At 61.9% G+C, this 57,671-nt stretch carries 48 protein-coding genes, 2 rRNA genes and 1 riboswitch (2 of these 51 only partly in view); of the genes, 21 read left to right on the top strand and 29 right to left on the bottom strand.

What is annotated here, in order from left to right:
- A protein-coding gene (locus I6L36_RS17240) for an NAD(P)H-hydrate dehydratase (protein ID WP_210600671.1) crosses the window boundary here: on the bottom strand, positions 1-1,022 show its 5' portion. It extends 481 nt beyond the left edge of the window; the window shows 1,022 of its 1,503 coding nt (coding positions 1-1,022); the start codon lies at positions 1,020-1,022; its stop codon lies beyond the left edge, outside the window.
- A gap of 99 nt (positions 1,023-1,121) precedes the next feature.
- Between I6L36_RS17240 and queG the strand changes: the two genes are divergently transcribed.
- Complete coding sequence (queG, locus tag I6L36_RS17235) at positions 1,122-2,276, top strand: tRNA epoxyqueuosine(34) reductase QueG (RefSeq protein ID WP_109112728.1); 1,155 nt, start codon at positions 1,122-1,124, stop codon at positions 2,274-2,276.
- Positions 2,277-2,359: 83 nt separating this feature from the next.
- On the top strand, positions 2,360-3,103 hold the full coding sequence (gene ppgK / locus I6L36_RS17230) for a polyphosphate--glucose phosphotransferase (RefSeq protein ID WP_010673187.1): 744 nt from the start codon (positions 2,360-2,362) through the stop codon (positions 3,101-3,103).
- Between the two features lie 52 nt (positions 3,104-3,155).
- Here ppgK and I6L36_RS17225 read toward each other — a convergent pair whose 3' ends face one another.
- Positions 3,156-3,611 (bottom strand): hypothetical protein, encoded by a 456-nt coding sequence (locus I6L36_RS17225; RefSeq protein WP_010673186.1) that lies wholly within the window; start codon positions 3,609-3,611, stop codon positions 3,156-3,158.
- 472 nt (positions 3,612-4,083) lie between these two features.
- Here I6L36_RS17225 and metN point away from each other — a divergent pair, with 472 nt between their 5' ends.
- The 4 genes from metN (at position 4,084) to rfaH (ending at position 7,264) form a co-directional block, all read left to right on the top strand.
- The gene (metN, locus tag I6L36_RS17220) at positions 4,084-5,127 is read left to right on the top strand and encodes a methionine ABC transporter ATP-binding protein MetN (protein ID WP_039040957.1); all 1,044 of its coding nucleotides are present in this window, start codon (positions 4,084-4,086) and stop codon (positions 5,125-5,127) included.
- Between the two features lie 58 nt (positions 5,128-5,185).
- Positions 5,186-5,839, top strand: coding sequence for a methionine ABC transporter permease (locus I6L36_RS17215; RefSeq protein ID WP_029313844.1), 654 nt, complete (start codon positions 5,186-5,188; stop codon positions 5,837-5,839).
- Between the two features lie 26 nt (positions 5,840-5,865).
- Positions 5,866-6,666 (top strand): methionine ABC transporter substrate-binding lipoprotein MetQ, encoded by an 801-nt coding sequence (gene metQ, locus I6L36_RS17210; RefSeq protein ID WP_010673183.1) that lies wholly within the window; start codon positions 5,866-5,868, stop codon positions 6,664-6,666.
- Positions 6,667-6,763: 97 nt separating this feature from the next.
- The gene (gene rfaH / locus I6L36_RS17205; RefSeq protein WP_010673182.1) at positions 6,764-7,264 is read left to right on the top strand and encodes a transcription/translation regulatory transformer protein RfaH; all 501 of its coding nucleotides are present in this window, start codon (positions 6,764-6,766) and stop codon (positions 7,262-7,264) included.
- Between the two features lie 167 nt (positions 7,265-7,431).
- Here the strand turns inward: rfaH and I6L36_RS17200 are convergent, their stop codons facing one another.
- The 6 genes from I6L36_RS17200 to arcB all read right to left on the bottom strand — a co-directional run bounded on the left by I6L36_RS17200 (position 7,432) and on the right by arcB (position 19,284).
- Complete coding sequence (locus I6L36_RS17200) at positions 7,432-9,408, bottom strand: methyl-accepting chemotaxis protein (protein ID WP_109112729.1); 1,977 nt, start codon at positions 9,406-9,408, stop codon at positions 7,432-7,434.
- Between the two features lie 37 nt (positions 9,409-9,445).
- Positions 9,446-10,657, bottom strand: a complete 1,212-nt coding sequence (locus I6L36_RS17195) for an EAL domain-containing protein (protein ID WP_041214588.1) — start codon at positions 10,655-10,657, stop codon at positions 9,446-9,448.
- Positions 10,650-14,924 (bottom strand): transporter substrate-binding domain-containing protein, encoded by a 4,275-nt coding sequence (locus I6L36_RS17190; protein ID WP_216986751.1) that lies wholly within the window; start codon positions 14,922-14,924, stop codon positions 10,650-10,652. The genes I6L36_RS17195 and I6L36_RS17190 overlap by 8 nt, the downstream gene beginning before the upstream one ends.
- A 144-nt stretch (positions 14,925-15,068) precedes the next feature.
- Entirely contained in the window at positions 15,069-15,272 is a 204-nt protein-coding gene (locus I6L36_RS17185) for a hypothetical protein (RefSeq protein ID WP_041211124.1), read from the bottom strand.
- A gap of 293 nt (positions 15,273-15,565) precedes the next feature.
- Positions 15,566-16,942, bottom strand: coding sequence for a dGTPase (gene dgt / locus I6L36_RS17180; RefSeq protein WP_109111927.1), 1,377 nt, complete (start codon positions 16,940-16,942; stop codon positions 15,566-15,568).
- Positions 16,943-16,971: 29 nt separating this feature from the next.
- The gene (gene arcB / locus I6L36_RS17175) at positions 16,972-19,284 is read right to left on the bottom strand and encodes an aerobic respiration two-component sensor histidine kinase ArcB (protein ID WP_216986750.1); all 2,313 of its coding nucleotides are present in this window, start codon (positions 19,282-19,284) and stop codon (positions 16,972-16,974) included.
- A gap of 202 nt (positions 19,285-19,486) precedes the next feature.
- On the opposite strand from arcB, the gene I6L36_RS17170 reads away from it, so the two are divergent.
- A complete protein-coding gene (locus I6L36_RS17170) occupies positions 19,487-20,485 on the top strand; it encodes a DUF2860 family protein (RefSeq protein ID WP_109111925.1) in 999 nt (332 codons plus the stop codon).
- 61 nt (positions 20,486-20,546) lie between these two features.
- On the opposite strand, the gene I6L36_RS17165 is transcribed toward I6L36_RS17170, so the two are convergent.
- From I6L36_RS17165 to I6L36_RS17150, 4 genes are all read right to left on the bottom strand, one after another.
- Positions 20,547-21,239 carry a DUF3334 family protein gene (locus tag I6L36_RS17165; RefSeq protein ID WP_029313837.1) on the bottom strand — a complete coding sequence of 231 codons (693 nt, stop codon included), beginning with the start codon at positions 21,237-21,239 and terminating at the stop codon, positions 20,547-20,549.
- 118 nt (positions 21,240-21,357) lie between these two features.
- Positions 21,358-21,804: an HIT domain-containing protein gene (locus tag I6L36_RS17160; RefSeq protein ID WP_039040966.1), complete on the bottom strand. Its 447-nt coding sequence runs from the start codon at positions 21,802-21,804 to the stop codon at positions 21,358-21,360.
- 73 nt (positions 21,805-21,877) lie between these two features.
- Positions 21,878-22,501, bottom strand: a complete 624-nt coding sequence (locus tag I6L36_RS17155) for a DUF2057 domain-containing protein (protein WP_109111924.1) — start codon at positions 22,499-22,501, stop codon at positions 21,878-21,880.
- Between the two features lie 74 nt (positions 22,502-22,575).
- On the bottom strand, positions 22,576-23,478 hold the full coding sequence (locus I6L36_RS17150) for a LysR family transcriptional regulator (protein ID WP_042016837.1): 903 nt from the start codon (positions 23,476-23,478) through the stop codon (positions 22,576-22,578).
- Positions 23,479-23,575: 97 nt separating this feature from the next.
- Between I6L36_RS17150 and I6L36_RS17145 the strand changes: the two genes are divergently transcribed.
- Complete coding sequence (locus I6L36_RS17145; protein ID WP_109111923.1) at positions 23,576-24,178, top strand: short chain dehydrogenase; 603 nt, start codon at positions 23,576-23,578, stop codon at positions 24,176-24,178.
- A 123-nt stretch (positions 24,179-24,301) separates the two neighbouring features.
- On the opposite strand, the gene I6L36_RS17140 is transcribed toward I6L36_RS17145, so the two are convergent.
- From I6L36_RS17140 to dapA, 3 genes are all read right to left on the bottom strand, one after another.
- Complete coding sequence (locus I6L36_RS17140; protein ID WP_162540511.1) at positions 24,302-25,405, bottom strand: phosphoribosylaminoimidazolesuccinocarboxamide synthase; 1,104 nt, start codon at positions 25,403-25,405, stop codon at positions 24,302-24,304.
- 169 nt (positions 25,406-25,574) lie between these two features.
- Positions 25,575-26,693, bottom strand: a complete 1,119-nt coding sequence (gene bamC, locus I6L36_RS17135; RefSeq protein WP_029313833.1) for an outer membrane protein assembly factor BamC — start codon at positions 26,691-26,693, stop codon at positions 25,575-25,577.
- A complete protein-coding gene (dapA, locus tag I6L36_RS17130; protein ID WP_109111921.1) occupies positions 26,686-27,573 on the bottom strand; it encodes a 4-hydroxy-tetrahydrodipicolinate synthase in 888 nt (295 codons plus the stop codon). Before dapA ends, bamC begins: the two co-directional genes overlap by 8 nt.
- 188 nt (positions 27,574-27,761) lie before the next feature.
- Here dapA and I6L36_RS17125 point away from each other — a divergent pair, with 188 nt between their 5' ends.
- The 3 genes from I6L36_RS17125 (at position 27,762) to I6L36_RS17115 (ending at position 29,479) form a co-directional block, all read left to right on the top strand.
- Positions 27,762-28,295: a glycine cleavage system protein R gene (locus I6L36_RS17125; protein ID WP_010673166.1), complete on the top strand. Its 534-nt coding sequence runs from the start codon at positions 27,762-27,764 to the stop codon at positions 28,293-28,295.
- Between the two features lie 23 nt (positions 28,296-28,318).
- Complete coding sequence (bcp, locus tag I6L36_RS17120) at positions 28,319-28,783, top strand: thioredoxin-dependent thiol peroxidase (protein WP_109111920.1); 465 nt, start codon at positions 28,319-28,321, stop codon at positions 28,781-28,783.
- A gap of 195 nt (positions 28,784-28,978) precedes the next feature.
- Positions 28,979-29,479, top strand: coding sequence for a YfbU family protein (locus I6L36_RS17115; RefSeq protein WP_039040945.1), 501 nt, complete (start codon positions 28,979-28,981; stop codon positions 29,477-29,479).
- Positions 29,480-29,531: 52 nt separating this feature from the next.
- Here I6L36_RS17115 and yfbV read toward each other — a convergent pair whose 3' ends face one another.
- On the bottom strand, positions 29,532-29,972 hold the full coding sequence (yfbV, locus tag I6L36_RS17110) for a terminus macrodomain insulation protein YfbV (RefSeq protein ID WP_029313829.1): 441 nt from the start codon (positions 29,970-29,972) through the stop codon (positions 29,532-29,534).
- 301 nt (positions 29,973-30,273) lie between these two features.
- On the opposite strand from yfbV, the gene I6L36_RS17105 reads away from it, so the two are divergent.
- Complete coding sequence (locus tag I6L36_RS17105) at positions 30,274-31,476, top strand: acetate kinase (protein ID WP_010673162.1); 1,203 nt, start codon at positions 30,274-30,276, stop codon at positions 31,474-31,476.
- Between the two features lie 70 nt (positions 31,477-31,546).
- Positions 31,547-33,700: a phosphate acetyltransferase gene (gene pta, locus I6L36_RS17100; protein WP_041211116.1), complete on the top strand. Its 2,154-nt coding sequence runs from the start codon at positions 31,547-31,549 to the stop codon at positions 33,698-33,700.
- 478 nt (positions 33,701-34,178) lie between these two features.
- On the opposite strand, the gene ilvN is transcribed toward pta, so the two are convergent.
- From ilvN to I6L36_RS17070, 6 genes are all read right to left on the bottom strand, one after another.
- Complete coding sequence (gene ilvN / locus I6L36_RS17095) at positions 34,179-34,673, bottom strand: acetolactate synthase small subunit (RefSeq protein ID WP_010673160.1); 495 nt, start codon at positions 34,671-34,673, stop codon at positions 34,179-34,181.
- Entirely contained in the window at positions 34,673-36,391 is a 1,719-nt protein-coding gene (locus tag I6L36_RS17090; RefSeq protein ID WP_216986749.1) for an acetolactate synthase 3 large subunit, read from the bottom strand. The genes ilvN and I6L36_RS17090 overlap by 1 nt, the downstream gene beginning before the upstream one ends.
- 390 nt (positions 36,392-36,781) lie before the next feature.
- On the bottom strand, positions 36,782-36,934 hold the full coding sequence (locus I6L36_RS17085) for a hypothetical protein (protein WP_010673158.1): 153 nt from the start codon (positions 36,932-36,934) through the stop codon (positions 36,782-36,784).
- 35 nt (positions 36,935-36,969) lie between these two features.
- The gene (locus I6L36_RS17080) at positions 36,970-38,079 is read right to left on the bottom strand and encodes an MJ1255/VC2487 family glycosyltransferase (RefSeq protein ID WP_029313827.1); all 1,110 of its coding nucleotides are present in this window, start codon (positions 38,077-38,079) and stop codon (positions 36,970-36,972) included.
- On the bottom strand, positions 38,076-38,579 hold the full coding sequence (locus I6L36_RS17075; protein WP_109111919.1) for a phosphatase PAP2 family protein: 504 nt from the start codon (positions 38,577-38,579) through the stop codon (positions 38,076-38,078). The genes I6L36_RS17080 and I6L36_RS17075 overlap by 4 nt, the downstream gene beginning before the upstream one ends.
- 125 nt (positions 38,580-38,704) lie before the next feature.
- Positions 38,705-39,328, bottom strand: coding sequence for a TetR/AcrR family transcriptional regulator (locus I6L36_RS17070; protein ID WP_010673155.1), 624 nt, complete (start codon positions 39,326-39,328; stop codon positions 38,705-38,707).
- Between the two features lie 405 nt (positions 39,329-39,733).
- On the opposite strand from I6L36_RS17070, the gene leuA reads away from it, so the two are divergent.
- From leuA to I6L36_RS17045, 5 genes are all read left to right on the top strand, one after another.
- Complete coding sequence (leuA, locus tag I6L36_RS17065) at positions 39,734-41,296, top strand: 2-isopropylmalate synthase (protein ID WP_010673154.1); 1,563 nt, start codon at positions 39,734-39,736, stop codon at positions 41,294-41,296.
- Positions 41,297-41,407: 111 nt separating this feature from the next.
- Entirely contained in the window at positions 41,408-42,493 is a 1,086-nt protein-coding gene (gene leuB / locus I6L36_RS17060; protein WP_010673153.1) for a 3-isopropylmalate dehydrogenase, read from the top strand.
- A gap of 32 nt (positions 42,494-42,525) precedes the next feature.
- Positions 42,526-43,923, top strand: a complete 1,398-nt coding sequence (gene leuC, locus I6L36_RS17055; RefSeq protein ID WP_104454709.1) for a 3-isopropylmalate dehydratase large subunit — start codon at positions 42,526-42,528, stop codon at positions 43,921-43,923.
- Between the two features lie 12 nt (positions 43,924-43,935).
- Positions 43,936-44,535 (top strand): 3-isopropylmalate dehydratase small subunit, encoded by a 600-nt coding sequence (gene leuD / locus I6L36_RS17050; RefSeq protein ID WP_109111918.1) that lies wholly within the window; start codon positions 43,936-43,938, stop codon positions 44,533-44,535.
- A 112-nt stretch (positions 44,536-44,647) separates the two neighbouring features.
- Positions 44,648-45,577, top strand: coding sequence for a hypothetical protein (locus I6L36_RS17045; protein ID WP_048208321.1), 930 nt, complete (start codon positions 44,648-44,650; stop codon positions 45,575-45,577).
- Positions 45,578-45,628: 51 nt separating this feature from the next.
- On the opposite strand, the gene I6L36_RS17040 is transcribed toward I6L36_RS17045, so the two are convergent.
- Positions 45,629-45,919, bottom strand: a complete 291-nt coding sequence (locus I6L36_RS17040; protein WP_010673149.1) for a PilZ domain-containing protein — start codon at positions 45,917-45,919, stop codon at positions 45,629-45,631.
- Between the two features lie 91 nt (positions 45,920-46,010).
- A riboswitch (TPP riboswitch) is annotated at positions 46,011-46,101 on the top strand.
- A gap of 83 nt (positions 46,102-46,184) precedes the next feature.
- Here I6L36_RS17040 and thiB point away from each other — a divergent pair.
- The 3 genes from thiB (at position 46,185) to thiQ (ending at position 49,618) form a co-directional block, all read left to right on the top strand.
- On the top strand, positions 46,185-47,165 hold the full coding sequence (gene thiB / locus I6L36_RS17035) for a thiamine ABC transporter substrate binding subunit (RefSeq protein ID WP_109111917.1): 981 nt from the start codon (positions 46,185-46,187) through the stop codon (positions 47,163-47,165).
- A complete protein-coding gene (gene thiP / locus I6L36_RS17030; RefSeq protein WP_042016674.1) occupies positions 47,141-48,769 on the top strand; it encodes a thiamine/thiamine pyrophosphate ABC transporter permease in 1,629 nt (542 codons plus the stop codon). Before thiB ends, thiP begins: the two co-directional genes overlap by 25 nt.
- A 141-nt stretch (positions 48,770-48,910) precedes the next feature.
- On the top strand, positions 48,911-49,618 hold the full coding sequence (gene thiQ, locus I6L36_RS17025; protein ID WP_052816553.1) for a thiamine ABC transporter ATP-binding protein: 708 nt from the start codon (positions 48,911-48,913) through the stop codon (positions 49,616-49,618).
- Positions 49,619-49,684: 66 nt separating this feature from the next.
- Here thiQ and I6L36_RS17020 read toward each other — a convergent pair whose 3' ends face one another.
- The 6 genes from I6L36_RS17020 to I6L36_RS16995 form a co-directional block, all read right to left on the bottom strand.
- On the bottom strand, positions 49,685-51,055 hold the full coding sequence (locus tag I6L36_RS17020; protein ID WP_010673145.1) for a PhoH family protein: 1,371 nt from the start codon (positions 51,053-51,055) through the stop codon (positions 49,685-49,687).
- Between the two features lie 206 nt (positions 51,056-51,261).
- Positions 51,262-51,945, bottom strand: coding sequence for an NrdJb (locus I6L36_RS17015; RefSeq protein WP_109111916.1), 684 nt, complete (start codon positions 51,943-51,945; stop codon positions 51,262-51,264).
- Between the two features lie 9 nt (positions 51,946-51,954).
- Positions 51,955-54,102 carry an adenosylcobalamin-dependent ribonucleoside-diphosphate reductase gene (locus I6L36_RS17010; protein ID WP_109111928.1) on the bottom strand — a complete coding sequence of 716 codons (2,148 nt, stop codon included), beginning with the start codon at positions 54,100-54,102 and terminating at the stop codon, positions 51,955-51,957.
- 204 nt (positions 54,103-54,306) lie between these two features.
- Positions 54,307-54,759 (bottom strand): pullulanase, encoded by a 453-nt coding sequence (locus tag I6L36_RS17005; RefSeq protein ID WP_029313820.1) that lies wholly within the window; start codon positions 54,757-54,759, stop codon positions 54,307-54,309.
- A gap of 309 nt (positions 54,760-55,068) precedes the next feature.
- Positions 55,069-55,183, bottom strand: a 5S ribosomal RNA gene (gene rrf / locus I6L36_RS17000).
- Positions 55,184-55,268: 85 nt separating this feature from the next.
- Positions 55,269-57,671 (bottom strand): 23S ribosomal RNA (locus I6L36_RS16995) (it continues 487 nt past the right edge of the window).

The following is a 57,671-nucleotide window of genomic DNA, read 5'->3' as shown; positions in this document are numbered from 1 at the left end:
TCGAACCGGGCCCGGCCCCACCCATCCTGACCGAGCCCGGGGCCCAGTACCTGCACCGATGCCCACCCTTCATCCATGTCCGCCGGGCATCCCATCAGCTCGGGTTGAACCAGGCTGGCCGCCGGGCAATCCGGGTGCTGGCGCAGGCGTACCAATCCCGCCCCCGCCCGCAGGCAGGCCTGACCCGCCAGCAGAATGGCCCCCTGCATGCCGAGGTTCCCCCCCGTCAGCAGTACCTTGCCGCTGTGTCCCTTGTGAGCCGAGCGCCTGCGCGGGGTCAGCAACCCCTTGAGGCTGGGATAATCGATCCGCTCGGCAGCGGGAACCCGTTCCTCCCCCGGCGTCACTCCCAGGGGATCCCGGTCGAGGTGGCCGACTCCGTCCACCCCGTCGGCGGTGAGCATGCCCTGCTTGATGCCGATGAAAGTGAGGGTGCGGGTGGCACGCACCAGTGCGCCCATGGCGCGGCCGGTGTCGGCATTGAGACCGGAGGGGAGATCCACCGCCAGCACGGGCGCGTTCAAGCCATTGATTGTTGCGACGATCTTTGTCATTGACGAGGAGAGGGGAAGCTGGACGCCGGTACCGAGCAGTGCGTCTATGACCAGATCCGGCGGCGGCAGCGTGGCGGGAAGCAGATCCTCGGCCATGGTCACGCCCCCCCCCGATGCGAGCCACTCTTCGGCAGCCCGCCTGGCATCTCCCCTCAGCAGGCCGGGAGCCCGGGCGGCAATCACTAGAGGCTCGAGGCCGATGCGCCGGGCAAGGCGGGCCAGCACGTAGCCATCCCCACCGTTGTTGCCAGGGCCGACGAAGATCCACCACTGACGGCTGTCGGGCCAGTGGTGACAGGCATAGTTGCACAGCGCAGTCCCGGCCCGCTCCATCAGCACATAGAGGGGAAGCCCCTCCTGCTCGGCCCAGCGCCGTTCCATGCTGCGGATCTGCTCGGCCCGCCACAGGGGTTGTGCTAGACTCTCCCACTCATTTTTGCGGATAGCGTCCCCGAACACCTCTACCATGACGGCCCCCACGTTCCATCATCCCATGACCCGGCAACTGGCACGCCATATTGCCGCCCTGCGCCTGCCACACTCCTGCAGGCAGAGGGGGGATGCTGCATGACGGCTGCCGAACTTGCGCAACTGGCCCACGATATCAAGCTCTGGGCAAGGGAGCTAGGATTTGACCAGGTCGGCATCGCCGACACCGACCTCACCCTGGAAGAGCCAAGGTTGCAGGCCTGGCTGGATGCCGGTTATCACGGGACCATGGACTACATGGCGCGCCACGGCATGATGAGGGCCCGCCCCCACGAGCTGTTGCCGGGCACCTTGCGGGTCATCTCGGTGCGGATGAACTACCTCCCGTTCGAGGCGGGCTTTGCCGCCACCCTGCGCGATCCCACCCTCGGCTACATCAGCCGCTATGCCCTCGGCCGCGACTACCACAAGGTGCTGCGCAACCGGCTCAAACAGTTGGGGGAGCGCATCGAGCTGCGGTGCGAAACCCTGTTGCAGGCGACAGGGCAAACCCTGGGAGAGTGGCGCCCCTTCGTCGACTCGGCCCCTATTCTGGAAAGGCCGCTGGCGGCCAAGGCGGGCCTTGGCTGGGTGGGCAAGCACTCGCTGCTGATCAACGAGTCCGCCGGCTCCTTCTTCTTTCTGGGAGAATTGCTCATCGCCCTGCCGCTGCCCGTGGATACCCCGGTGGAGAAGGAGCTGTGTGGCAAGTGCGTGGCCTGCATCAATATCTGCCCCACCGGTGCCATCATCGCCCCCTATGTGGTAGACGGACGGCGCTGCATCTCCTATCTCACCATCGAGAATGACGGCCCCATTCCCGAGGAGTTCAGGCAGCTCATGGGCAATCGCATCTATGGCTGTGACGACTGCCAGCTCATCTGCCCCTGGAACCGCTATGCCGATGCCAGCCCGGAGCCCGACTTCAGCCCGCGCCCCAATCTGCACCGCCCGCCCCTCTTGACCTTGTGGGGCTGGAGCGAGGCCGAATTTCTCAAGCACACGGAAGGCAGCCCCATCCGCCGCATCGGCTATCAGCGCTGGCGCCGCAACCTGGCGGTGGCCCTTGGCAACGGACCGGCCAGCAGCGAGGTCCTGGCCGCCCTGGAACAGGCGCTGCCTGAGGCGGCGCCCATGGTGGCCGAGCATATCGAGTGGGCGCTGGCGACCCTGGCCAAGCGTCAGCAGGAAGAGAATAAAAAGACGCGATTGCTGATCCGCTGCATCGAAAAAGGTCTGCCGGATCACGCATAAGTGATCTGGCACTTGCCGGATCGCAGCCATTTTTTCATGCTCTGCCGACCATTGAACATCGGCACAATAAAAGGAAGATTCTGATGCAGATGCTGGGAGTAGATATTGGGGGGTCCGGGATCAAGGGCTGCCTGGTCGACACCGAAACTGGGGAGCTGATTGGCGAACGCCACCGCATCGCCACACCGCAACCGGCAACCCCGGCCGCCGTGGCACACACCCTCAAGGCGCTGGTCGAGCACTTCCAATGGAAGGGTCCCGTGGGGTGCGGGTTTCCCGCCACCATCCACAACGGCATCGCCAAGAATGCCTCCAACATCGACAAGAGCTGGATTGAGACCGATGCCGCCCACCTGTTTGCCGATGTGACCGGCCTGCCCTGCCATGTCCTGAACGACGCCGATGCGGCCGGTCTGGCGGAGATGCGCTTTGGCACCGGGCAGGATCGCCAGGGCGTTATCATTCTCATCACCGTCGGCACCGGCATCGGTACCGCCGTCTTCGTCAATGGCCAGTTGCTGCCCAATACCGAACTGGGTCACCTGATGCTGGAAGGCATGGTGGCCGAACACTATTGCTCCGATGCGGTGCGCAAGCGCGAGGATCTTTCCTGGGGCCGCTGGGGCAAACGTTTCAACAAATACCTGGCTCGCCTGGAGTTTCTGTTCTCCCCCGACCTCTTCATCCTGGGGGGCGGCAGCGCCGCCAAGCTCGACAAGTTCATCGACAAGATTGAGACCCGGGCTCCCCTGGTGGCGGCCGCGAACCTCAACCAGGCCGGCATCATAGGCGCCGCCCTCTATGGCGCGGCCCGGCAAGGGGGCTGACCGCCAGCAACATCAGAAGACCCGGCCCGTGCCGGGTCTCTCCCATCCGGGCTCAGAGATCGTCGAGGCGATGAGCACCGTGTACCAGACGGGTCAGGCGGGATTGGGCCATGGAGGCCAGGGCTTTCAGCAGCGCCGCCGTGTCGGGCGTGGGGCACTCCCGGGCCAGACGTTCCAGCTCGCCGATGAGCCTCTCCTCCTGGCGTGACACCAGGGCCACTATCTCCGCGGGCTGGGTTGTGGCGGGCAGCGCCAGACGATCCCCCTCGGCCAGCAGATCCTCGCCAAATCCCTGATCCAGCCAGGTCTCCTTCACCGCGCTTCCCATCTGCTCGCGATAATCGTGCAGATGAGCCGCCGCGGCATCCTCCCGCCCTTGCAGATAGGCCAGCAACATTCTGCTGCGCTCAGCATCCACCCGGGGGATCTGGCGCCCGTAAATGTGCCCTTGCCGATGATGAAGCTCCTCGAGATAGAGCATCAGGTCCTTGATCTGTTGGAATCGCATCTCGCCCCTCTCCTGGCATCCACCTGCAGCCAGTATAGGGAGCTGGCATGTCGACACGGCCACAAACTGGTCATTTATTGTTCTGCATCAAGGAGATGGAAAAGAAAGCAGGAAAAGAGACGGCAGGAGGAAGGGGAAACCGGCAGCGAGACTGCCCGGACAACCGGGCACCTTGTCCGAAGGGGAGGCATCAAATCGACGACATAAAAGATATTTACCAGCTTATATTCGGACTAGAGTCATCAAATCGGAATCTAATATTGATGCTGGTGGTGATACCTCCACACCATAGTCAAATGGCGGGAATCCTTATCCATTTTTTAGACGTCTAGACGTAAAAACATGCGTTGACACAGCCATCCGGACATCTTAGCATCATCCTCCATGATGACAGAGCTACCCAGTGAAACCTCTGCCCAATTTACCCGCCTGTAGCGCCCTGTGCTTTAAGGCTGTTAGCACGGAAGAATCCATGATTAAGTTGATCGGTCTCAACAAAGTCTACGGTAAAGGCAGTGATGCCGTGCACGCCCTGCGTGACGTGAGCCTGCATGTGCCCCAAGGCAAGATCTTCGGGGTGATCGGTGCCTCCGGTGCCGGCAAGAGTACCCTCATCCGCTGCGTCAACCTGCTGGAGCGCCCCACCGAGGGGCAGGTCATCGTCGATGGCCAGGACCTGGTCGCCCTGAGCGAGCGGGATCTGACTCAGGCTCGCCGCCAGATCGGCATGATCTTCCAGCACTTCAACCTGCTGGCCTCTCGCACCGTCTCCGCCAACATCGCCTTCCCGCTGGAGCTGGCGGGCTGGAGCAAGGACAAGATCCAGAGCCGGGTCAGCGAACTGCTGGCCCTGGTCGGGCTGGAAGCCCGTGCCCACGCCTATCCGTCCGAGCTCTCCGGCGGGCAGAAGCAGCGCGTCGCCATCGCCCGAGCCCTGGCACCGGCTCCCAAGGTCCTGCTGTGTGACGAGGCCACCTCGGCCCTCGACCCCCAGACCACCCGCTCGATCCTGACCCTGCTCAAGGAGATCAACGTCAAGCTGGGGCTCACCATACTGCTCATCACCCACGAAATGGACGTGGTGAAGGGGATCTGCGACGAAGTGGCCATCATCAGCGACGGCCGTCTCATCGAGCAGGGGGAAGTGGCCTGGTTCTTTAGCAATGCCAAGACCCAGCTGGCCCGGGATTTCATCCACTCCACCATCCACCTGGAAGTGCCCCAGGAGTATCAGGATCGGATGAGTAGCGACCGGGTGCCCGGCAGCTATCCCCTGGTGAAGCTCGGCTTTACCGGGACCACGGTGGATTCGCCGCTGATTTCCGAGGCGAGCCGCCGTTTCAACATCGACATCAGCATCCTGAGCGCAGACATCGAATACGCCGGTGGCGTCAAGTTCGGCTTCCTGCTGGCGGAACTGTTCGGGGACGAGGCCCAGTGCGAGGCCACCCAACAGTTCCTCATCGACAACCACATTCAGCTGGAGGTAATGGGTTATGTCCGAAGCAATGACTGATGTGCGATGCCCAGCCCTTGGCGGCTCAACTTTCGTATTCAGCTGGAGGGGATGATTCATGTCCGAAGCAATGATTAATCTGCTGATTTCGGCTCTGGGCGACACCCTCATCATGGTGTTTGCCTCCGCCCTGTTCGGCTGCCTGCTCGGCCTGCCGCTCGGCGTGGCGCTGCACGTGACCAAGGCGGGCCAGATCCTGGCCAATCCGCTGCTCAACAAGGTCCTGGGCGTCATCGTCAACGTCGGTCGCTCGGTGCCCTTCATCATTCTGCTGGTCGCCATCATTCCGTTGACCCGCTTCATCGTCGGCACCAGCATCGGCACCATCGCCGCCATCGTGCCGCTGACCGTGGGCTGCATTCCCTTCATCGCCCGCCTGGTGGAAGGGGCTCTGATGGAGGTGCCTGACGGCCTGCTGGAAGCGGCCAAGGCCATGGGGGCCAAGCCCCTGCAAATCATCGCCAAGGTGCTGCTGCCCGAGGCCCTGCCGGGGATCCTCAACAGCGTCATCATCACCCTCGTCACCCTGGTGAACTACTCCGCCATGGCAGGTGCCATCGGAGGCGGTGGTCTCGGTGATGTGGGTATTCGCTACGGCTACCAGCGTTTCGATCCCACCGTCATGCTGGTAACCGTGGTTATCCTGGTAGTACTGGTTCAACTTATCCAGAGCGCGGGTGAGCGCCTGGTCAAACAATGTGATCATCGTTAATCGTCGATTTCTGACAGGAGGTTTTTATGAAATTGGGCATCAAATCCGCAGCAGCTGCGCTGCTGGCAACCCTGGTACTGGTCGGCTGCGGCCAGAAGGAAGAGAACAAGACCCTGAAGGTGGGCGCCATCGCCGGTCCCGAGACCGAGCTGGTTGAGACCGCGGCCAAGGTGGCCAAGGAAAAATACGGCCTGACCGTCGAAGTGGTCACCTTCTCCGACTACGTCACCCCGAACGTGGCCCTGAACGACGGCAGCGTCGACGTCAACGCCTTCCAGCACAAGCCCTACCTGGATGCCCAGATCCGTGATCGCGGCTTCAAGCTGGTGCCGGTCGGCAACACCTTCGTCTATCCGATCGCCGGTTACTCCAAGAAGGTCAAGGCCCTGTCCGAGCTGAAAGACGGTGCCCAGATCGCGGTGCCGAACGATCCGACCAACCTGGGTCGTTCCCTGATCCTGCTGGAGAAGCAGGGCCTGCTGAAGCTTAAAGAGGGTGCCGGTCTGGAAGCGACCGTACTGGACATCGCCAGCAACCCGCGCAACTTCAAGATCGTCGAGCTGGAAGCCGCACAACTGCCGCGCTCCCTGGAAGACGTGGATCTGGCCATCATCAACAACACCTTCGCCGGTCAGATTGGTCTGACCCCGACCGAGAACGGCCTGTTTGTCGAAGACAAGGAGTCTCCCTACGTCAACCTGATCGTTGCTCGCGAGAACAACAAGGACGACGAGAAGGTCAAGGAGTTCGTCCAGTCCTTCCAGACCGACGAGGTCTTCAAGAAAGGGACCGAGCTGTTCAAGGGCGGTCTGGTGAAAGGTTGGTAATCACTCACTCTGGAAAAAAGGCCACGTCAAGCGTGGCCTTTTTTTTTACCCCCGTTATCATAGCCACAAGCACGGCAACACGAAAAACAGAACAACAATGAAGAAATGGTATCTGGCCTACTGCAAACCCAAGGAAGAGGCCCGCGCCCGTGCCCATCTGGCAGCCCAGGGCGTGGAATCCTATTACCCCATGGTCGAGATTGAAAAACTGCGGCGAGGCAAGCGCGTGCCCCAGCGCGAGCCCATGTTCCCCAACTATCTCTTCATCTACGTGGATCTGGAAGAGGTCACCCCGGTCACCCTGAAATCGACCCGGGGCATCAGTCGCATCATCCACTTCGGCAAGGAGTGGACCCCCGTCAGCAGCCAGCTGATCTACCGGCTCATGAGCCGGGACGACAGCGACGAGGCGCGCGCCAGCTATGCCCGTCTGCCGACCCAGGGAGACAAGGTACTTATCGAATCCGGCCCCCTCGCCGGGTTTGAAGCCATCTATCTGGAGCCGGATGGCGAAAAGCGGGCCATCCTGCTGGTCAACCTGCTCAACCAGGAGACCTGCAGCAGCTTCGAAAACCAGGCCTTCCGCCGCCTGGAGTGACCCGTCCTGTCGGCAGAAAGAGCCACAGGGCAGTACACAAGACACCATCCCCCTGCTTCCGAACGGTCAGGACCGCACCTGCGACGTGCATCCTTCCACCACCAGGTTATCGGGCCGAAAAAAACGGGGCAGACCCAGAGGTCTGCCCCATTTTTCTCTCCCTTGCGTCAGGCATCCAGTTCGAAGCGGCTGATGGCCGATGTCAGTCTCCCCGTCTCCCGGGTCAGGCGGGCGGCGATCTGCTCCCCCTGCTGGCCATGCTCGCTGGACTGATGGCTGAGCCCGGCAATCTCCTCCACCGTGCCCGCCACCTCCTGCGCCGCCCTTGACTGCTGCTCGGTGGCGGTGGCGATGGCGGCAAGCTGGCCGCTGAGATCCTGCACCAGCGTTGCCATCGACTCCAGGGTCTCGGTCACCGAGGCTACGGCGCCGCGCCCCTGCTCCACCAGCAGGGTGCCGCTGCCCACGGTATCCGCGGTCTCCCGGGTCTGCTGCTGGATGCTGGCAATGGTCTGGTTGATCTCCATGGTCGATGCGCTGGTGCGGCTGGCCAACTGCCTCACTTCATCGGCCACCACGGCAAATCCCCGTCCCTGCTCACCGGCTCGCGCCGCCTCGATGGCCGCATTGAGTGCCAGCAGATTGGTCTGCTCGGCGATGGTGGCGATCACTTCGGTGACCCTCCCCACCTGCTCGCTCTGGCTGCTGAGCTGCGTCATCGCCTGGTTTGCCTGGGCAATCATGGCACCAATCTGCGCCATGGTGGTCCCCATGCGGGCGAGGGCCTGCTCCCCCTCCCTTGCCTGTTGCTCGGTCTGGCGAGCCGCTCCCGCCGCGTCCGCAATGTTGCCCGCCACATCCCGGGTACTGACCGACATCTGCTCGATGGCGGCTGCCACCGCATCGAGCCGCTGATTCTGGCTTGCCAGATCATCCACGATGGCATTGGTGGTCTGGCCCACCTCGCGGCCAGCCCCTTCCACCTGACCGACCGCCCCCTGGATCTCCCCCACCAGCTCGCGCAACTGTGCCGACATCCGATTGATGGAGCCCGTGAGCCCTCCCAGCTCATCCTGACGAAGCACGGGCAAGGGGGTGACGGGGAGGCGGCCATCGGCCACCAGGCCCGCCCGTTTCACCAGGCTGGCGATGTCCCGGGTCAGGCGCCGGCTGAACAGCAGGGCCACCAGGGTGCCCAGCAGGATGACGCTGGTGGTGGCCAGCAGCAGGGTGCGGTGAATAGCCTGACTGGCGGCCGCCATCTCCCCCGCCATCTTGTCCACCTCGGCACGGGTATGGGTCACCTGAGTCGCCAGCTGACCCGCCAGCCGGGTCAGGGCGGGCTCTATCTCGGTGGCCATCAGGTGGTTGGCCCTGTCCCAGTCCGGGGCCTGGCGCTTCTCGATCACCTGGCCGACCAGCTCGGCAAAGGGGGCTGACATCTCTTCAAAGAGCGTCCAGAGCCCTTTTTGTGCCTCGGTGAAGTTGGCCTCCTGCTGTTTCAGCTCGGCCACCCGCTGCTGGTGAAACTGGTAGTAGTCCCGGTACTTGTCCAGGTACTCCTTCTCCCCCGAGATGAGGAAATCCCGCAGGGCGGAGAGCGCATTGCCCAGGCTGTTGTAGGCATCCCCCACCTGCTTGAGCAGCAGGCGCCTGTCACCGGGCAACGTCGCCTGGGGCGTCGCCACCTCTTCATTGGCAAAAGACTGCAACTGATCGAGGGCCGATTCCGCCAGGGGGCCGGCCTCCAGCAGCATCAGGGTGTGGGCGGGCAGGTTCTCTTCGGTGTGAGCCAGGGCCCACACCTGTGACTGTGCCCCCTTGAAATCCTTGAGTGCCCGGGTCAGGTCGGGGGTGAAACGCTGGCGATCGATGGCGTGCCAGGCCTCTTCCCACTCCTGCTTGATGCGATCACCCTGTGCCGGATCCTTGCCGAGGATGAGATAGGCCCGCAGGGATGAAACGGTGGCAATCAGGGCTTTCTGGCTCGCCTCGTCCCGCTGCAGGGCGGGCAGGGCCTGGGCCAGCAAGGCATCTTGCGAGCCTTCGATCCGGCCGAGCTGATGATAGACAAGGGCGGAGGAGAGAATGATGAGCAGGTTGATAAAACAGAAGCTCAACAACAACTTGCTTGATATTTTCATGGCCATCCTTGGAATTCGTCGGGCATCCTGCCCGGGATTAGCGTCTGATGAGCGCGGGCAAACGAGCCTGCCAACCCTGATGCCATCCCATCAGCTCCTCGCGGGGCATGGGACGGGCGGAGAAGAAGCCCTGGCATTGATCGCACCCCAGTTTCGCCAGCAATTGCCAGGTCGCCTCATCTTCGACCCCCTCGGCCACCGATTTCAAGCCCAACTTGCGAGCCAGCTCGATGCTGGACTCGATGATGGCTAGGCGAGAGGGATCTTCATAGCAGCGATCCACGAAGGATCTGTCCAGTTTCAACTCGGTAAAGGGGAGCAGGGCGAGCTGCTGCATGGAGGAGTAGCCGGTCCCGAAATCATCGATGGAGAGACCAAAACCGTGCATCCGCAAGCGGGTCAGCACCTCCAGCGACTTGCCGAGATCCTTGACGAAAGCGCTCTCGGTTACTTCGAGGGTGATGAGCTCGGGGTTGATGCTCCAGCGCTGGCAGTGGCTGAGCAGGGTGTTGCACAGATCCCCCTCAATGAGGGAAGTGGTGGACAGGTTCATCGACAGGTTCAGGGAGAGCCCTGTCTTCTCCCACAGGTGGCCGTCCCGCAGCGCCTTGCCGATGATCACCTCGGTGAGCGGGTCGATGAGCCCGTTGTGCTCCGCCAGCGGGATGAAACGGGCCGGCGAGATGAGGCCATATTCGGGGTGCTGCCAGCGGGCAAGCGCCTCCATGCCGAGCCACTCCCCGTTGTGAAAACCCACCTTGGGTTGATACCAGGGCAGCAACTGGTCCTGATCCAGCGCCCGGCGCAGCTCATCCAGGGTCAGGTGATAACCATCCTCTTCCTGGCTGCGCACCTGCTGGGGCCGCCAGGCACCGATGAGCTGCGCGATCTGCTGGGGAGACGCGGGTTTCTCGATGCGCCCCAGCACCTGCAGGCCATAGGCCCGGCTCATGCGCAGCACGGCATCGACCACGTCATCCTCCAGGGCGCTGCACAGCACAATGCCGCCGCGGAACCCGCCAAGGGAGAGGCGGCGCAGCAGCGCCATGCCATCCATGCCCGGCATGCGCAGATCGCAGAACAGGATGTCGACCCTGTGGTGCTGGCACTGTGCCAGCGCCTCCTCCCCGTCCTGCGCCTCCAGCAGGTTGCCGTAGCCCAGTCCGCGGATCTGGTGCATCAGGGCCTTGCGCTGGAAGTTGTGATCCTCCACCACCATGATCGCCAACTCATGCCGTGCGCTATTCATCGAGCCATAACCCCGTTTCACCTCTGATAGAGTCCATCAATGCCTGTACCGCCCTGGCCAGGTCATCGAGCTTGTCCAGTTGTTTCAATCTGGCCGCCGCCTCCAGCCGGGCCGCCTCCTCTGCCAATGCCTGCTGTCCTACCATGCGCGCGGCCCCCTTGATGCGATGTGCCGTCTCCACCAGCGCCTGGGTATCCTGGCTGGCCAGCGCCAGCCTCATGTCCTCGCCATCCTGCTCGTTGGCTTCCAGGTATTCGCTGGCCATGCTGCGTGCCACCGCTTCATCCCCGAACAGGGTCAACCAGCTTATGCCTGGCAGCTGAACCCTGGCTTGCCGGGGCGCCTCCGAGGTGAGCTGTTCTTCCTGAGTCGGCAACCAGCGTCCCAGGGTCTGGCTCAGGGCATCCAGGCTGTAGGGCTTGAACAGCATGTCGTTCATGCCGGCATCACGCATCTGTTGGCTCGCCTCCTCAGAGGTATCGGCCGTCACCCCGATAATGGGAGCACTGTCCCCGGCATCCCGCAAGGCTCGCGTGAGGGCATAGCCATCCATCACCGGCATGTGGCAGTCGGTCAGCAGCAGGGCGAAGTCCTGCCCCTGCCAGGCGCGCAGCGCCTCCTCGCCATCTTCCACCACCTCGGACTCGAGCCCCAGGATAGCGAGCTGTCTCGTCAGCAATGCCCGGTTGACGGGGTGATCATCGGCCACCAGCACCCGCCCCTTGAGCTTCTCCCCCTCCATCCCCTTCGACTGGCTCGCCTGCTGGTTGAACAGTGACTGGCAGGTTTCCAGCAACAGATCGGGGTAGAGGGGCGATTGTCCCAGTCGCCACCAGGCGTCGCCCCCCATGCGCCCTCGCAGGGCCTCATGGGGAGAGAGTACTATGCCCTTGAGGTTCGAACGCTGCAAACAGGCCAGCCAGTCACTGCCAAGGGCCTGTTCCAGGTGATTCTCCTGCGCCAGCAGATGCCCCTCGAGGGGCTGCTGCCAATGGTGTGCCTCCATGCGTACCAGTCTGGCGCCCAGCCTGGCCATCACCGATTCCAGCCCCTCATCCTCCCCAAACCACCACCATACCTGACCGGTCAGGGGGGGCGCTTCCCACTGGCACTCGGCCAGGGGCAGCGTGAAGGTCACGCAGGTGCCCATTCCGGGGGTACTTTCCAGGGTCAGGCTCCCCCCCATTTTCTGGGTGAGTTGATGACAGATGGCAAGCCCAAGCCCGGTGCCGCCAAACCGGCGGTTGGTGTCGGACTCCACCTGCTTGAACGGGATGAAGAGGGTGCGCTGCTGCTCCAGGGCGATGCCTATCCCGGTATCCCGGACCCGGAAGGCCAGCCGGTCGTCTTCATAATCCACCTGGATGGCGATCGCCCCCGCCTCGGTGAACTTCACCGCGTTGTTCAACAGATTGGAGATCACCTGCCCCACCCTGATCCCGTCGATGCAGGCCAGATCCGGCACCGTCTTCCCCCACCGCAGCGTCACAATGAGTCCCTTGCCATAGGCCAGGGCCGCATGTCCCCGGATGACATCGCAAATCACCGAGGTCAGGCGGCAGTGATGGGGATGCAGTTGCAACTGCCCGGCTTCCATCTTGGAGAAGTCCAGGCTGTCGTTCACCAGATAGAGCAGGTGGTTGGTGGAGGTCGAGATATTGCGCAACATGTAGCGCTGATCGTCATCCAGCGGGCTCATTTGCAGCAGCTCCAGCATACCGTGCATGCCGGAGATGGGAGTGCGAAGCTCATGACTCATGGTGGCGAGGAAGCGGCTGCGCGCCTGGGTCGCCTCCTCCGCCACCCGCCTGGCCTGGCGCAGCTCCAGCTCCTGGCGCTTGAGCTTGGTGATGTCCTGCACCACGCCGTTCAATATGACCCCTTCAAGCCCCTCCTGGTGAACGAAGTGACCACGGATCTGCAAATAGCCCGCCTCCCCCTGGCGCCTGATCTCCACCTCGAGATCCAGCGGCTGCATGCTCAGGGCATGACGATCCACCGTGGCCACGAAGTCCTCGTGCGCCTTGCCTGTCAGCCCCAGGATGGAGGCACCGGTGACCGCCATGCCGACCAGGTCCTCTTCGACCCCCACCATCTCCCTGACCCCTTGCGAGGTGTAGAGGAAGTGCCCCTTGCCCGGCCCAAGCCAGTGATACTGATAGACCAGACCCGGCATGCTGTCGGTGATCTGGGTCAGCCGGGTCTGCGCCTCCTGGGCCGCAAACCGCGCCTGCTCCAGCTCGGTCACATCGGTCAGCACGGTCAGGATCCCGAGTCGCTTGTCATCGGGCCCCGCAAAGAGCCGCTTGGTGTAGATCATCTGGTGCAGGCGGTCGTCATCAAACCGGATCTCGCCCCGGCCATGAAGCTCCTCTCCGCTCTCCCAGACGCTGGCATCCTCCTCCATCACCCTGGCGCGGATCGACTCTGGCAATCGATCCTGGAGCAACCGCTCATAGGAGCCCGTCAGGTTCTCCCCGCCGAGAAACATCTGCCGGTACGCCCGGTTCGTCATTGCCACTTCATAGCGCTCGTTGGTCAGCACCACCTGGTTGGGCAGGGCATCCAGCATCATCTGGACAAACATCAACTGCTCTTCGAGCCGCCGCTCGGCCTCCCGCCGCTGGCTGATCTGGCGGCGCAACGTCCGGTTCCAGCCCATGAACAGCAAGAGGCAGAGCAGGAAAATGCCGCCGCCAAGGGAGGACCAGAGCAGCACCGTCTTCGGATCCAGTCCCGTCTGTATGGTCAGGGAGAGCCACTTTTTCTCCAGGGCGGAGAGCTCGTCGGGGGGAATGGCGATCAGCACCTTGGTGAGGATCTGCTGCAGCATGGGGTCCTGCAACTGGGTCGCCATGGCGATGGGTACCCGTAGCTCGCTGCCGGAGAAGACCACCTGGTAGCGATCGCTGAATCCCTTTTGCAGCGACTGCTCCAGGGTGGTGGTGCTCATCAGCACATAGTCGACCTTCTGCTGGTCCAGCAGGGGCAGCAAATCGGCATCGCTGGCCACCGGCACCGCGATGGCCCCCACCTCGTTCAGCAAGACCTGCTCCACCGAGCCCCCCACCATGCCCACCCTGTGCCCTTTCAGTGCCCTGGCGGCGGTGAGCTCGGCCATCCCCTGCCTCGCCACGACCACCCGGTTGATCGACGCGTAGTTGGGGGTAAAGCGGGCAAACTGCTGACGCTCCGCGGTGGGAGTCATGGCCGGGATGAGATCCAGCTTGCGATCCTGGAATAGCGCCATGCTCTGGGCCCAGCTCCGGGTCGGCACCAAGGTGAACTGGAGCCCGGCACGCTGGCTCATCAGTGCCAGCAGATCGGCAATGAGCCCCTTGAGCCGCCCCCTGTCGTCCACCTCGCTCATCCCGGGCCAATCCGGGGCAACCCCGTAGCGGATGACCGGATGTGCTTGCAACCACGCCTGCTCCTGCGGATTGAAGACGATCTCCCTGCTCCTTTTCACCAGGGCATAGTCGAGGATATCCCCCGCCTCCAGAATGGCGCGACGCTCTAAGGGAGAGATATCCTCGAGGGCCCGCTCCAGCAATCCCTGCAAGACATCATTCCCGGGTGCCACGGCCATGGCGAGGGAGGTATCCCTCATCCAGTCGATCCTGGCCAGCGCCATGCCCGCCATGGCTTGCAGCCTGTTCAGCATGGGCAGCTCGGCCAGGTAGGCATCCGCCTTGCCCTCCTTGAGCATGAAGATCGCCTCGTCCCGGCTGTCGGCCGTGATCAGGTTCGAGATCCCAAGGCGCAGCAGCTCATCGCAGGCGCTGACACCGAAGACGCAGACCCAGCGCACCCCATAGGCCTCCTCCAGGGAGAGGCTCTCCCGCCCCCCCGTCAGCAGCACGGCGCGGGGCAGTGCCATCAGCTCGGAGGTAAATTGCATCTGCAGGGTGCGGGTCGGGCTCGGTGCCACCCCGATCAACATGTCGACCTTGCCATCCAGCAAGGCCTGCTGGACCGCCGCATTGTTGACGTAGGCACGGTAGCGAAGGCTCACCCCCAGCCTGGCTGCAATCTGGGAGGCGAACTCATCCAGGGGGCCGGTGAAATTGCCGCGTCCATCGGTATAGACATAGGGTGGCCAGGCCGCCGAAGGCATGCCGACGACCAGTTCATCATGGGTGGCAAGCCAGCGCAGTTCGTCCAGGGTGAAGTTGCTCTGGTCCAGTTGCGCCGGCGCAGCCGCAACCATCAGGCTCCAGAAAGCCAGACCACATAGCAGGATGAGACGACAGCAGCGGCGGAACATTATCAACTCCCATACGAAACGGAGGGGGATCATGGAGTGTTTGGCGCAATGTGCGACAACTAAATTGAGACAATGCTCATCAGGAAAGAAAAATGGCAGGCCCAGGCCTGCCATCCACCAGGTCGGGGGCCAGGCCCCCTCCCATCAGGTTATTCGGTTCCCGAGCCGGAAACCGGTTTGAAACTCCCGCTCACGGATGTGGGCGATCTGCACTTCCTTGCCTTCCAGCCCGATGTCTTTGAGCAGGGCAGGTGAAAGATGCAGGTAGCTGACGCGACGCTCCAGCCGGGTGATCCTTTTTTGAACCAGGGTCTCTACGTGGCGCAGCAGGGCGAGTTCGATAGACATAATATTCTCCAGTTGAACGTGCGGTTCCCCCGGAGAGAGGTGATCACCCTGCGGGACAACCGCGGGTGATGAAAAAAGCAGGTGTTACCTGTCCCCTCCACGCGGCAAATAAAGAGCACGAGTCTTCGCGCTGCCAGAGCAGCGATCGAACGCAACGTTGAACATGGAATGTTGCATGGTCGTCTCCTTACCGTGTGAAAGTTGAACAAGTTGCCGCAGTGTAAAAAAACACCGAATTTTACGCAATATCTCTCCCACCCATATGGGTGGAATGCGGCCAAAAAGAGGTTCAGTCAAATCCCTGACAACAGCCGGAACTCCTCCAGTGCATAGGTATCCGTCATGCCGCTCACATAATCGAGCAGCAGCCGCACCCGGTAGTACCACTCCTGCTCGCTCTCCTTTTCGAAACGGGGATCCCGGCTCGCCACCGCCAGCCGGTACGCCTTGAGGTGGCGGGCAGAGAGGCGGTGGAACAGCCGCCGGGCAAAGAAGAGCTCGCTCCCGCCGTTGCCTGCGAGCAGCCGCTCGAACTGGCTGACGGGCAGGGCCAGCAGGCAGGCGTAGGTGGAGAGCACCCCGCGCAGGGCGGCATAGCCTTCCAGCTCCAGCGCCTCCACCTCCGGGCGCATGAACACCAGCTCGCGAGCCACCCGCTTGAGGGTATCGAGTACCCGGGCTGCCGGAGCCTGACCGTGCAGCAGCGCCTGGGGATAGGCCCCGCTCAGGATCTGATCGTGCTCGGCCACATAGGTATGGGCGGCCAGCGCCACCAGATCCCGGGTCAGATGCTGGCGAAAATGGGGGAGGAACCCCCGACCGGAGGCAAGCGCCTCATCGAGCAGGTCGGCCATGTAACCGCCCTCGTCCGCCTCGCGCAGGGCTGCCAGCAGTTCGTTCTGGGTGAGGATGTGCCTGTCCACCGCATCCTCGAGATCGGCGATGCAGTAAGAGATGTCGTCCGCCGCCTCCATGATGTAGACCAGCGGATGACGGCACCCCTCGGCCAGCCCCAGGCTCTGGCCGAGGGCACGATAGAGGGGTTGTTCGCTGAAGAAGATGCCGCGCTTGCTGGTCCAGCCGTGGTGCTGACCATAGCCCTGGGGATGGTGCAATCCCGGCAGGGGCTGCTGCGGGTATTTGCACAGCGCCGCCAGTTGCCCCAGGGTGAGGTTCAGCTCGTGCAGGCTGTGCACCAGTCGCAGGCTCTGGGCATTGCCGTCAAACACCAGCAGATCCTGGCGAAGGGTTGCCCACTGGGCGCTCGGCAACTGGTCGTGGGCACGGGCGAAGAGGCCGTCCAGCTCCTGGGCAAGCCACTGACTCATCACCTGCTCGCCGAAATGGCCAAACGGCGGGTTGCCGACATCGTGCAACAGGCAGGACATCTCCACCAGATTGATGAAGGCCCCCTCGCACACCACTCCGGCCGGCAGCGCCGCCAGGATGCGGCGACTGATCTGGCGACCGGTCTCCTGCACCTCCAGCGAATGGGTGAGGCGGCTGCGCACCGAGGCTTTCACATCGAGCGGGAAGACCTGGGTCTTCTGCTGCAACCGACGCACCGGCGCCGCCTGCACGATGCGGGTGCGGTCCTGCTCCGTCGCCTCCAGCAGGTCTTCGTCTCCCCAGGGGTGAATGCGCTCGGGGGGGATCAAACGGTCATACATGTCGTGGCTCCTTGCCTGAGGCGTCGTGTCTACGAGAGCAGCCAGCGCCGCAGGCGGGCGATGTCACCCGGGTATTCCCGGCGCAGGGTTTCAATCCAGTCTTCCACGTTCTCCCACCAGGCGGGGTGATCCGGGCTCTGGATAAGCTGGGCCGTCTGCTGCAACCGGCGCAGGCCGATGGAGCCCGCCGCCCCCTTGATCTTGTGGGCCTCCTCCACCACACCGGCCTGATCCCTGGCAATCATGTTGGAGTCGAGTACTGCCATGTAGTCCGGCATCATCTTCTCGAACAGCTCGACGCTGGAGAGCAGCACCGGCTTGCCGACCGTGCTGGCGTAATCGGTGAGGAAGGGCAGATCCAGCAGGGCATCCTGATGGTGGGCATCGTCCTGCTCGTCCGCCTCGTCCCCGGCGAGATCCGCAAACAGGTGGCCTATCACCTCCCGCACCGCCTTGGAGCCCAGCGGCTTGTTGATCACATCCTGCATGCCGTGATCCCGGTAGTACTGGCGATCGCCGGTGGCATTGGCGGTGAGCGCCACCATGGGGGGCAGGCTGTCGCCGTAGCGCGCGAGCAGTTGCTCCGCCACATCGAACCCCGTCATATCCGGCAACTGGATGTCGAGCAGGATCAAGTCGAAATCATCCGGGTTGGCCATGGCCAGCGCCTCTGCACCATCCCGCGCCACCTTGACCTGATGGCCGAGCTTGTTCAGCAGAGCGCAGGCCACTGTCACGTTGAGCTCGACGTCCTCCACCAGCAGGATATCGAGGCAGGGCATCTCGGGCTCCGGGGCCGCGGCCTTGGGCTCGACGCAGTCCACCTCCAGCTCGGCGGTGAAGCAGGCGCCTTCGCCCGGGTCGCTGTCCACGTAGAGCTGGCCGCCCATCGCCTGCACCAGCTGACGGGAGACCGCCAGCCCGATGCCGGTGCCGGTGGCGTGCTTCTTGCCCTGCACCTGATAGTACATGGCGAAGATCTTCTCCTGCTGGGCGCGGGGAATGCCCACCCCGGTGTCTTCCACCTCGAAGTGCAGCGCCAGCTTGCCCGGTTCATCAGCGGCGTGGGCGAGACAGCGTATGGTGACGCCCCCTTCATCGGTGAACTTGACCGCATTGCCCACCAGGTTCCACAGCACCTGGCGCAGCCGGGTGCCGTCCGCCATCACGAACTGGGGCATGTCGCCGTCCCGGTCGAAGTGCAGGTAGAGCCCCTTCTGCTCCGCCTGGATGCGCGACAGCGTCTCCAGCTCGTCGAGGAAGGCGGGCAAATCCAGCGGAGCCGGCGCAATCTCCAGCCGACGACGGTCGAGCTTGTCCAGATCGATGATGTCGTTGAAGATGTTGCCGAGCGTCACCGCGCTCAGGTGGATGGTCTTGAGCTGCTGCTGCTGTCTGGCATCGAGGGGCGTATCCATCAGCATCCGGCTCAGTCCGACGATGCCATTGAGCGGGGTGCGCAGCTCGTGGCTGATGGTGGAGATGAAGGTGGTCTTGTCCCGACTCGCCTTCTCCAGCTTGTCCTGGTACTGCTTGCGCTCGGTGATGTCGCGACCAAAGCCGAGCAGGCCGAGCCGCTTGCCGAAGCGGTCGAAGAAGGGCACCTTGCGCAGCTCGAAGTAGGCCTTGCGGCCATCGGGATACTCCAGCCACTGCTCATAGGTGAGCGGCTCGTTCTGGGCGAAGACCTGCTTGTCGGTCTCCACCACCTTGCTGGCGATGTCGTGCTTGTAGACATCGAACGGGGTCAGACCGATGAGTTCCGCCTCCACCTTGCCGGTGAGCTCCTCCATGGCGCGGTTGCAACCGGAGAACTGCTCGTCCTCGTTGCGGTAATAGACCAGATCGGGGGAGCAGTCGATGAAGGAGCGCAAGAGGGCGGTACGCTCCCCCAGATGCAACTGGGCCTTCTCCCGCTGGAACACTTCGTTTTCGAGATCCTCGATGGCTTGCTGGCGCAGGGCCTCGGCCCGGTTGGTCTCGGCGATCTGGGCGTTGAGCCGGCTGATGTTCTCCTGCAACTGGCTGTTGAGCTCGAGATCCCGCTCGCGCATGTCTTGCAACTTGCGCACCATCCGGGTCAGCCGTTGGCGGGAGTCCTCCAGCTGATCCACCACGATGGAGAGAAAATAGACGGCCCAGGGGGTCACCAGCAGGCCGAAGAAGACAGAGCGCACCAGGTCGACGATGTCCACGGTGCCGCGCAAAAACAGGGTCACCCCCATCTGGATCGAAACGGCCAGCACTATGATGGCGGTGGCCAGGAACATGCTGAAGCGCACCAGTCCCAGCTTGGTCATCAGGTCGACGTAATATTGCGCCCAGGATTTGATCTGCTTCATCTCGTTGTTTTCTCCCCTTTTCTTGCGCAAACAGGATACCAGTACGGCGCCATGAACTCTTGTCCGTCGCGTATTCAATTATTGATTAACGTCACACTCCGGCTGGGGTAGCATGCCTGCCATGCCTCAGTCAGCACCGGTCCCACCGGGATACCGGGGCGCACTGTCACCCTTCTCATTCGTTATGTCAGGAGCATACCCGATGCGAAATCATGTTCTGTTGAGCCTTGGCCTGCTGGTCGCCACCACCGCCCACGCCGATCTGGGGGAGATCCCCCGCCAGACCGGCTGGTCCGGTTTTCTGCTGGGCGGAGTCAATGCCGGCAGCCACAAGTCCAACTTCTATGCCGGTGACGACAGCAACAGCCGTATCGATGATCTGGGCTCCCCCGGCCGCGAAAGCGGTCTGAGCCCGCTGCTCAATGCCGATATCCGCTACACCTTCGCCGATACCCGCACCCAGGTCTTCCTCGGCAACCTCATCCAGGACGCGGTGCGCTTCGACTTTACCCAGCAACTCGGTCTGCGCCAGGAGATGGGTGACAAGGGTATCGTCGCCACCTCCCTGGTGTTCAACCTCATGCCGGTGGAAGTGTGGAGCGATCCCTTCGCCACCGGCGTGGACCGCAGCGCCACCGATCTCACCTCGAAAGGGGTGCGCTTTGCCTGGGACAGGATCTGGGGCAGCAACGTCTACGCCACCCTGACCAGCCGGGAAGTGGAGCTCGACGAGGAGCGCAGCGGCCAGCAATATGACCTGACCCACGGCACCCCCTACGCCTCCATGCTGAGCCGCAACGGCAAGGTCCACGACCTGGCTGTCTCCTACCAGTACCACTTCGGCGGCGACCAGCTGCTGGAGCCCGCCTTCCTCTACAAGGAGGCCCGCCTGGACGGGAGTGCGGAGAGCTTCAAGAACACCGGTCTGCAGCTGACCTATGCCAAGCGCGCCTCCCAGTGGTCCATCGTGAGCAACCTCTACGCCGGCAAGCGCAAGTATGACGAGGCGAATCCCCTGTTCGGCCAGCGCGCCGATGCCAGCGAGTTCGCCCTCAATGGCACCTTCTTCTGGCACAACCTGTTCGGCATCAAACCCCTTGCCGCCACCTTCACCGCGGCCTACTCCAGCGCCGACTCCGACATCGACTTCTACGATGCCGAGGCGCTTCGCTTCAGTACCGGGGTGCTTTACAACTTCTGACCCGCCCCAAGCAAGGAGGCCACCCCCGGGGTGGCCTCTTCATTTGCACAACCTTCGACCATCAGATGCCGAGGGAATCCAGCAGATCGTCGTGCTCGTTGCTCGCCGGCGCGGCCGCCGGTGCCGGTTTGGCTGACTGCTTGGCCTGAGCGATCAGCTCGTCGGGATCCACCTCCTCCTGCACGCCGCCATCATGGATCCGGATAAACTCCGTCTTGTCCATGGCCAGCTCCAGATAGAAGATGTTGTTGCTGGCGGTGAAGAAGGTCACCCGGCGGGTCTCGGGATTGTCGAGGTTGGTGTCGACGCTCAGCATCACCTGCTTGTTGAGCGCCAGCATCTTGGGCTGGTTCTGGGTGATGTGGGTCTGCAGCTCGCGCCCCACCTTGGTGGTGAAGCTGCCGACGATCTGGTTCATCAGCTCGCCCATGACGTTGCTCACCTCGTCCGAGGTGTGGGAGATGGCAAGATCCTCCTTGGAGAGCCCCATGCTCAGCATGTAGCTCTGGTAGAGCTCCATGGCCGCGGCGGCGGAGAAGTTGATCACCACCAGCCCGGAGAAGCCGCCGTCAAACAGCACGAAACAGCCGATGTCAGGCTTGAGGCAGGTCTTGCTGATCCGCTGCACCATGCCGGAGAAGCGCACCTGGGTCTGGGTCGCCGCACTCAATACGCTCGTCACCGAATTGCACAGGCTCAGCAGTACGTCCTCTGTGGTCAATACGGCATCATCCTCGGATCTTGTCACTATCATGGAACCTTCCTGCTGATCGAAATAATGGGGCTGTCACTCGTGTCGCCCATGTCACCATGCACCGACGCGATACGCTAACAGATTGCGTGATCCCGGTGCCCAAAGCGCGAGCCACCTCTCACTTGACTGGATTATCAGTCAGAAATGGCTGAAATCCATCCAGGGTAGCCAGACGGGTTTGCCAACTGGCAGCCGCCCCTTGCAAGGCCTGCTCCTCATAGGGAATGGCGGGACAGGCACCCCAGATGGGGCCGGGCCAGGCCGCATCCGAGCTGAAGCGGGCCACGTGGTGCAGGTGCAACTGAGGCACCAGATTGCCGAGGGCCGCCACGTTGATCTTGTCCGGGCCGAGTGCCCGCTCCATCAGGGTGGCGACGGCGCAGGACTCCTGCATCAACTGCTGTTGCTGCTCGGGGGCCAGATGATGGATCTCCCGCAGGTTGGCGACCCGGGGCACCAGAATCAACCAGGGATACTGGCTGTCTTTGGCCAGCAGGACGCGGCACAGGGGCAGATCCCCGAGTATCCGGGTATCCGCCTGAAGGCGGGGGTGCAATTCAAACATGGGGGCCTCGCTGATCAACATGGGCACATCGGGAATCAAAGATGTGCCCACGTTACTGCAACAGGGAGCAAACTTAAAGGCGCGGCACGGCCCAACCGATGAAGCGCTTGCGAAGCGCGGGGTCCGCCTGCAGGAAAAGCTGTTGCAACTGCCCTTCCAGGGCGCTGGCCGGCACGGAGGAGGCCCGGGGCGTCGCCACGGCGGCCGCAGTCACATCCGCCGCACCGGCGAGCACGGCAGGCCCCTCGCCACGGTTGTACTCCATCAGCCTGGCATGCCAGTCCATGCCGATCTGCATCCCCTGCACCACCAGCGTATCCTGACGCACCTCGAGGGGCTGCCCCCCCGCCACCAGGCCTAGGACAGGGGCCCTGGCGTAGCGTTCCATCCCGGCCTCGTCCACAGGCACGGGAGCCTGCAGGCGCACCGACTGCCCGCGGGCCTCATAGCGAAGCACCTGGGGCTCGGAGCGAACCTGGCGATCGTTGTCGCTGCTGTTGCGACTCGGGATCACCCCCTCGTAGCGCACCAGCAGTTGCTGCTCCCCGTCGGCCAGCACGGCGTGCTGCTCGTCCTGCACCTTGCCGGCGCTCACCGTCAGGATCTGGAAATCCCGGGGCACCTCGACCCTGACCTCAGCCTGCACACCGCCGCAGCACAGCAGCGCAACCCCTGCCCAACCCTGATGACGCTTCATTCCCTGACTCTCCTTTCGCGATGAAGGGCGCAGGGTAGCAGCCCCAGATGACAGAAAAATAACGGGATGCAGGCTCACCCCAGCAGATAATGGGGCCGCTCGGCAAACCACTGGGCCAGCACCTGCTTGAACAGCCGGATCTTGCGCGGCACCCGGCGCTGCTGGGCGTGCAGCACATGGATCGGGTGCAGGCCGGTCTGCCACTCCGTCAGCACGGCCACCAGCTCCCCTCGGGCCAGGCTGGCCTCCACCAGCATCAACGGACACTTGGCAAAGCCCATGCCCGCCCGGGCCAGTTGCAGCAGGGTGCTGTAGTGGTTGGCCCGCACTCGCCCCTGCACCAGGATGTGCGCCTCCTCCTCCCCCTGGCGAAAGTGCCACTGCTCCCAGTCCGGGTTGTGGCCCTGCAGCAGGCAGGAACGCCCCCCCAGTTCATAGGGAGTGGCGGGGATCCCCTCCCGCGCCAGCAGGGCGGGGCTTGCCACCACCACATCCTTGAGCCTGCCGAGGGGCAGGGCCACCAGGTTGTCGGGGATCAGCTCCATGGCCCGCAGGGCGATGTCATTCTCCCCCTGGCTCATGTCGATCATGGCATTGGTGAAGTTGAGCTCGACCTGGACGCCGGGGCAGAGCTCGGCAAAACGGGCGAGCAGCTCGCTCACCATGCGGTCCCCCGTGCTGACCGGGCAGGTGAAGCGCAGGCGGCCGCTGTCCTCCTCGGTCAGGGCGCGGATCCCCTCCTCCGCCTCCCGGGCCAGGGCGAAGATCTCGCCGGCCTGCTGGTGAAGCACCCGCCCCGCCTCGGTCAGGCTGAGTCTGCGGGTCGTGCGCTGGAGCAGCTGGGCATTGAGGGCGGACTCCAGGGCGCTGACATGGCGGCTCAGCATCCCCTTGCTCACCCCCAGGGCATCGGCAGCGGCGGAGAAACTGCCCCGCTGCACCACTTCATAGAAACTGGCCAGGTGAGTGATATCCATCATTAGCACCAATATGGAAACAATGGGTTCATCATAAGCGCTTTTTCTCCCTTTTTATCCCGCTATCATCAACTCATCTCAACCAGGAGCGATAGATATGAAGATTGTGATTGTGGGTGCCTCCGGCACCATTGGCGCCGCCGTCAGCGAACTGCTTGCCCAGGATCACCAGGTGATCCGGGTCGGTCACAGCCAGGGGGATGCCAGAGTGGACATGCGCGACCCCGCCTCCATCCGGGCGCTCTTCGAGCAGATCGGATCCTTCGATGCCCTGGTGGTCGCCAGCGGCAGCGTCGCCTTCAATGCCCTGACCGAGATGACGGACGAGCAGTGGCAGGTGGGGCTTCAGAGCAAGCTGATGGGCCAGATCAACCTGACCCGGGCCGCCATTGCCCACCTGAGCGACCGTGGCTCCATCACCCTCATCAGCGGCATTCTGAGCGAGGAGCCCATCCACTGGGGGGTGAGCGCCACCACCATCAACGGTGCCATCGAGCACTTCGTGAAAGGGGCCGCCTGCGAGCTGCCAAGGGGCATTCGCATCAACGTGGTCAGCCCCACCGTGCTGGAAGAGTCCATGGGCAAGTATGCCGACTCCTTCCCGGGCTTCGTGCCGGTACCCGCCGCCCGGGTGGCCCAGGCCTACAAGAAATCGGTACTGGGGGTACAGACCGGCCAGATCTTCCGGGTCAATGGCTGAGCGCTCCGGACAACCCAATGAAAACGGGCCCCGTCATGGGGCCCGTTTTGTCATCTGCGTTGCAAGTGCCTCGCCAGCCACCGGCAAACGTTTGTGCGCCTGCGGCAAAAAAAGCGGTCGGCCTCAGTCGATCAGGCCGTACTGCTCCCGCAGTACCTCGATGATCTCCTGCTTCGGATTGGCACTGCGTACCAGCGGCTGACCGATGATCTTCTCGGCGATCCCCACATAGGTGCGGGAGATATCCATCATCACCTCGGTGGGCAGCTTGTTGTCACGGGCCAGGGCGAAGCGCTCGGGCATGCGGTTCTTGTTGAGCAGGATGTCCGGATCCGGGAAGTGGTTCAGCAGCCACTGGCGGAAGCCCTCTTTGGACTTCTCGATGATCTCGCCGCCGCGAAGGGCTGGGCCGTCCCAGATGCGGGAGCTGTCGGGGGTGCCCACTTCATCCATGTAGATGAGCTTCTCGCGACCGGCGGCATCGGTCACGTAACCGAATTCGAACTTGGTGTCGACGAAGACCTGATCCAGGGCAGCCAGCGCCTCGCTGATGACGTAGAAGCCCTCTTTGAGCAGCGCCTCGTAGCGGTCGATGTCCGCCGGGGAGCGGAAGCCGAAGGCCTGATGGTGGCGCTCGATGTCGCCGCGGGAGACGTTGACGTCGTCCGCTTCCGGCACGCCATCCAGCCCCTTGAGGATCCCCTTGGTGGACGGGGTAATGAGGATCTCGGGCAGCTTCTGATCCTTCTTGAGCCCTTCCGGCAGGGTGATGCCGCAGAATTCCCGCTCACCATCCTTGTAGGCACGCCACATGGAGCCGGTGATGTACTGGCGGGCGATCGCCTCGATCATCACGGGACGGGCTTTTTGCACGATCCAGACGAAGGGGTGCGGGATGTCCAGGATGTGGCTGTCCGCCAGCCCCTGCTCCTTGAACAGCTTGAACCAGTGGCTGGAGATGGCATTGAGCGCCGCGCCCTTGCCCGGCACGCCGTTCAGACCGTCCACCCCTTGCCAGATGCAGTCGAAAGCCGAGATGCGATCACTGATCACCATGAGGGCCAGGGGCGTATCGGCCGGCACATCATAGCCTTTCTCCCGAATGAGCCGGGCACTGTCTGCCGGGGTCAACCAGTAGACGCTGCGCACTTTGCCGGAATGGACAGGTTTATCGGTACGGATCGGCAAATCGTCGTTCACCGCCAATACTTGATCTGCAAGACTCATGGCTAATAACACTTCCTGTTGTGGGACTAGTTAGGCAGGGGCACCAGACCCCTGTCTGTGGGGGATTCACATCATCAGGTACTCAGGCCCGGGGCAACCGGCTCGGCACGCGGGCCCTGCGGCAACCCGGACATAACAAAACAGGGGCGCGAGGCCCCTGTTTCCATGCTTACTTCGCCCCCTGATCGGCCAAGCCCTTGGCAAAGGCCTCGGACAGGCTGATGTACATCTGGGAGATGACACCGGATGCGACAGGCTTCTTGTCCTTGTCGAACAGGGTGATGGAGGTCTTGCCGCCCGTCATCTCGCCGAGCTGGAAGCGATACTTGTCTTCCTCGAGCTTGAACGGCTCCGCTCCCTTGGCCTTCCAGAACTCGCTGTCCGGCTCGTCGTACTCCACGTCGATCCAGCCCAGGGACTGCTGGGTATCCTTGATGGTGAAACCATAGGCAGGCAGCACCTGATTGAGGCGGCGCCACACCTGGTCAAACGACCCTTCGGCAATCCAGGCGCTCAGCTCGTTGTTGTCCAGACCCAGCTCCAGCCCCATGCCATCGCTGGACTTGTGCTGTTCACGGGCCTTGAGCTGCTTGTCGTAATAGAGGGAGAACTGGTTCAGGGCGCGGGTAGCATAACGCTGGGCGTCCGCCGGCGTCAGCACAGTGCTGGTCTCGCCGTCGATGGTCTCTTCGTGATCCAGCACCCGTACCGACATCTTGATGGCGTGACGCTGCACATCGTTGCGCAGGGTGAACTGGTAACGCTGACGGATCTTGAAGTCATCGTCATCTTCCGCCCAGCCATCGAGCACCGCGGAGTTGTCAAACCAGCCGGTCTGCAAGACGCCGTCCTGTTGATCCAGCTTCTCGGTGGTGACCTTGTGTTCGGCCAGGAAGTTCATCAGGAAGGCCCAGGTATCGCGCTCCACGCTCTGGGAAGTGCTGAGGGCATAGAAGGCGACGGTCGGCTCGCTGGCATTGGCCACCACCTGGCTGCCGGGCACCACGGTGAGCAACTGGGCGGGCGGACGCACGTCCACCTTGGCCCCGAGGGCGCCCTCACGGCTGCTCTCGGGCAGGGCCGGAATGTCGAAATTGCTGTTAAAGGCGGGGGTACTCAACCCGGCGGGCACAAGGAAGGCGCGGCCTTCGAGGCGGCTCTCTTCATACTCGAAGCCACGGTTGGCCATTTTGCGTTCCTGGGGTGAGCTGCAGGCAGCCAGCACGGCCACCGTCGCGACACTCAGTACCAGGCGCACTGCATTTCCCTTTCCATTTGCTTTAAACACTCGCCATCAACTCCGCAGTCGTCAGTGCTCGCGCCATCGCCGCTTCCCCCTCGGGGGTGAGATCGGTCAGGGGCAGACGCAAGGTCGCCGTCGCCATCAATCCCAGCCGGGCACAGGCCCATTTCACCGGGATGGGACTCGGTTCACAGAACAGAGTCTGATGCAACGGCATCAATCGATTGTTGATGTCATGAGCCTGCCCGGCATCACCGGCCAGGGCAGCACGACACATGTCGGCCATCTGGGGCGCCGCAATATTGGTGGTGACCGAAATGACACCATCGCCCCCTTGCAGCATAAAATCACATCCGCTGGCGTCATCGCCACTATAAAGCGCAAAATCCGGCCCGCACAGTTCGCGCAGCAGCGGAGTACGGCCAAGATCGCCAGTCGCTTCTTTCAAACCTATGATGCCGGGCACCTTGGCCAGACGGGCCACCGTCTCGGGTTTGAGGTCACAGCAGGTGCGACCGGGCACATTATAGAGAATTTGAGGCAGACCACTAGCCTCGGCGATCGCACAATAGTGACGATAGAGGCCTTCCTGGGTGGGTTTGTTGTAATAGGGGGTCACCGAGAGACCCGCCACCACGCCCATGGTGGCGAAACGCCGGGAGAGGGCGATGGCATGAGCAGTGTTGTTGGAGCCGCAGCCCGCGATGACGGGAATGCGTCCGGCGGCGTATTCCACCGTCTTCTCAACCATGGCGATATGTTCCTGCTCGCTCAGGGTGACCGACTCTCCCGTGGTTCCCACGGCGACGATGGCGCTGGTCCCGGCATCCACATGATATTCCACCAGCGCTGCCAGACTGACCCAATCGATGTCGCCCGAAGGCAGCATGGGGGTAACGAGCGCAACAATACTACCGCGTAACATGGATAATTCTCCCGATTTTCAGGGGCGTAATGGTAAAGCTGCCCCTTTTGAAAAACAAGGGAGGCACGGGACAAGCCGTGTTACCATCCGGCACAAAACGTATGAATGCACGAGCGCACAAGAGGCCTCACGGCAGGGTGCCGGCACCCGCGGTCAACGCATTCTCAATAATGGACGAGAGACGATTTATGACTCACTACCTGGTCGTAACGGCCATCGGCACGGACAGGCCTGGCATCGTCAATGAGGTGACCCGTCACGTCAGTGGCTGCGGTTGCAACATTGTCGACAGCCGTCTTGGCATCTTCGGCAACGAATTCACCTTCATCATGCTGCTGTCCGGTGACTGGAACAGCCTGATGCAACTGGAAATCAGCCTCCCACTGCGCAGCCAGGAGTGGGATCTCATCACCATGATGAAACGCACCGAGCGCCACCACTCCCTGCAATATGACATCAGCGCCAGCGCAGAGGTGCTGATCCGGGATCAGCCGGGCATCGTAAGTCAGTGCACCCAGTTTTTCAGCGATCACGGCTGGGACATCCAGGCCATGCAGACCATCACCCTGGAACAGCAGCCCTTCAACCTGCTCAAGGCGAACTTTCAGTTGAATCTCTCCAAGCAGGGAGAAGAGCCCGGCTCGAAGACAGCCTTCGCCGATTTCTGTCGTGGACTGGGCGCCGAGTCGTTCGAATTCATCGTCAATCACAAGTACGCCTGACGGCGTTTATCCGAGGAGACCCCATGTCACCACTAGAAGCTGGTACCCAGGCCCCCGATTTCTCCCTCTCCGATCAGGACGGCAATCAGGTTCGCCTCGCCGACCTGCGCGGCAAGAAGGTGCTGATCTATTTCTACCCCAAGGCGATGACCCCGGGTTGCACCACCCAGGCCTGCGGTCTGCGCGACGTCAATAGCGAGCTGGCTGCCCTCAATGTGGTGGTGCTCGGCATCAGCCCTGACAGCGCCAAGCGCCTGAAAAAGTTCGAGGAGCGCGACAACCTCAACTTCCGCCTGCTGGCCGATGAGGATCACGCGGTGGCCGATGCCTTTGGCGTCTGGGGCCTGAAGAAGTTCATGGGCAAGGAGTATGACGGCATCCATCGCCTGAGTTTCCTCATCGACGAAGAGGGCAAGGTTGCCCATCGCTTCGAAAAGTTCAAGACCAGCGATCATCATCAGGTGGTGCTCGACCTCGTCAAGGGGTAAGCCACCAGCGGCATTGTTGCAGGGCTCGCCATGGCGGGCCCTGCTCGTTTCACCACGGCATCAGCCCCCACTCTCTGGCGGCTCACCAGGGCGCCTCCTCCCGCCTTTTCTCGCCAACCTCCCCTCTCAGATCAAAAAATTCATCCTGGATATGGGTTAACGTGACCCCAGATTCATTTTCCAGCGAGACAGCCCATGAACATGAGCCACACCGAACGCCTGATCCTGAGCAACCAGTACGAGATCCTGGCCAAACTCAATCCGGAAAAGGCGGCGTTTTACCAGCGTGCCAGCACCATCGTCGAGCGCGGCTACTGCCTGCAGATCCTCGAGCTGGAGAAGAGCTTCGGCCATCTGGATCTCGCCACCTGCCAGGAGGTGCTGGACACTCTGGAGCTGCACCATGCACTGGCCATCTCCTGGGGTAACCTGGATGCCAGCGCCCGGGCCGATGTCAACGAGAGCCGCCTTGCCTTCAACGGCTACAGCCGCAGCCAGGAGCGGGAACTGGCGGATTACGTCTGCTTCCTGCTGGAAGTGGACAAGCGCTTCCCCGAACTGCCCTGCCCCTGCGATGAGCTCTCCAGCGACATCGCCATGCGGGACAAGTACCAGCGCATGCTGGCGGTCTGGCGTCAGTGCCCCCGTCAGTACAAGCTCTCCATCCAGGAGATCAGCAAGGTGCTGGCCGCCTGAATGTGAAAAAGGCGCCTGAGGGCGCCTTTGTCGTCAGTCTGACTCAGGAAAGTCATTCGTAGAGGAAGGATTTGTCCAGCTGCTTGAAGGCGGCGTTGAGGGTATCGGCCAGCTCTTCGTAGCGGGGACGGGCCACCAGCTGACGCTGGCCCCCTTGCTCGTTCATCTTGCCGTTTATCTCCCGATACCAGGTGGCGAGGGAGGGGGGCAGCCGGGTATCGGCGCGCTGGCCGAGCCAGTAGTACCCTTGCAGCGGCAGGCTGAGCAGGAAGAGCACGGACGCCATCACGGAGGGCCAGTAATGAAGCTCGCCAAACTGGAACTGCACCATGACGCTGAGCACCGCCAGTGCCGGGATCACCTTGAGGGCGAATTCGGTGGCCTTGATCACCCGATTCTCCGGGAACATGGAATTAAGCTCGGGACGGCGCGGCCAAAGAGTCATATAATGACGGCCTTGCTGTAATTTAGTTCCAAAAATGTTCATGCTCATGCTACCTCCGAGCTCTTTTCGAACGCATTAACGGCAAAACCTCGACAATATTTGAGAGGCAATAACAAAGGTTGAGGATGACTTTGTTATTTTTCAACAATCAGGTTATCCTTTGTACGCCCATTTTTACGCTGGGGCACGGCCACTGACCAGTCAGGGACGTCTGAATTTCGGGTCTTGTATCACTATACAAGGGGCAAGCAACAGATTGCCAACCCTCATAAGGATAAGTTGATAGTTTTTGGACGCACCGCGTCCGGCGCATCCTCCAACCCAACCCAATCTGCGATAGGATTTATTCATGAGTAAGCTGGTTCTTGTTCTTAACTGTGGCAGCTCGTCCCTGAAGTTTGCTGTCATTGACGCAACCACCGGTGATGACCTGCTGTCCGGCCTGGCCGAATGCTTCAACCTCGACGACGCCCGCATCAAGTGGAAGCTGAACGGCGAGAAAGGCAACGCTGATCTGGGTGCCGGTGCCGCTCACCAGGAAGCGCTGGACTTCATCGTTCACAAGATCCTGCCGCTCAACCCGGAACTGTCCAAGAACCTGATCGCCATCGGCCACCGCGTGGTACACGGCGGCGAGCGTTTCACCTCCTCCGTTCGCATCTGTGATGACGTCATTGCCGGCATCGAAGCCGCCATTCCTTACGCACCGCTGCACAACCCGGCTCACCTGATCGGTATCCGTGCCGCCCTGAAGGTCTTCCCGGAACTGGCCGAGAAGAACGTCGCCGTGTTCGACACCGCCTTCCACCAGACCATGCCGGAAGAAGCCTTCCTGTACGCCCTGCCGTACAAGCTCTACAAAGAGAACGGCATCCGTCGCTACGGCGCCCACGGCACCAGCCACTACTACATCAGCCTGGAAGCGGCCAAGCAGCTGAACAAGCCGGTGGAAGAGCTCAACATCATCAACTGCCACCTGGGCAACGGCGGTTCTGTCTGCGCCATCAAGAACGGCCAGTCCGTCGACACCTCCATGGGCCTGACCCCGCTGGAAGGCCTGGTGATGGGTACCCGTTCCGGTGACATCGATCCGGCCATCATCTTCTTCCTGCACGACAAGCTGGGCATGAGCGTCGCCGAGATCAACACCATGCTGACCAAGGAATCCGGCCTGCAGGGTCTGACTGAAGTCACCTCCGACTGCCGTTTCGTTGAAGACAACTACGACAGCAAGGAAGAAGCCAAGCGCGCCATGGACGTGTACTGCTACCGTCTGGCCAAGTACATCGGTGCCTACGCCGCCGCCATGGACGGTCGTCTGGATGCCGTGGTCTTCACCGGCGGCATCGGCGAGAACTCCGCCCCGATCCGTGAGATCACCCTGAACAAGCTGGGCCTGCTGGGCTTTGACGTCGACCACGACGCCAACCTGAAGGCTCGCTTCGGCAAGGGCGGCGAGATCACCAAGGCTGGTTCCACCAAGGCCCTGGTTATCCCGACCAACGAAGAGTGGGTCATCGCCCACGACGCGCTGGAACTGGTCGGCGCATAAATTAGCTGTAGAGCAAGGCCGCCCCAGGGCGGCCTTTTCCTGATCCCAAAAAATGAACAAGGGGTAATAAGTGGCACGCACTATTATGCTCATCCCGGTCGGCACTGGTGTCGGCGTAACCTCCGTGAGTCTTGGCGTCGTTCGCGCCATGGAGCGTCACGGTGTCAATGTCAGCTTCTTCAAACCGGTCGCCCAGCCGCGTCCGGGTGAAACCGGTACCGAGCGCTCCACTGCCGTGATCCGCGCCGCTGCCAACATCAACCCGCCCGAGCCGTTCGCCCTCTCCTACGCCGAGAACATGATCACCTCCAGCAACACCGACATCCTGCTGGAAGAGATCGTGGCCCGCTTCGAAGAGCACGTGAAGACCAGCGGTGCCGAAGTGGTGGTGATCGAGGGCCTGGTTCCGACCGACAAGCAACCCTTTGCCAACAAGCTGAACTACGACGTCGCCAAGGCGCTGGACGCCGACATGGTGTTCGTGACCCATCCAGGCAACGACTCCAGCCAGAAGCTCAAAGAGCGCATCGAGCTGGCCTGCTCCAACTTCGGTGGCGTCAACAACCCGCGCATCGTGGGCTGCGTCATCAACAAGGTGGGTGCCCCGGTTGACGAGCACGGCGTGACCCGTCCCGACCTGACCGAGATGTTCGAAGCGCACCACCACGGCGCCGATACCGGCCACAACCTGGAAGTGCTGCAGGTCTTCGGCAAGAGCCCGCTGCGCATCCTCGGCTGCATCCCCTGGAACACCCAGCTGATCGCCCCGCGCGCCAAGGATCTCGCCAAGCACCTTGCCGCCAAGATCATCAACAAGGGTGAGCTGGAAAGCCGCCGCCTGCAGACCGTGACCTTCTGCGCCCGCTCCATCCACAACATGATCGAGCACTTCCGTCCGGGCAGCCTGCTGGTGACCTCCGGCGACCGTTCCGACGTCATCGTCTCCGCCTGCCTCTCCGCCATGAACGGCGTCAAGCTGGGTGCCCTGCTGCTGACCGGCAACTACCATCCGGAACCCCAGGTGATGGCCCTGTGCCAACAGGCCATGGCCACCGGCCTGCCGATCATGATCACCGGCACCAACACCTGGCAGACCGCCGTCAGCCTGCAGAACTTCAACGTCGACATCCCGGAAGATGACCGCGAGCGTATCGAGCTGGTGCAGGACTACGTTGCTGGTCACATCGACAAGCACTGGATCGAGTCTCTCTCCGCCAAGTCCACCCGTTCCCGTCGCCTGAGCCCGCCGGCTTTCCGCTACCAGCTGACCGAGCTGGCCCGTCAGGCCAACAAGCGCGTCGTGCTGCCGGAAGGGGAAGAGCCGCGGACCATCAAGGCGGCCGCCATCTGTGCCGAGCGCGGTATCGCCCGTCCGGTGCTGCTGGGCAACCCGGACGAGATCCGCCGCGTCGCTGAGCAGCAGGGCGTGATCCTGACAGACCGCGTCGAGATCATCGATCCCGTTGCCGTACGCGAGCGTTACGTGGCCCGTCTGGTCGAGCTGCGCAAGAACAAGGGCATGACCGAAGTGGTTGCCCGCGAGCAGCTGGAAGACAACGTGGTACTGGGTACCATGATGCTGGAGCGCAACGAGGTCGACGGTCTGGTATCCGGCGCAGTGCACACTACTGCCAACACCATCCGTCCGCCGATGCAGATCATCAAGACCGCCCCGGGCTCTTCCCTGATCTCCTCCATCTTCTTCATGCTGCTGCCGGATCAGGTGCTGGTCTACGGTGACTGCGCCATCAACCCGGATCCCACCGCCGAGCAGCTGGCCGAGATCGCCATCCAGTCCGCCGACTCCGCTGCCGCCTTCGGCATCGAGCCGCGCGTGGCCATGATCTCCTACTCCACCGGCACCTCCGGCGCTGGCGCGGACGTGGAGAAAGTGCGTGAAGCGACCGAGCTGGCCAAGGCCAAGCGTCCCGACCTCATCATCGACGGCCCGCTGCAGTACGATGCGGCCATCATGGAGAACGTCGCCAAGTCCAAGGCACCGAACTCCCCGGTTGCCGGCAAGGCCACCGTGTTCGTGTTCCCGGACCTGAACACCGGCAACACCACCTACAAGGCGGTACAGCGCTCCGCCGAGCTGGTCTCCATCGGCCCCATGCTGCAAGGCATGCGCAAGCCGGTCAACGACCTCTCCCGTGGCGCCCTGGTGGACGACATCGTCTACACCATCGCCCTGACCGGCATCCAGGCAGCCCAGGCTGAGTAATCGACCCGCAGTCCGATGCAATGAAAAACCCGCCGAGAGGCGGGTTTTTTTATGGCTCGCGCCCAGAAATGTTGATCCGCAAGATCAGGTCGGGATCCCGTCCGGATCCACGGACAGATCCGCGTGCCGCCCTTGGCAAGGCTCGAGGGATAAGCAAACGCTCACACCCTCGCCAGGGGATTGCACAAATGCGATCCAGCCAGGATCAAATTGAAATATCCCTTTAAGATCATGCGACTAACGCCAGACACACCGCTAATCTACAGAGTTTTCCACAGCTTTTGTGGATAGTTTACCGATCATTTGAAAGAAAATGACAGGTGAAGACCCTCCCTTCCCCCTTCTCTTTCACCCCCTCGATAACCTCCTGATGCTGTGGCCTGCATCCCTACCGGCCCCCCCACTTGCCCGCAACGCTGCCAGACACGAAAAAGGGCTCCGAAGAGCCCTTGAACAGCTATTTTCACATCCGGCCACATCAGGGACGCAGGGATTTGTCCGCCCGGGAGATGCCGCAGACGCCGGAGCGCACCACTTCGATGATCTCGTTGGTCTGGGCGGCGGTCTTGATGAAGGCGTCCAGCTTCTCGCTGGTCCCGACGAGCTGCACCGTGTAGAGCTCGGGGGTGACGTCCACGATCTGGCCGCGGAAGATATCCGCCAGCCGTTTCAGCTCGTCACGGGCCCCGCCGGCGGCGCGGGCTTTCACCAGGGCGATCTCCCGCTCGATGTGCTCCCCTTCGCTCAAGTCGCACACCTTGAGCACGTCCACCAGCTTGTGCAGCTGCTTCTGGATCTGCTCCAGCACCCGCTCGTCCCCCATGGTGACGATGGTCATGCGAGACAGGGTGGGATCCTCGGTGGGGGCCACCGTCAGGGTCTCGATGTTGTAGCCGCGCTGGGAGAAGAGGCCCACCACACGGCTCAGGGCACCGGATTCGTTCTCCAGCAGAACGGAAATTATATGTCTCATCAGGTTCTCTCCGTCTTGCTCAGCCACATCTCGTCCATGGCGCCAAATTTGATCTGCATCGGATAGACGTGCTCGTCCGGATCGACCGAGATGTCCATGAACACCAGTCTGTCCTTCATGGCAAAGGCCTTCTCCATGGCGCTCTCCAGCTCCGCCGGATCGCTCACCGCGATGCCGACGTGGCCATAGGCTTCCGCCAGCTTGACGAAGTCAGGCAGGGATTCCATGTAGGAGTGGCTGTGGCGGCCACCGTAGAACATCTTCTGCCACTGCTTGACCATGCCCAGCGCACGGTTGTTGATGGAGATGATCTTGATGGGTACCCCGTACTGCATGCAGGTAGAGAGCTCCTGGATGTTCATCTGCACCGAGCCGTCGCCGGTGACGCAGCAGACCACGGCTTCCGGGTTGGCAAACTGGGCGCCCATGGCGGCGGGAATGCCAAAGCCCATGGTGCCGAGACCGCCGGAGTTGATCCACTGGCGCGGTTTGGCAAACGGGTAGTAGAGGGCGGCAAACATCTGGTGCTGGCCGACGTCGGAGGCGACGAACGCCTCCCCCTTGGTCACCTTGTAGAGAGTCTCGATGACCTGCTGCGGCTTGATCAGGGTGGGATGGGTCTCGTAGGCCAGGCAGTTGCGGGAGCGCCACTGGTTGATCTGCTCCCACCAGTCCGCCAGCGCCTGCTTGTCGTTGTCAAAGCCGCACTCGCGGATCACTTCCTGCATCTGTTCCAGCACGGTTTCCACCGAGCCGACGATGGGCACATGGGCCTGTACCGTCTTGGAGATGGAGGTGGGGTCGATGTCGATGTGGACTATGGTAGCGTTGGGGCAGAACTTGGCTACGTTGTTGGTCACGCGATCATCGAAGCGGGCACCCACTGCGAAGATGAGATCCGCGTTGTGCATGCTCTTGTTCGCTTCGAAGGTACCGTGCATCCCCAACATACCGATAAACTGCGGATGGGTGCCGGAGAAGGCGCCCAGCCCCATGAGCGTGGTAGTCACCGGCAGGTTCAGCAGCTCCGCCAGCTTGGTCACCAGGTGATCCGCATTGGCGTTGATGGCGCCGCCACCCACGTACATGACCGGGCGGCTCGCCTCGGTCAGCAGCTTGGCAGCCCGCTTGATCTGGCCCTTGTGTCCGGCCTTGGTCGGATTGTAGGAGCGCAGGGAAACGGACTCGGGATACTGATAGGGGAACTTCTCTTTCGGATTCTGCACGTCTTTGGGCAGATCCACCACCACGGGCCCCGGGCGGCCACTGGCGGCAATGTAATAGGCCTTCTTGATGGCCTCGGGAATGTCGCTGGCTTTCTTGCACAGGAAGCTGTGCTTCACCACCGGGCGGGAGATGCCGATCATGTCGGTCTCCTGGAACGCATCCTCCCCGATCATGCTGGTCGGCACCTGGCCGGACAGGATCACCAGGGGAATGGAATCCATGTAGGCGGTGGCGATCCCCGTGATGCAGTTGGTGGCGCCGGGACCCGAGGTCACCAGCACAGTGCCCACCTTGCCGGTGGAGCGGGCGTAACCGTCCGCCATGTGCACTGCGGCCTGCTCATGCCGCACCAGGACATGCTCCATCTTGCCGTTTTCGAAGAGAGCGTCATAGATGTCGAGCACTGAGCCACCAGGGTAGCCGAAAACGTGTTCCACTCCCTGATCTTCCAGCGCTCTAACCACCATCTGGGCGCCTGATAACATCTCCATGATAAAGCCCTCCAGGCTTTGCTCCGTTAAGCGAAAGCTATCGACAGTCCGCTGCTTCCCGGCAGCGCCGATCCGAGTCTTGTTGTTGTCTGCAGGCAGATCAGGCGAGTTCGGAGCCGTCGATAGTAGAAAAATAGGGGTTTTCCATCATTCACCCGAAAAGCGGGTGAAAAACCAACTTAACCCGCCCGTGAACGCTTGTCCACGGCTTTGTCTGGCCATAACAGTCATAAATTTCAAACAGCTATTAACATTCAGTGACTTGGCCACCAGACGGGCAACAAAGAGGGGCCCTGGGGGGAACAACCAGCGGATCATGCTGCCCGCGTCGGTCAGGAACAAAATAAACGGCCCACCCCGAGGGGGTGGGCCGTCAAAAACTGGCTGGTTTCACTGCTCGTCTTCGGGTTCTGCCAGCCAGATCTGCTGATCCGGATCCGTCTCTTCGCAGACCGAAATGCTGACACCCATGTCGAGCAGCTCATGCAGGGTGAGATTGTCTGCCAGGGTCATGGTGTCGCCGTTTTCATTGGTAAAGCGCATGGTGTCCGTCCTCTCCGTGGTGGGATCGACTCAGTTTAGTCAAAGGCGCTGAGTTGGGATAACCAGGGACGCTCCTGGCCGGTGCGGCTGGCAAGCTCCCCCAGGCTGTCACACACTTCCTCCGGAAAGAGGGTCCTGCCCCAGAGGCGGCGGGAGAGCGCCCCCACCTCCTCCCCGGCCCCGGCCAACAACCAGTCGGCCAGCTCTCCTGCCACATCGGGATAGCGTACCCTGCCAGGAGAAGGGGCCTCCAGCCAGCTTCGCACCGCATTGGCATCCAGGCTGTCCATCAACTGGGCCAGCCCCATCAGCTCCAGGGTCCTGCCGTTGGTCAACTGCTCGAACTGGCCACCCAGGGGTTTGACCAGCAGCTTCTTGCCAAGGGAGAGCGCCTCGGAGGCAAGCTCGAATCCCGCATTGCTGATGACCCCGCGACAACCGGCCAGCGCCAGCTTGAACCCCTCTCTGGCCTGAGGTTCAAAGCGGATGTTGCGCCACTCGCTGCGCTTGCGCACCTCGGGATGGAAGCAGATGAACGACTGCGTGCTGAAACGCGACAACAGGGCCGCGATCGTCTCTGTCTGCTCGAATGGCAGATAGACCAGGATCTGCTGGTTGTCCGGCACCGGCTCGAGGGGATCGACGATGGGAGGCAGCAGGGGCTGGCCGAAATGGAACCAGTGCAGCCCCAGGGACTGGCGTACCGGCGCAAAATGGCGCATCAGCTGGCGGTTGAAGCCGCTCTCTCCCCAACGTGGGATCGGCCAGTCGAAGCTCGCCTGATGGCTGATGGTGAGGCTGGGTTTGCCCCAGCGGCGAGCAGCATGGGCACTGAGCGGCTCGAAGTCGCTGATGACCAGATCGTACTCGCGACAATCGAGGGCACGCAGATCTTGCCAGAAACGCAGGGGAGAGAGTCCCTTGAGGGTGCGCCAGCCCGAGATGCGCCCCTGATGGCTGGCGAAAGTGATACCGGGGAAGGTGCGATAATCCCCGAACTCCCCCATCTCGAAGTAGCCGTCGGCGGCGCGCCCGCTGAACAGATAGTCCACCGCCACGCCCCTGCTCTTCAATGCGCGCGCCAGGGTCCGGCTACGACTGATATGACCGTTGCCGGTCCCCTGAACGCCGAACAGTATCCTCATCCCTGGCTCCAACCCAGCGCCCAGAGGGCGCAACCACCACCAAGCAGCGCCCCGGCCACCAGATCGCTCAGATAATGCACCCCGAGCAGCAGGCGGGACGCCCCCACCAGCGCGGCCCAGACAAACAGCAGCGGTGCCCAGAGCGAGAAACTGGCGGCCAGTACGGTCGCCATCAGAAAGGCGGCCGCGGTATGGCCCGAGGGCAGGCTGTAACGATCCGACGGGGTGATGAAGACAGGCAGCCCTGCCGGGCGCTGGCGTTTGAGGGCATTCTTGAGCAGCAGGTAGAGCGGCAACTCGAGGGCAAACGCCCAGAGCGCCACCCTGACCGCCTCCTGCCCGGCGCTCCCCTGCCACCAGAGCAGGCAGGCCGCCACGGCATAGAGGGGGCCGTCACCGGTACGGGAGACAAGCCGGCTTACCCTGGCCTGCGGCTGATTGTAGGGGTGGAGCAGGCAGACACGGCACACCCGCAGGTCCCATTGCTGGATCTTGTTCATCACGGCCCTCCTTTGCATCCTGAGTGCAGACTAGGAGGGCGGCATGACACTTCGTTGACGCCCAGATAACAGATTGATGAAAAAAAGGGCCCAGGGGCCCTTTTTCATCCGTCATCCCGAAAAAGTCAGTTCAGGGCACCGCGCAGGCCGTTTTCCATCAGGCGGCAGTTGTGGGCGGCGAGGCGGCTCATGAAGTGCTCATCCACCGTCAGGCCAAACACCTGCTCGTAGAGATCCTTCATCACGAAAGGCTGCCACATCATGCTGAGGAAGGAGATCTTCAGCATCTCGGGGTCCAGGTTGTCCGCCAGCTGGCCGTTGGAGCGCATGGATTCGAGCAGGGCATCGAACTGGGGAAGTTGGCGATCCAGCAGGCGGCTCAGCACAAAATCACGCCCCGGGCTCTTTTCAGTGGACAATGCGCTGGAGATGGCGGAGGTCAGCTCGCTGTTGGGCGCCATCACCTGATAGTAGGTATTGAGCAGATCGGTCAGGCTGCGGTTGCTGCTCTCGTCGTGCCAGGCTTGCTCGAGGGGCTCGGCCACATCCCCCAGCACCGCCTTGTAGAGGCCTTCCTTGCTGCCGAAGTAGTAGTGGATCATCGCCAGATTGGAGCCTGCCAGCTCGGCAATCTCGCGGGTCGTCACCTTGCTGTAGGGGGTGTTGAGAAAACGTTCGCGTGCGGCGGCAAGCAGCTTGTCACGAATGTCGGAACGTCCGACTGGACGGCCAGGTCTGCGTTTTTCCATGGAATACCTCAGATAATTCAGCAAGGGCTGATAAGTCGATCTGATTGTGCGGGTGATCGAGTACAGCAGGAATGACCAGATAATCAGGCATGAACCGAATATGGGACAAGAAAATTTGCACTCCTTTACAATTCGATTAAATAAACCAGTGGATTGAACCTGTCCATTCCGGTTGACACAGCATAAAAATCTCGTTATTGGTAGTAGCGTTATCGACTGGAAGGATTGAGACATCATGCGTATTGCCGCTCCGCTACTACTGCTCTCCCTAATCGCGACTCCTCGCGCGGGATCCTTGTAGCCGGGCTAAGGCATAGCCGGAATTTACAGAAACCCGTGCACCCCGCACGGGTTTTTTTATGCCATGCAGGATGCACGCAGCGAACTTAGGAAGAGGGAAGTCACATGTCAGATCGGGTCATCATATTCGACACCACCTTGCGTGATGGTGAGCAGGCGCTGTCGGCCAGCTTGACGGTCAAGGAGAAGCTGCAGATCGCCCAGGCGCTGGAGCGGCTCGGTGTCGATATCATGGAAGTGGGTTTCCCCGTCTCCTCCCCCGGCGATTTTCAATCGGTTCAGACCATCGCCCGCCACATCAAGAACAGCCGGGTCTGCGCCCTGGCTCGCGCCCTGCAAAAAGACATCGATGCCGCTGGCGAAGCCTTGAAAGTGGCAGAGGCGTTTCGCATCCACACCTTCATCTCCACCTCCTCCATCCACGTGGAGAGCAAGCTGAAAAAGAGCTTCGAAGACGTGCTGGAGATGGGGGTCGGCGCCATCAAGCACGCCTTGCGCTACACCGATGACGTGGAGTTCTCCTGTGAGGATGCGGGCCGCACCCCGATAGACAACCTGTGCCGCATGGTGGAAGCCGCCATCAAGGCCGGCGCCCGCACCATCAACATTCCTGACACCGTGGGCTACACGGTGCCGACCGAATTCTCCGGCATCATCCACACCCTGTTCAACCGGGTACCCAACATCGACAAGGCCATCATCTCGGTGCACTGCCACGACGATCTGGGCCTCTCGGTGGCCAACTCCATCAGTGCCGTGCAGATGGGGGCCCGCCAGATCGAGTGCACCATCAACGGCATCGGCGAGCGTGCTGGCAACTGCTCACTCGAAGAGGTGGCGATGATCCTGAAGACCCGCGCCGACCTGCTCGGGGTACACACCAACATCCGCCACAGCGAGATCCACCGCACCAGCACCCTCGTCAGTCAAATCTGCAACATGCCGGTGCAGCCCAACAAGGCCATCGTCGGCGCCAACGCCTTCTCCCACAGCTCAGGCATCCATCAGGACGGCGTGCTCAAGGCGAAGAACACCTATGAAATCATCACCCCAGAGAGCATCGGTCTCACCCAGAACAACCTCAACATGACCTCCCGCTCCGGCCGCCACGTCATCAAGCACCGGATGGAGTCCATGGGCTACGCCGAGAGCAGCTACGACCTCGACGATCTCTACGCCAAGTTCCTCACCCTGGCCGACAAGAAGGGCCAGGTGTTCGACTACGACCTGGAGGCCCTCGCCTTCTTCAGCCAGATCCACGAGGAGCCCGAGCACTTCAAGCTGGAGTACCTTGGCGTGCAGAGCGGCAGCTCGGTGCTCGCCACCGCCTCGGTCAAGCTCAAGGTAGGCCAGGATCTGGTGTGCGAGGCCGCCACCGGCAACGGCCCGGTGGATGCGGTCTACCAGTGCATCAACCGCATCACCGGCTACGAGATCCGCATCGATAAATACGAACTCAAGGGCAAGGGCGAGGGCAAGAACGCCCTCGGCCAGGTGGACATCGTCGCCGAATACAAGGGGCGCAAGTTCCACGGCATGGGGCTGGCCACCGACATCATCGAATCCTCGGCCCAGGCCCTGGTCCACGTGATCAACAGCATCTGGCGCGCGGACCAGGTGGCCGAGCAGATGGAGCGCAACCACACCATCAAATCGGAAACCGTCTGAGCCCGCCGCCGGACAAGATGACAGCATGACATGGGGAGGACCGGGGCCAGGGCAGTGGCCCGGACCGGCCTCCCGGATGAAACGGAATCACACTATCAAGACGGAGAGAGTATGAGCAGTTATCGGATCGCAGTATTGCCGGGTGACGGCATTGGCCCGGAAGTGATGGCAGAGGCCATCAAGGTACTGGAAAAGGTGCAGACCAAATTCGGCTTCTCCCTCGACTATGACCGTCACGACGTCGGCGGCATCGCCATCGACAACCACGGCACACCGCTGCCCCAGAGCACCATTGCAGGCTGTGAAGCGGCCGATGCGGTGCTGTTCGGATCGGTGGGCGGCCCCAAGTGGGAGCACCTGCCGCCCAACGATCAGCCGGAGCGCGGCGCCTTGCTACCCCTGCGTGCCCACTTCAAACTGTTCTGCAACCTGCGCCCGGCCCGCATCTACACCGGTCTGGAGCAGTTCTCCCCGCTGCGTGCCGACATCTCCGATCGCGGTTTTGACATCGCCTGCGTGCGCGAGCTGACCGGCGGCATCTATTTCGGCCAGCCCAAGGGGCGTGAAGGGGAAGGCGCCACCGAGAAGGCCTTCGACACCGAGGTGTACCACCGCTTCGAGATCGAGCGCATCGCCAAGATAGCGTTTGAATCGGCCCGGGTGCGCAAGGCCAGGGTCACCTCCATCGACAAGGCCAACGTGCTCGCCTCCTCCATCCTGTGGCGCGAGGTGGTGACCGAGGTCGCCAAGTCCTACCCGGACGTGGCCCTGAACCACATGTACATCGACAACGCCACCATGCAGCTCATCAAGGATCCGTCCCAGTTCGACGTGCTGCTCTGCTCCAACCTGTTCGGTGACATCCTCTCCGACGAGTGCGCCATGATCACCGGCTCCATGGGCCTGCTCCCCTCAGCCAGCCTCAACGAATCCGGCTTCGGCCTGTTCGAGCCGGCCGGTGGCTCGGCCCCAGATATCGCCGGCAAGGGGATTGCGAATCCCATCGCCCAGATCCTCTCCGCCGCCCTGATGCTGCGTTACAGTCTCGGCCAGGAAGCCGCCGCCCAGGCCATCGAGCAGGCCGTGGCCCAGACCCTGGCAGAAGGCTATTTCACCGCCGACCTGCATCAGGCCAGCGCCACGCACCCGGTGCAGAGCACGGCCGACATGGGCAGCCAGATCGCCGCGCGCATCTGATCCCACGGCATCGATAACAAGGAAACCGAGCAATGTCCAAGACCCTCTATCAGAAAGTGTTCGACGCCCACGTGGTGCGGGAAGTGGAAGGGGAAACCCCTCTCATCTACATCGACCGTCATCTGGTGCATGAAGTGACCAGCCCCCAGGCATTCGACGGCCTGCGCGCCATGAACCGCCAGCTGCGTCGCCCGGATCTGACCTGGGCCACCATGGATCACAACGTCTCCACCACCACCAAGGACATCGCCGCCTCCGGCGAGATGGCCCGCATCCAGATGGAGACACTCGCCGCCAACTGCAAGGCGTTCGGGGTTCGTCTCTATGACTTGAACCACAAGTACCAGGGCATCGTCCACGTGATGGGCCCCGAGCTCGGCATCACATTGCCCGGCACCACCATCGTCTGCGGTGACTCACACACCGCCACCCACGGTGCCTTCGGGTCGCTCGCATTCGGTATCGGCACCTCCGAAGTGGAACACGTAATGGCCACCCAGACCCTGAAACAGGGCCGCGCCAAGACCATGCGTATCTCTGTCAACGGCAAACTGGCCGCAGGCATCAGCGCCAAAGACGTGGTGCTCGCCATCATCGGCAAGGTGGGTCATGCAGGCGGGACCGGCTACGTGGTGGAGTTCGCCGGTGAAGCCATCGAGGGGCTCACCATGGAAGGGCGCATGACGGTGTGCAACATGGCCATCGAGCTCGGCGCCAAAGCGGGTATGATTGCCCCCGACCAGACCACCATCGACTACATCCGTGGCAAGGAGTTCGCTCCCAAGGGGGAAGCGCTGGAACAGGCCATCGCCTACTGGCTGACCCTCAAAAGCGACGAAGGTGCCCACTTCGACGCCGAAGTGGTGCTCGACGCAGCCGACATCGCCCCGCAAGTGACCTGGGGAACCAACCCGGGCCAGGTGATTGCCGTCAATGAGCCCATCCCTGCACCGGAATCCTTCGCCGATCCGGTGGAGCAGCAGTCCGCCCGCAAGGCCCTCGCCTACATGGACCTGCAACCGGGCCAGAAGCTCTCCGACGTGGCCATCGACAAGGTGTTCATCGGTTCGTGCACCAACAGCCGCATCGAGGATCTGCGCGCGGCCGCCGCCATCGCCCGTGGCCGCAAGGTCGCCGCCGGGGTACAGGCCCTGGTGGTGCCGGGCTCCGAGCAGGTGAAGGCCCAGGCCGAGGCCGAGGGGCTGGACAAGATCTTCATCGAGGCAGGCTTTGAGTGGCGTTTGCCCGGCTGCTCCATGTGTCTGGCCATGAACAACGACCGGCTGCAACCGGGGGAGCGCTGCGCCTCCACCAGCAACCGCAACTTCGAGGGGCGTCAGGGTCGTGCCGGTCGCACCCACCTGGTGAGCCCGGCCATGGCCGCCGCCGCCGCCGTCACCGGCCGCTTCGCCGACATTCGCGCACTGTAAGAGGAAACAGCGATGACAGGATTCAAACAGCATAAAGGGATCGTCGTTCCCCTCGACAGCGCCAACGTCGACACCGACGCCATCATTCCCAAGCAGTTCCTGCAGAAGGTGAACCGCATCGGCTTTGGCAAGCACCTGTTCCACGACTGGCGCTTCCTGGACGATGCAGGCCAGCAGCCGAACCCGGCGTTCGTACTGAACCAGCCCCGCTACGCGGGGGCCAGCATCCTGTTGGCGCGGGAGAACTTCGGCTGCGGCTCGAGTCGCGAGCACGCCCCCTGGGCGCTGGCGGACTACGGCTTCAAGACCCTGATCGCTCCGAGCTTTGCCGACATCTTCTACGGCAACGCCATCAACAACGGCATGGTGCCGGTTCGTCTGAAAGAGGAGGAGGTCGACGCCCTGTTCCAGCTGGTCGCCGCCCAGCCGGGTATCGAGATCGAAGTGGATCTGGAGGCCAACCAGGTGCGTGCAGGCAGCCTCACGTTCGGCTTCGAAATCGACGAGTTCCGTCGCTACTGTCTGCTCAACGGGCTGGATGCCATCGGTCTGACCCTGCAGCACGAGGCCGCCATCAGCGCCTTCGAGGCGAAGCAGCCAAGCTGGATTTGACGAGCCTGCGACAAAAAAGCGAGTAGAATCAACAGGGAGCCGAGGCTCCCTGTTTTATTGTCGGGTCGCAGTACAAAGCCCGCCACCTCTGCATGTCCGACAGGAGACACCTATGTCCGCAAGGGGCGCCCTTTCATTGCTCTGCCTGCTGATCAGCCTCCCGGCCCTGGGCGGGCAGACCTCTTTCACCAACAGTGGCGGTCAGCTCAACGTCGGCTGGCAGGACAGAGAGGGCAAGGCGCAGCAGCTCAGCTATCGGCTGGAGGCGGGCAAGCTGCCCCCTCTCATCGCTTACCGTCCGGCCAGGATGCAGGAAGACGTACTGCAAAGCCTGCTGCAGCAGGCCCCCCTGGCGTTCCCCGAGGTGCAGTTCTCCCTCGTTCGCCCCGCCATGAGCCTCAGCATCAAGAGCCGCAACGCCGACAAGGCGCGGGAAGCCTCCCAATGGGTCAAGCCCGAGCAGGCCAAACTGGAGGCCGCCTGGCTCACGCAGCACTACTTCCAGCCCTTCACTGCCCCCGACGGCGCTCCCGCCATCAAGCAGGATCATGTGCGCATCGCCCTGGAAAGCCGGGACGAACTGGCCCCGTTGATGGAGCAGCTCAAGCAGGAAGGGGCCACCGAGACCGAGGCGCGCCAGAAGACGGTGGCCCACATGCTCGACTTCATCCAGGCCATCCCCTATCAACTGCTCGACAGCCAGTCGGGCCGCTCTGGCAAGGGGTTTCTGAGCCCGCGCCAGGTGCTGGAGCAGAACCGGGGGGATTGCGACAGCAAGGTGACCCTGATGGCCGCCCTGCTGGCCCAGGGGTATCCCGATCTCAAGCAGGCCATGGTGTTCGTGCCGGGACATGCCCTGCTGGGGGTGGCCCTGCCAGCCAAACCGGGGGACGCCACCTTGAGCCGGGCGGGGGAGACCTACCTCCTGATGGAGCCGACCGGCCCGGCCCAGCTGCCCATGGGCCAGCTCGCGCCCACCAGCAAGACGCTGGTCGACAGCGGCCAGTTGAGTGTGCAGCCGGTGCAGGATGAGGGGAAATGAGACAGGCCAGCCCATGGCTGGCCTGTCTCGAGGAGGACGGGCGCCCGGGTCTCAGGTGAGGGAGAGAAACTCCAGCGCCAGCAGGAGACCGTCTTCTTCCTCCAACACCCGCACGATGCGAGCCTGGGCCTCGAAGGGAGGCAGAAGATTGCTGCTGGTCGCCAGGCTCACCCGGATGGGCTGGGCCAGATCGAACTCGTGCTTGTTCACTTCGACGCCCATGCCGTTGGCGCTGAGATCCCGGCAGACCCCCTCCAGCACCTGCTGATGCTGGAACAGGGTGACGGGGGCATTGATGACCATGCGCTGGAAGGCACGTCTTTCCTTGGTGCTGGTGATCACTGGGGACTTCCTCCTTGGTGGTGGCTCGCACGATGCGGCCCGTGAAACATAGTGCTGGCCTCCCCCCAGGAACGCCAATACAATGCGATGCGTTGCTCAAACGGGGTGCGGTTTACCGCTGAGATTATACCCGTGAACCTGATCCAGATAATGCTGGCGGAGGAATTTGAGGCATGGCGCGCGTTTTTTGTGCCCTCATCCGCCGGCGCTCACCACACGCGAGGTGCCATTGATGAGCACCCCGACATCCACAGGAGTGCCATTGATGAAGACCCTGCTGCTGATCGCCACCAGCCTGCTCTCTGCCCAGGCGTTTGCCGCCGACACCCTCACCGTCTACACCTACGGCTCCTTCGCCGCCGAATGGGGGCCGGGTCCCAAGATCAAGCAGGCCTTCGAGAAGGAGTGCGGCTGCACCCTCAATCTGGTGCCCCTCGAGGATGGCGTCGCCATCCTCAACCGGCTGCGGCTGGAAGGCCAGCACAGCAAGGCCGACATGGTGCTGGGGCTGGACGATGCCCTCATCAGCGAGGCCAAACAGAGCGGCCTGTTCGCCCCTCATTCCACCAGGCTCGATGACCTCAAGGTGCCGGGTGGCTGGCAGGATGACACCTTTGTCCCCTATGACTACGGCTACTTCGCCTTCGTCTATGACAGCAACAAGCTCAAGCAGCCCCCCAAGAGCCTGAAGGAGCTGGTGGCGCGCCCCGATATCAAGGTGATCTATCAGGATCCCCGCACCTCCACCCCGGGTCAGGGCCTGATGCTCTGGATGAAGTCGGTCTACGGGGATGAGGCACCGACCGCCTGGGCGCAACTGGCCAAAAAGACGGTCACCGTCACCAAGGGGTGGTCAGAGGCCTACGGCATGTTCCTCGACGGCGAGGCGGACATGGTGCTCTCCTACACCACCTCCCCCGCCTATCACCTGATTGCCGAGAGCAAACCCCAGTACCGGGCGGCCGCGTTCGAGGAGGGTCACTACCGCCAGGTGGAAGTAGCCGCCAAGCTCAAGGGCGCCACACAGGGCAAACTGGCTGACCAGTTCCTGCAATTCATGGTGAGCCCCGCCTTCCAGAACGAGATCCCCGGCGGCAACTGGATGTATCCGGTGACAGACGTGGCGCTGCCCAAGGGGTTCGAACAGATGATCACCGTAGCTAAGCCACTCACCTTCAGCTCTGACGAGGTAGCCGCCAACCGCAAGGGGTGGATCCGCGAATGGCTGCAAGCCGTCACCCAGTGAGTTCAGGTCGTCGCACCCTCTGGTGGCTGCCCGGCAGTGCAGCCACCCTGGTCATCCTGCTGCTCTCCATTGGGCCGCTGGTCGCCCTGTTGTGGCAGGCGGGGGCCCTCTCCCCCCGCGCCCTGCTAGGCGATCCCTACCTGCGCCACGTGCTGGGTTTCAGCCTCTGGCAGGCACTGCTCTCCACCCTGCTGAGCCTGGGGCTTGCCATCCCGGTGGCCAGAGCCCTGGCGCGACGCCGTTTCACCGGACGCCGCCTGCTGCTCAAGCTGTTCGGTCTCTCCCTGGTGTTGCCGGTCATCATCGCCATCTTCGGCATGGTGGCGGTGCACGGTCGTCAGGGCTGGTTGCCGCAACTGCTGCACGGCCTGGGCCTGGATCCCGGCAACTATCTCTATGGCCTGTTCGGCATCCTGCTGGCCCATGTCTTCTTCAACATGCCGCTGGCCGCCCGCCTCATCCTGCAGAGCATAGAGAGCATCCCCGAGTCCTCCTGGCGCCTCGCCAGCCAGCTCGGCATGCGCTCCTCCCACATCTTCCGGCTGCTGGAGTGGCCGCTCATCCGCGGCATATTGCCGGGGCTCGCCAGCCTCATCTTCATGCTCTGCTTCACCAGCTTCACCACAGTGCTGGCGCTCGGGGGCGGCCCCAAGTCCACCACACTGGAGGTGGCCGTCTACCAGGCGCTGCGCTTTGACTTCGATCTCGCCACCGCTGGCGGGCTCGCCCTGGTGCAACTACTGCTGACCCTGGCCCTGCTCCTGCTGCAACACAAGCTGCAGACCACCCCGGCCAGTCGCCTCACCAGCCGTCGCCCCTGCCTGCGTCCCGACAGACACCAGAAGGGCAGCGCGCTGGTGGATGGCCTTGCCCTGACCATGGGGCTCGCCATCTTCCTGCCGCCCCTGCTGGCCATCGTGGTCGCCGGGTTCAACCCCGGTCTGCTGGCGGCGCTCGGCTCACCCCGGCTGTGGCAGGCAGGGGGACAGTCCCTGGGCATAGCCCTGGCGGCGGGCTCCCTGGCCACTTTGCTCGGCGCCGGGCTGCTGCTCACCAGCCGGCATCTGAGGGTGCGGGATCGCAAACGGCGGGCCGCCGCCCTGTGGGAGGCCAGCGGCTCCATGATCCTGATGATCCCGGCGGTGGTGCTCTCCACCGGCCTCTTCATCCTGTTCATGCCTTTCACCGACGTCTTTGCCCTGGGCCCCTGGCTGGTGGTGCTGGTCAACGCCCTGATGGCGCTGCCCTATGTGCTGCGCACCCTCTCGGCCCCCATGCAACTGGTGGTGCGCCAGTACGATCGGCTGGCGGACAGCCTGGGGGTGCGCGGCCTGCATCGCCTGCGCCTGGTGGAGTGGCCCCTGCTGCGCCGTCCGCTGGCCCTGGCCATGGCGCTCTCGATGATATTGTCCCTCGGGGATCTCGGGGCCATCGCCATGTTCGGCAGCCAGACGCTCACTACCCTGCCCTGGCTGCTCTATCAACAGCTCGGCAGCTACCGGCTGACCGAGGCGGCCGCCACCGCCCTGCTGCTGCTCACCCTCTGCTTCTCCCTGTTCTGGCTGGTGGAGCGGGGGCTGGGAGGCAGGCATGTGGATCACTGATCCCCGGCGGCATTGCCGCCTCCCTACCCCCAGGATCCGGCCGGGCACGCCCCTGGGGCGCCCCTTGGAGCAGTCACTCACGCTGCCTTTCATCAATTTTTCTTACTTGTTGTTCTATAAAACGACATTCAGGAGCCAAACATGCTGGTAATTGAGGAACTGGTCACCAGTTATCCCGACTGGCAGGTGACCTTCAGTGCGACCTTGCCCAAGGGGGAGATCACCGCCCTCATCGGTCCGAGCGGCGCCGGCAAGTCCACCCTGCTCGGCATGATTGCGGGCTTCGTGCCGGTGGAGTCGGGCACCCTCACCTTCGACGGCCAGGATCTGCTGTCACTGGGCCCCGCCGAGCGCCCGGTCACCACCCTGTTCCAGGATCACAACCTCTTCCTGCACCTGTCGGTGTTCGACAACATCGCCATCGGCCTGCATCCCGGCCTGCGCTTGAATCCGGCCCAGAAAAGGCAGGTGCAGGAGGCCGCTGACAAGGTGGGCCTGGGGGAGATGCTGACGCGCCTGCCGGAGCAGCTCTCCGGCGGCCAGCAGCAGCGGGTGGGGCTGGCCCGCGCCCTGGTGCGGGGCAGGCCGCTGCTGCTGCTGGACGAGCCCTTCTCGGCCCTCGATCCGGCCCTGCGCCGGGAGATGCTGGCGGAGGTCGCCCGCCTCGCCTGCGAGCAGGGCATCACCGTGCTGATGGTCTCTCACAACCCCGAGGATGCCCAGCTCATCGCCGATCAGGTGCTTTTCATCGACGCAGGGCGCATCGCCTTGCAGGGCAAGCCGGATATCCTGCACAGCAGCGATCACCCCGGGCTGCTGCGCTACCTGGGCCGACCGAGAGAGGCATGAGATAGGCGGGATCAAAAAAGGGGAAGCCGTCCGACTTCCCCTTTCTCATGCAGAGATCCCGTCAAATCAGAGATTTTCCTCGGCGAACGAAGCCAGCCTGCTGCGCACCACCCCGTTCAGGAAGATGTTGGCACTGCCGTCGAAGTCCTTGAACCGCTCGACGATGTAGGTCAGACCCGAGGTCACCGGGCTCAGGTAGTTGGAGTCGATCTGAGCCAGGTTGCCGGAGCAGACGATCTTGGTCCCCTCCCCGCAGCGGGTGATGATGGTCTTGATCTGGGACGCGGTCAGGTTCTGGCACTCGTCCAGCAGCACGAAGGTGTTCTGGATGCTGCGCCCGCGCATGAAGTTGACCGATTTGAACTGGATATTGGCCTTCTCCATGATGTAGCTGAGCGACCCGCTCATGTTCTCGTCCTGCTTGTGCAGCACCTCCAGGGTGTCGGTCACCGCCGCCAGCCAGGGCATCATCTTCTCCTCCTCGGTGCCGGGCAGGAAGCCGATGCTCTCGGCAATTTCCGGGGTATTGCGGGTGACGATCACCTTCTCGTAGATCCCCTTCTCGATCACCAGCTCCAGCGCCGCCGCCATGGCGAGCAGGGTCTTGCCGCAGCCCGCCGGGCCAGTCAGGATCACCAGGTCGATGTGCGGATCCAGCAGGGCATCCAGCGCCATGCCCTGATAGACGTTCTTGGGATGCACCCCCCAGGCCTTGCGGGACATCAGCCGCTCGCGGCCGAGATCTTTCAGGCGGATCTTGTTGCCGTCGTGGCTCAGTACCCGCGCGGCAAAGAAGTTCTCCTCGTCCAGCAGGTACTGGTTGACGTGGACTCCCTCCAGCAGGTTGGCATCGATGACGTGGACCGTATCGCGGCCATGGGTTTCGCTGTCGCACTCGCCGACCCGCTCCCAGAAGCTGCCGGGCACCACCTGGAAGCCCTTGGCGAGCAGGCGGATGTCGTCGATGAGCTGGTCGCTGCGGTAATCCTCCACATGGGCAAGACCTGCTCCCTTGGCCTTGAGGCGCATGTTGATGTCTTTGGTGACCAGCACCACCTGACGCTTCATCTCGTGCTTTTGCAGGTAGAGGGCGGCGTTGATGATGCGGTTGTCCGCCTCCTTGTCGGTGAACACCTCGGCATCCTGGGGCAGATGGTGATCGCTGAAGATGGAGATACGGCCGCTCGCCTCGCCGGCCAGTGCCACTCCTTGCACTATCTGCTCCGGAGTCGCATCGCGGAAAACATCTTCCAGGGCACGGATGGCGATGCGGGCATCACGGCTGACGTCCTTCTGGCGATCCTTGATGTTGTCGAGCTCTTCGAGCACCGTCATGGGGATGAGCACGTCGTGCTCTTTGAAGGAGTAGATGGCGAGGGGTTCGTGAAGCAGAACGTTGGTATCCAGGATAAACAGCTTTCGGTCCGTGTTGTCCATAAGCATCCTCCTTGGCACTGAAGGTGCCACGTGTGTGAATCTCAGATGTCATTGAAACCACACGGCCGTGACAGTTTTATTACCCCCAACGCTACGCCCGAATTTACCGGTGCGCAACAAATCGCTGCCATCATGGGCGTCGTTCGAACATAAAATCAGCAACGAAAAGGCCGGCATGTTGCCGGCCTTTGGTGGCAATCAGCACCTCAACCGCACTTGGAATCCCCGCAATTGAGACAGGTCATGCAGCCATCCTTTTGCACCAGCGCCTTGGTGTGGCACTTGTAGCAGAGCGCGGCACTGGGTGGGAAACCGCTGCCCGCCGGCTGCTCTTCTGCCTGTTGCTGTGCCTGCAATTGCGCCTGCTTCTCGGCCAGGAACGCCTGCTGGTGCTCGTCCAGCCCGGGCACCTTGAGCATGCCGATCTCGGTGAGATGGGTTTCGATCACATTGCCAATTTCAGCGATGAGCGAAGGCACGTACTTGCCCTTGTTCCAGTAGCCCCCCTTGGGATCGAACACGGAGCGCAACTCCTCCACCAGAAAGGTGACGTCCCCTCCCTTGCGAAACACCGCCGAGATGATGCGGGTCAGCGCCACTATCCACTGATAGTGCTCCAGGCTCTTGGAGTTGATGAAGATCTCGAACGGGCGCCGGGTCTCGTGCACCGTGCCCTCGTTGAGAATGATGTCGTTGATGGTGATGAACAGCGAGTGCTCGGAGACATGCTCCGGCGTCTTCAGCTTGTAGGTGGTGCCCATCAACCGTTCCGGGCGCAGCACGGTTTCATGCATGTGCACCACGTCATCCTGGGGCGTCGACGCATCTTGCGGCTCATCCCGGGTTTTTACCTTGTAGGCGACGATTTTTCTGTCGATCTTCTTGACCATGTCTCGTCCTCAGAACTTGCCGTAATAGCCTTCTTTCAAGGCGTCATAGAGGTTGGCGGCGGTGTGCAGCTCGCCATCGTATTCGATCTCCTCGTTCCCCTTCGCCGTGATGACGGTGCCATCTTCCAGGGTAAACTCGTAACTGGTGTTCTCCAGATCCTTCTCCTTCACCAGCACGCCCTGGAAGGCGGCCGGGTTGAAGCGGAAGGTGGTACAGCCCTTGAGACCGGAGTCCGAGGCATAGAGGTAGATATCCTTGAACTGCTCGAACGGAAAATCGGTCGGCACGTTGGCGGTCTTGGAGATGGAGGAGTCGATCCAGCGCTGGGCCGCCGCCTGGATATCCACGTGCCCGGTCGGCGTGATGTCGTCCGCGGTAATGAAGTAATCCGGCAGGCGGCTACCTTCCTCCTCGGCATAGGGCATGGCGGCCGGGTTCACCAGCTCGCGATAGGCCAGCAGCTCGAAGGAGTAGACATCCACCCTCTCCTTGCTCTTCTTGCCCGGCTTGATGACATTGCGGCTGTAGTGGTGGGCAAAGCTCGGTTCGATGCCGTTGCTGGCGTTGTTGGCGAGCGACAGGGAGATGGTACCGGTCGGCGCTATGCTGCTGTGATGGGTGAAGCGTCCGCCCACCTCGGCCAGCTCGGCCACCAGAGCGGGATCCACTTCGGCCACCTGCTGCATGTAGCGGCTGTAGCGGGCATGCAACACCTTGCCCTTCACCTTGTCGCCGAGCTTGATGCCATCTGCCGCCATTTCGGGGCGCAGACGCAGCATCTTGCCGGTGACTTCGAACTCCTGCTCCATGATGGGGGCGGGCCCCTTCTCCTTCGCCAGACGCAGAGACTCCTGCCAGCCGGTCATCGCCAGCTCCTGGGAGACCTGTTCGGTGAAGGCGACGGAGGCCGCAGAGCCGTACTTGATGCGCAGCATGGTGAGGGTCGAGCCCAGCCCCAGGAAGCCCATGCCGTGGCGACGCTTGGCGGTGATCTCCTCGCGCTGCTTGGCCAGCGGCAGCTGGTTTATCTCCACCACGTTGTCGAGCATGCGGGTGAAGATGGCCACCACCTTGCGAAACGCGGGCCAGTCGAAGGCGGCCTGCTCGGTGAAGGGATCGCGCACGAAGGTGGTCAGGTTGACCGAGCCCAGCAGGCAGGCCCCATAGGGCGGCAGAGGCTGTTCACCGCAGGGGTTGGTGGCACGGATCTCTTCGCAGAACCAGTTGTTGTTCATCTGGTTCACCTTGTCGATCAGGATGAAACCGGGCTCCGCATAGTCGTAGGTAGAGGTCATGATGACGTTCCACAGCTTGCGCGCGGGCAGGGTCTTGTAGACCTTGCAGGCCACCTGACCCAGCTCGTTGATCACCACCCCCTCCTTGTTGGGCCAGTCCGCCCAGACCACCCTCGCAGGGTCATCCAGCGTGATGCCATCCTGCTCCACCTCCTTGGCTGTGTAGGGGAAGATCAGTTGCCAGGGGGCATCCTCCTTCACCGCACTGACGAACTCTTCGGTGATGAGCAGGGAGAGGTTGAATTGACGCAGGCGACCATCCTCCCGCTTGGCCTGGATGAACTCGACGACATCGGGGTGACGGATATCCATGGTGCCCATCTGGGCGCCACGACGGCCACCGGCAGAGGAGACGGTAAAGCACATCTTGTCGTAGATATCCATGAAGGAGAGCGGCCCGGAGGTATAGGCCCCCGCTCCCGAGACGAAGGCTCCACGCGGTCGCAGGGTCGAGAAGTCGTAACCGATGCCGCAACCCGCCTTCAGAGTCAGCCCCGCCTCGTGCACCTTGCCGAGGATATCGTCCATCGAATCCTCAATGGTGCCGGAGACGGTGCAGTTGATGGTGGAGGTCGCCGGCTTGTGCTCAAACGCCCCGGCGTTGGAGGTGATACGGCCCGCCGGAATGGCACCATTGCGCAGGGCCCACAGGAAGGGTTCATACCAGGTGTCGGGTTCGCGCTCCTGCGCAGCCAGCGCGCGAGCGACACGCTGGTAGGTCTCGTCGATGGAGCCGTCGATGGGGGTGCCATCCTTGCTCTTGAGACGATACTTGCTGTCCCAGATCTCGAGAGACGTCTCCTGCAGAGGGATCTGGCGGCTGGCGGTGACGCCCTCCAGTACCGGAATGGATTTAGCCATGGTCAATCAACCTCCTGTGAATGGGGCAATATCGTGACAAGAATACTACCAGTAGTAAATTTAAGAACTTAAAACACAATATGTTGTGATTCATCCGTCGTAAGGGCGCCGATTTTATCCTAAAAAAATGCCCCGGCCAGCAGATTTCTGGGCCAGGGCATTTAACCGGTTCAATTTCCGAGAGATTTAAAGCGAGAGACTATCTCAGGGTTTCTTGACGTATACGCTCGGTGTCTCACCCGCCATATTCAGATAGAACTCATAGACGCCATCCGCTTCGGGCGAGAACTTCATGTCCTCATACTTGGAGCACGGGTTGACCGGTACAGGTTCCCCGCCGAGCACGGCAACGCCATCGCTCGGGCTCTTGTAACCGAAGTTGGTGCCACAACTCCAGCCGGAGTCGGCAAACTTGAACTTGTAAGGAGCCCACTCTTTCTTGAGCGTCCCCTTGGCCATGTAGAGCTTGTCGGCAACCTTGACGACCTTGCTTTCGTCGGTGGCCATCCAGTCGTTCATCTCACCACGCAGGTAGATGGACTTGCCGCCGAAGTCGCTGTTGTCCGCCGCCGCCTGCTCTGCACCACCATTGGATGCGCAACCGCCTAATACCAGGGTTCCCGCCGCCAGCATCATCGTTACTGTTCTTTTGAACATGTGTCCATTCCTCAAATTATTGTGATTCCTTGGTCCATCGATGTGGACCCGGGAATTAAACCAGAGCAGGCATGACAAGAAAGGTAGAAGCATCACATTCTGTGCTTTTTATATCCAGAATGCGGGTCTTCGAATAGATATTGAGCAGAAATAGGCCACAAACAAGTCGATATTGGCTGGGATGATGAATGCGAGTATCAGAAAAAACGGCGGGAAACAGCACCATAGTGCCCGCCTGCCCTCCAGTGAGGGCTGAATTTCAGGCAATAAAAAACCCCGCTCGAGTGAGCGGGGTTCTTCGTATTGGGTGCCTGGCAGTGTCCTACTCTCGCATGGCGAATGCCACACTACCATCGGCGCTACAGCGTTTCACTTCTGAGTTCGGCATGGGATCAGGTGGTTCCACTGCGCTATTGCCGCCAGGCAAAAAATCTTCAATCTGAAAAAGCCGATTTAGTTATTTGTTCTCGGTATCTGCTACAAGTCTCTGAACACTTCTTGGGTGTTGTATGGTTAAGCCTCACGGGTAATTAGTATGGGTTAGCTCAACGTATCGCTACGCTTACACACCCCACCTATCAACGTTGTGGTCTCCAACGGCCCTTTAGGACCCTCAAGGGGTCAGGGATGACTCATCTCAGGGCTCGCTTCCCGCTTAGATGCTTTCAGCGGTTATCGATTCCGAACTTAGCTACCGGGCAGTGCCACTGGCGTGACAACCCGAACACCAGAGGTTCGTTCACTCCGGTCCTCTCGTACTAGGAGCAACTCCCTTCAATCATCCAACGCCCACGGCAGATAGGGACCGAACTGTCTCACGACGTTCTGAACCCAGCTCGCGTACCACTTTAAATGGCGAACAGCCATACCCTTGGGACCGACTTCAGCCCCAGGATGTGATGAGCCGACATCGAGGTGCCAAACACCGCCGTCGATATGAACTCTTGGGCGGTATCAGCCTGTTATCCCCGGAGTACCTTTTATCCGTTGAGCGATGGCCCTTCCATTCAGAACCACCGGATCACTATGACCTACTTTCGTACCTGCTCGACCTGTCCGTCTCGCAGTTAAGCTGGCTTATGCCATTGCACTAACCTCCTGATGTCCGACCAGGATTAGCCAACCTTCGTGCTCCTCCGTTACTCTTTGGGAGGAGACCGCCCCAGTCAAACTACCCACCAGGCACTGTCCGCGAGCCCGATTCAGGGCCCTGCGTTAGAACATCAAACATACAAGGGTGGTATTTCAAGGACGGCTCCAGCGCAACTGGCGTCACGCCTTCAAAGCCTCCCACCTATCCTACACATGTAGGTTCAATGTTCAGTGCCAAGCTGTAGTAAAGGTTCACGGGGTCTTTCCGTCTAGCCGCGGGTACACCGCATCTTCACGGCGAATTCGATTTCACTGAGTCTCGGGTGGAGACAGCATGGCCATGGTTACACCATTCGTGCAGGTCGGAACTTACCCGACAAGGAATTTCGCTACCTTAGGACCGTTATAGTTACGGCCGCCGTTTACCGGGGCTTCGATCAAGAGCTTCGCTTGCGCTAACCCCATCAATTAACCTTCCGGCACCGGGCAGGTGTCACACCCTATACGTCCACTTTCGTGTTTGCAGAGTGCTGTGTTTTTGATAAACAGTCCCAGCCATCTGGTCACTGCGACTCCCGACAGCTCCATCCGCAAGGGACTTCACCATCAAGAGCGAACCTTCTCCCGAAGTTACGGTTCTATTTTGCCTAGTTCCTTCACCCGAGTTCTCTCAAGCGCCTTGGTATTCTCTACCCGACCACCTGTGTCGGTTTGGGGTACGATGACTTGTAATCTGAAGCTTAGAGGCTTTTCCTGGAAGCAGGGCATCAATGGCTTCCGCACCGTAGTGCGTTCGTCTCGTGTCTCAGTGTTGTGTCTCCGGATTTGCCTAGAAACACCACCTACGCACTTTCACCAGGACAACCGTCGCCTGGCCCACCTAGCCTTCTCCGTCCCCCCATCGCAATTACAAGTCGTGCAGGAATATTAACCTGCTTCCCATCGATTACGCCTTTCGGCCTCACCTTAGGGGTCGACTCACCCTGCCCCGATTAACGTTGGACAGGAACCCTTGGTCTTCCGGCGAGGAGGCTTTTCACCCCCTTTATCGTTACTTACGTCAGCATTCGCACTTCTGATATCTCCAGCATACCTCTCGATACACCTTCGCAGACTTACAGAACGCTCCCCTACCACTCACACATAAGTGTGAATCCGCGGCTTCGGTGCCTGGTTTGAGCCCCGTTACATCTTCCGCGCAGGCCGACTCGACTAGTGAGCTATTACGCTTTCTTTAAATGATGGCTGCTTCTAAGCCAACATCCTAGCTGTCTGAGCCTTCCCACATCGTTTCCCACTTAACCAGAACTTTGGGACCTTAGCCGGCGGTCTGGGTTGTTTCCCTCTTCACGACGGACGTTAGCACCCGCCGTGTGTCTCCCGGATAGTACTTACTGGTATTCGGAGTTTGCATGGGGTTGGTAAGTCGGGATGACCCCCTAGCCCAAACAGTGCTCTACCCCCACTAGTATTCGTCCGAGGCGCTACCTAAATAGCTTTCGGGGAGAACCAGCTATCTCCGAGTTTGATTGGCCTTTCACCCCCAGCCACAGGTCATCCCCTAACTTTGCAACGTTAGTGGGTTCGGTCCTCCAGTTGATGTTACTCAACCTTCAACCTGCCCATGGCTAGATCACCCGGTTTCGGGTCTACACCTTGCAACTAGACGCCCAGTTAAGACTCGGTTTCCCTACGGCTCCCCTATACGGTTAACCTCGCTACAAAATGTAAGTCGCTGACCCATTATACAAAAGGTACGCAGTCACCCCGAAGGGCTCCCACTGCTTGTACGTACACGGTTTCAGGTTCTATTTCACTCC

This window comes from Aeromonas sp. FDAARGOS 1406 (genome assembly GCF_019048565.1).
GTDB lineage: Bacteria > Pseudomonadota > Gammaproteobacteria > Enterobacterales > Aeromonadaceae > Aeromonas > Aeromonas caviae.
The sequence above is the reverse complement of the archived record's forward strand: the minus strand, read 5'-3'. Positions and strand labels throughout refer to the sequence as shown.

Excerpts from the sequence above, each read along its gene's own strand:
- metN (WP_039040957.1), top strand. The coding sequence starts at position 4,084 with ATGATTAAGTTGATCGGTCTCAACAAAGTCTACGGTAAAGGCAGTGAT.
- leuC (WP_104454709.1), top strand. The coding sequence starts at position 42,526 with ATGTCCAAGACCCTCTATCAGAAAGTGTTCGACGCCCACGTGGTGCGG.
- I6L36_RS17070 (WP_010673155.1), bottom strand. The coding sequence starts at position 39,328 with ATGGAAAAACGCAGACCTGGCCGTCCAGTCGGACGTTCCGACATTCGT.
- I6L36_RS17150 (WP_042016837.1), bottom strand. The coding sequence starts at position 23,478 with ATGGATATCACTCACCTGGCCAGTTTCTATGAAGTGGTGCAGCGGGGC.
- ilvN (WP_010673160.1), bottom strand. The coding sequence starts at position 34,673 with ATGAGACATATAATTTCCGTTCTGCTGGAGAACGAATCCGGTGCCCTG.
- I6L36_RS17105 (WP_010673162.1), top strand. The coding sequence starts at position 30,274 with ATGAGTAAGCTGGTTCTTGTTCTTAACTGTGGCAGCTCGTCCCTGAAG.
- I6L36_RS17005 (WP_029313820.1), bottom strand. The coding sequence starts at position 54,759 with ATGTTCAAAAGAACAGTAACGATGATGCTGGCGGCGGGAACCCTGGTA.
- leuB (WP_010673153.1), top strand. The coding sequence starts at position 41,408 with ATGAGCAGTTATCGGATCGCAGTATTGCCGGGTGACGGCATTGGCCCG.
- dgt (WP_109111927.1), bottom strand. The coding sequence starts at position 16,942 with ATGTATGACCGTTTGATCCCCCCCGAGCGCATTCACCCCTGGGGAGAC.
- queG (WP_109112728.1), top strand. The coding sequence starts at position 1,122 with ATGACGGCTGCCGAACTTGCGCAACTGGCCCACGATATCAAGCTCTGG.
- I6L36_RS17125 (WP_010673166.1), top strand. The coding sequence starts at position 27,762 with ATGACTCACTACCTGGTCGTAACGGCCATCGGCACGGACAGGCCTGGC.
- I6L36_RS17190 (WP_216986751.1), bottom strand. The coding sequence starts at position 14,924 with ATGTTCCGCCGCTGCTGTCGTCTCATCCTGCTATGTGGTCTGGCTTTC.
- I6L36_RS17155 (WP_109111924.1), bottom strand. The coding sequence starts at position 22,501 with ATGAAGCGTCATCAGGGTTGGGCAGGGGTTGCGCTGCTGTGCTGCGGC.
- rfaH (WP_010673182.1), top strand. The coding sequence starts at position 6,764 with ATGAAGAAATGGTATCTGGCCTACTGCAAACCCAAGGAAGAGGCCCGC.
- dapA (WP_109111921.1), bottom strand. The coding sequence starts at position 27,573 with ATGTTACGCGGTAGTATTGTTGCGCTCGTTACCCCCATGCTGCCTTCG.
- I6L36_RS17010 (WP_109111928.1), bottom strand. The coding sequence starts at position 54,102 with ATGGCTAAATCCATTCCGGTACTGGAGGGCGTCACCGCCAGCCGCCAG.
- I6L36_RS17080 (WP_029313827.1), bottom strand. The coding sequence starts at position 38,079 with ATGAGGATACTGTTCGGCGTTCAGGGGACCGGCAACGGTCATATCAGT.
- I6L36_RS17015 (WP_109111916.1), bottom strand. The coding sequence starts at position 51,945 with ATGGTCAAGAAGATCGACAGAAAAATCGTCGCCTACAAGGTAAAAACC.
- I6L36_RS17115 (WP_039040945.1), top strand. The coding sequence starts at position 28,979 with ATGAACATGAGCCACACCGAACGCCTGATCCTGAGCAACCAGTACGAG.
- I6L36_RS17140 (WP_162540511.1), bottom strand. The coding sequence starts at position 25,405 with ATGAGTCTTGCAGATCAAGTATTGGCGGTGAACGACGATTTGCCGATC.
- I6L36_RS17020 (WP_010673145.1), bottom strand. The coding sequence starts at position 51,055 with ATGGACAACACGGACCGAAAGCTGTTTATCCTGGATACCAACGTTCTG.
- thiB (WP_109111917.1), top strand. The coding sequence starts at position 46,185 with ATGAAGACCCTGCTGCTGATCGCCACCAGCCTGCTCTCTGCCCAGGCG.
- I6L36_RS17200 (WP_109112729.1), bottom strand. The coding sequence starts at position 9,408 with ATGAAAATATCAAGCAAGTTGTTGTTGAGCTTCTGTTTTATCAACCTG.
- I6L36_RS17215 (WP_029313844.1), top strand. The coding sequence starts at position 5,186 with ATGTCCGAAGCAATGATTAATCTGCTGATTTCGGCTCTGGGCGACACC.
- I6L36_RS17090 (WP_216986749.1), bottom strand. The coding sequence starts at position 36,391 with ATGGAGATGTTATCAGGCGCCCAGATGGTGGTTAGAGCGCTGGAAGAT.
- thiQ (WP_052816553.1), top strand. The coding sequence starts at position 48,911 with ATGCTGGTAATTGAGGAACTGGTCACCAGTTATCCCGACTGGCAGGTG.
- leuD (WP_109111918.1), top strand. The coding sequence starts at position 43,936 with ATGACAGGATTCAAACAGCATAAAGGGATCGTCGTTCCCCTCGACAGC.
- I6L36_RS17165 (WP_029313837.1), bottom strand. The coding sequence starts at position 21,239 with ATGATAGTGACAAGATCCGAGGATGATGCCGTATTGACCACAGAGGAC.
- I6L36_RS17185 (WP_041211124.1), bottom strand. The coding sequence starts at position 15,272 with ATGTCTATCGAACTCGCCCTGCTGCGCCACGTAGAGACCCTGGTTCAA.
- I6L36_RS17170 (WP_109111925.1), top strand. The coding sequence starts at position 19,487 with ATGCGAAATCATGTTCTGTTGAGCCTTGGCCTGCTGGTCGCCACCACC.
- I6L36_RS17160 (WP_039040966.1), bottom strand. The coding sequence starts at position 21,804 with ATGTTTGAATTGCACCCCCGCCTTCAGGCGGATACCCGGATACTCGGG.
- leuA (WP_010673154.1), top strand. The coding sequence starts at position 39,734 with ATGTCAGATCGGGTCATCATATTCGACACCACCTTGCGTGATGGTGAG.
- I6L36_RS17085 (WP_010673158.1), bottom strand. The coding sequence starts at position 36,934 with ATGCGCTTTACCAATGAAAACGGCGACACCATGACCCTGGCAGACAAT.
- metQ (WP_010673183.1), top strand. The coding sequence starts at position 5,866 with ATGAAATTGGGCATCAAATCCGCAGCAGCTGCGCTGCTGGCAACCCTG.
- ppgK (WP_010673187.1), top strand. The coding sequence starts at position 2,360 with ATGCAGATGCTGGGAGTAGATATTGGGGGGTCCGGGATCAAGGGCTGC.
- I6L36_RS17145 (WP_109111923.1), top strand. The coding sequence starts at position 23,576 with ATGAAGATTGTGATTGTGGGTGCCTCCGGCACCATTGGCGCCGCCGTC.
- thiP (WP_042016674.1), top strand. The coding sequence starts at position 47,141 with ATGGCTGCAAGCCGTCACCCAGTGAGTTCAGGTCGTCGCACCCTCTGG.
- I6L36_RS17195 (WP_041214588.1), bottom strand. The coding sequence starts at position 10,657 with ATGAATAGCGCACGGCATGAGTTGGCGATCATGGTGGTGGAGGATCAC.
- I6L36_RS17225 (WP_010673186.1), bottom strand. The coding sequence starts at position 3,611 with ATGCGATTCCAACAGATCAAGGACCTGATGCTCTATCTCGAGGAGCTT.
- I6L36_RS17075 (WP_109111919.1), bottom strand. The coding sequence starts at position 38,579 with ATGAACAAGATCCAGCAATGGGACCTGCGGGTGTGCCGTGTCTGCCTG.
- yfbV (WP_029313829.1), bottom strand. The coding sequence starts at position 29,972 with ATGAGCATGAACATTTTTGGAACTAAATTACAGCAAGGCCGTCATTAT.
- bcp (WP_109111920.1), top strand. The coding sequence starts at position 28,319 with ATGTCACCACTAGAAGCTGGTACCCAGGCCCCCGATTTCTCCCTCTCC.
- I6L36_RS17045 (WP_048208321.1), top strand. The coding sequence starts at position 44,648 with ATGTCCGCAAGGGGCGCCCTTTCATTGCTCTGCCTGCTGATCAGCCTC.
- arcB (WP_216986750.1), bottom strand. The coding sequence starts at position 19,284 with ATGAAGCAGATCAAATCCTGGGCGCAATATTACGTCGACCTGATGACC.